The 57,671-nt window shown below is 59.9% G+C and carries 47 protein-coding genes and 1 pseudogene (1 of these 48 running past the window's edge); 29 read left to right on the plus strand and 19 right to left on the minus strand.

Annotated features, from left to right (window positions below; translation table 11 throughout):
* Positions 1 to 139: 139 nt before the first annotated feature.
* Together clpA and clpS are read right to left on the minus strand one after the other, a co-directional pair.
* Positions 140 to 2,410: an ATP-dependent Clp protease ATP-binding subunit ClpA gene (gene clpA, locus B1722_RS23865; protein WP_086794578.1), complete on the minus strand. Its 2,271-nt coding sequence runs from the start codon at positions 2,408 to 2,410 to the stop codon at positions 140 to 142.
* 30 nt (positions 2,411 to 2,440) lie between these two features.
* Positions 2,441 to 2,824, minus strand: coding sequence for an ATP-dependent Clp protease adapter ClpS (clpS, locus tag B1722_RS23870; RefSeq protein ID WP_011334948.1), 384 nt, complete (start codon positions 2,822 to 2,824; stop codon positions 2,441 to 2,443).
* A 224-nt stretch (positions 2,825 to 3,048) separates the two neighbouring features.
* On the opposite strand from clpS, the gene B1722_RS23875 reads away from it, so the two are divergent.
* Positions 3,049 to 3,336: a cold shock domain-containing protein gene (locus B1722_RS23875; protein WP_086794658.1), complete on the plus strand. Its 288-nt coding sequence runs from the start codon at positions 3,049 to 3,051 to the stop codon at positions 3,334 to 3,336.
* A gap of 79 nt (positions 3,337 to 3,415) precedes the next feature.
* Here the strand turns inward: B1722_RS23875 and icd are convergent, their stop codons facing one another.
* Positions 3,416 to 4,672: an NADP-dependent isocitrate dehydrogenase gene (gene icd / locus B1722_RS23880; protein ID WP_041073239.1), complete on the minus strand. Its 1,257-nt coding sequence runs from the start codon at positions 4,670 to 4,672 to the stop codon at positions 3,416 to 3,418.
* A 480-nt stretch (positions 4,673 to 5,152) separates the two neighbouring features.
* On the opposite strand from icd, the gene B1722_RS23890 reads away from it, so the two are divergent.
* From B1722_RS23890 to B1722_RS24005, 24 genes and pseudogenes are all read left to right on the plus strand, one after another.
* Positions 5,153 to 7,378 carry an NADP-dependent isocitrate dehydrogenase gene (locus tag B1722_RS23890; protein WP_086794580.1) on the plus strand — a complete coding sequence of 742 codons (2,226 nt, stop codon included), beginning with the start codon at positions 5,153 to 5,155 and terminating at the stop codon, positions 7,376 to 7,378.
* Positions 7,379 to 7,574: 196 nt separating this feature from the next.
* Positions 7,575 to 8,021: an NUDIX hydrolase gene (locus B1722_RS23895; protein ID WP_041073236.1), complete on the plus strand. Its 447-nt coding sequence runs from the start codon at positions 7,575 to 7,577 to the stop codon at positions 8,019 to 8,021.
* Positions 8,022 to 8,080: 59 nt separating this feature from the next.
* Positions 8,081 to 9,205: a tRNA 2-thiouridine(34) synthase MnmA gene (mnmA, locus tag B1722_RS23900; RefSeq protein ID WP_007920201.1), complete on the plus strand. Its 1,125-nt coding sequence runs from the start codon at positions 8,081 to 8,083 to the stop codon at positions 9,203 to 9,205.
* Positions 9,202 to 9,825 carry a high frequency lysogenization protein HflD gene (hflD, locus tag B1722_RS23905; RefSeq protein WP_041073234.1) on the plus strand — a complete coding sequence of 208 codons (624 nt, stop codon included), beginning with the start codon at positions 9,202 to 9,204 and terminating at the stop codon, positions 9,823 to 9,825. Before mnmA ends, hflD begins: the two co-directional genes overlap by 4 nt.
* A 127-nt stretch (positions 9,826 to 9,952) precedes the next feature.
* A complete protein-coding gene (gene purB / locus B1722_RS23910; RefSeq protein ID WP_027614666.1) occupies positions 9,953 to 11,323 on the plus strand; it encodes an adenylosuccinate lyase in 1,371 nt (456 codons plus the stop codon).
* Positions 11,324 to 11,409: 86 nt separating this feature from the next.
* Positions 11,410 to 12,582, plus strand: coding sequence for a cupin domain-containing protein (locus tag B1722_RS23915; RefSeq protein ID WP_086794582.1), 1,173 nt, complete (start codon positions 11,410 to 11,412; stop codon positions 12,580 to 12,582).
* The gene (locus tag B1722_RS23920; RefSeq protein ID WP_003223818.1) at positions 12,575 to 13,000 is read left to right on the plus strand and encodes a GNAT family N-acetyltransferase; all 426 of its coding nucleotides are present in this window, start codon (positions 12,575 to 12,577) and stop codon (positions 12,998 to 13,000) included. The genes B1722_RS23915 and B1722_RS23920 overlap by 8 nt, the downstream gene beginning before the upstream one ends.
* Before the next feature lie 263 nt (positions 13,001 to 13,263).
* Positions 13,264 to 14,025: a secretin N-terminal domain-containing protein gene (locus tag B1722_RS23925; protein ID WP_041073230.1), complete on the plus strand. Its 762-nt coding sequence runs from the start codon at positions 13,264 to 13,266 to the stop codon at positions 14,023 to 14,025.
* A 473-nt stretch (positions 14,026 to 14,498) separates the two neighbouring features.
* Positions 14,499 to 15,824, plus strand: a complete 1,326-nt coding sequence (aceA, locus tag B1722_RS23930; protein WP_041073228.1) for an isocitrate lyase — start codon at positions 14,499 to 14,501, stop codon at positions 15,822 to 15,824.
* Between the two features lie 746 nt (positions 15,825 to 16,570).
* Positions 16,571 to 16,984: an NADH-quinone oxidoreductase subunit A gene (locus B1722_RS23935; RefSeq protein ID WP_003223812.1), complete on the plus strand. Its 414-nt coding sequence runs from the start codon at positions 16,571 to 16,573 to the stop codon at positions 16,982 to 16,984.
* A 10-nt stretch (positions 16,985 to 16,994) separates the two neighbouring features.
* On the plus strand, positions 16,995 to 17,669 hold the full coding sequence (locus B1722_RS23940) for an NADH-quinone oxidoreductase subunit B family protein (protein ID WP_003223809.1): 675 nt from the start codon (positions 16,995 to 16,997) through the stop codon (positions 17,667 to 17,669).
* Between the two features lie 69 nt (positions 17,670 to 17,738).
* Positions 17,739 to 19,523: an NADH-quinone oxidoreductase subunit C/D gene (gene nuoC / locus B1722_RS23945; protein ID WP_041073225.1), complete on the plus strand. Its 1,785-nt coding sequence runs from the start codon at positions 17,739 to 17,741 to the stop codon at positions 19,521 to 19,523.
* Between the two features lie 2 nt (positions 19,524 to 19,525).
* Entirely contained in the window at positions 19,526 to 20,023 is a 498-nt protein-coding gene (nuoE, locus tag B1722_RS23950) for an NADH-quinone oxidoreductase subunit NuoE (RefSeq protein WP_007920186.1), read from the plus strand.
* Complete coding sequence (gene nuoF / locus B1722_RS23955; RefSeq protein WP_041073222.1) at positions 20,020 to 21,375, plus strand: NADH-quinone oxidoreductase subunit NuoF; 1,356 nt, start codon at positions 20,020 to 20,022, stop codon at positions 21,373 to 21,375. The genes nuoE and nuoF overlap by 4 nt, the downstream gene beginning before the upstream one ends.
* Before the next feature lie 136 nt (positions 21,376 to 21,511).
* Positions 21,512 to 24,226 (plus strand): NADH-quinone oxidoreductase subunit NuoG, encoded by a 2,715-nt coding sequence (gene nuoG, locus B1722_RS23960; RefSeq protein WP_086794584.1) that lies wholly within the window; start codon positions 21,512 to 21,514, stop codon positions 24,224 to 24,226.
* Entirely contained in the window at positions 24,223 to 25,230 is a 1,008-nt protein-coding gene (gene nuoH, locus B1722_RS23965) for an NADH-quinone oxidoreductase subunit NuoH (protein WP_007964859.1), read from the plus strand. Before nuoG ends, nuoH begins: the two co-directional genes overlap by 4 nt.
* An 11-nt stretch (positions 25,231 to 25,241) precedes the next feature.
* Positions 25,242 to 25,790, plus strand: coding sequence for an NADH-quinone oxidoreductase subunit NuoI (gene nuoI / locus B1722_RS23970; RefSeq protein ID WP_003223795.1), 549 nt, complete (start codon positions 25,242 to 25,244; stop codon positions 25,788 to 25,790).
* Between the two features lie 9 nt (positions 25,791 to 25,799).
* Positions 25,800 to 26,300: an NADH-quinone oxidoreductase subunit J gene (gene nuoJ / locus B1722_RS23975; RefSeq protein WP_041073216.1), complete on the plus strand. Its 501-nt coding sequence runs from the start codon at positions 25,800 to 25,802 to the stop codon at positions 26,298 to 26,300.
* Between the two features lie 3 nt (positions 26,301 to 26,303).
* Positions 26,304 to 26,612, plus strand: a complete 309-nt coding sequence (nuoK, locus tag B1722_RS23980) for an NADH-quinone oxidoreductase subunit NuoK (RefSeq protein WP_003180046.1) — start codon at positions 26,304 to 26,306, stop codon at positions 26,610 to 26,612.
* Positions 26,609 to 28,462 carry an NADH-quinone oxidoreductase subunit L gene (nuoL, locus tag B1722_RS23985; protein ID WP_086794585.1) on the plus strand — a complete coding sequence of 618 codons (1,854 nt, stop codon included), beginning with the start codon at positions 26,609 to 26,611 and terminating at the stop codon, positions 28,460 to 28,462. Before nuoK ends, nuoL begins: the two co-directional genes overlap by 4 nt.
* 39 nt (positions 28,463 to 28,501) lie before the next feature.
* Positions 28,502 to 30,034, plus strand: coding sequence for an NADH-quinone oxidoreductase subunit M (gene nuoM / locus B1722_RS23990; RefSeq protein ID WP_086794587.1), 1,533 nt, complete (start codon positions 28,502 to 28,504; stop codon positions 30,032 to 30,034).
* A gap of 7 nt (positions 30,035 to 30,041) precedes the next feature.
* Entirely contained in the window at positions 30,042 to 31,505 is a 1,464-nt protein-coding gene (gene nuoN, locus B1722_RS23995; RefSeq protein ID WP_041073209.1) for an NADH-quinone oxidoreductase subunit NuoN, read from the plus strand.
* A 269-nt stretch (positions 31,506 to 31,774) separates the two neighbouring features.
* Positions 31,775 to 31,870, plus strand: a pseudogene (locus B1722_RS29930) (transcriptional regulator); the annotation flags it as partial.
* 425 nt (positions 31,871 to 32,295) lie between these two features.
* Positions 32,296 to 33,621 carry an OprD family porin gene (locus tag B1722_RS24005; protein ID WP_086794588.1) on the plus strand — a complete coding sequence of 442 codons (1,326 nt, stop codon included), beginning with the start codon at positions 32,296 to 32,298 and terminating at the stop codon, positions 33,619 to 33,621.
* A gap of 158 nt (positions 33,622 to 33,779) precedes the next feature.
* Here the strand turns inward: B1722_RS24005 and B1722_RS24010 are convergent, their stop codons facing one another.
* The 8 genes from B1722_RS24010 to B1722_RS24045 form a co-directional block, all read right to left on the minus strand.
* Entirely contained in the window at positions 33,780 to 34,301 is a 522-nt protein-coding gene (locus B1722_RS24010) for a hypothetical protein (protein WP_052510612.1), read from the minus strand.
* Positions 34,259 to 34,549 carry a DUF1778 domain-containing protein gene (locus B1722_RS24015; protein ID WP_041073246.1) on the minus strand — a complete coding sequence of 97 codons (291 nt, stop codon included), beginning with the start codon at positions 34,547 to 34,549 and terminating at the stop codon, positions 34,259 to 34,261. Before B1722_RS24015 ends, B1722_RS24010 begins: the two co-directional genes overlap by 43 nt.
* A 289-nt stretch (positions 34,550 to 34,838) precedes the next feature.
* On the minus strand, positions 34,839 to 35,093 hold the full coding sequence (locus tag B1722_RS24020; protein WP_041073201.1) for a DUF6124 family protein: 255 nt from the start codon (positions 35,091 to 35,093) through the stop codon (positions 34,839 to 34,841).
* 462 nt (positions 35,094 to 35,555) lie between these two features.
* Positions 35,556 to 35,888, minus strand: coding sequence for a DUF2790 domain-containing protein (locus B1722_RS24025; RefSeq protein WP_041073199.1), 333 nt, complete (start codon positions 35,886 to 35,888; stop codon positions 35,556 to 35,558).
* 76 nt (positions 35,889 to 35,964) lie between these two features.
* Positions 35,965 to 36,168, minus strand: coding sequence for a co-regulatory protein PtrA N-terminal domain-containing protein (locus B1722_RS24030; protein WP_086794590.1), 204 nt, complete (start codon positions 36,166 to 36,168; stop codon positions 35,965 to 35,967).
* 257 nt (positions 36,169 to 36,425) lie between these two features.
* The gene (locus B1722_RS24035; RefSeq protein ID WP_041073195.1) at positions 36,426 to 39,575 is read right to left on the minus strand and encodes a CusA/CzcA family heavy metal efflux RND transporter; all 3,150 of its coding nucleotides are present in this window, start codon (positions 39,573 to 39,575) and stop codon (positions 36,426 to 36,428) included.
* A 15-nt stretch (positions 39,576 to 39,590) separates the two neighbouring features.
* Positions 39,591 to 40,784, minus strand: a complete 1,194-nt coding sequence (locus B1722_RS24040) for an efflux RND transporter periplasmic adaptor subunit (RefSeq protein ID WP_086794592.1) — start codon at positions 40,782 to 40,784, stop codon at positions 39,591 to 39,593.
* A 49-nt stretch (positions 40,785 to 40,833) separates the two neighbouring features.
* Positions 40,834 to 42,081, minus strand: coding sequence for a TolC family protein (locus tag B1722_RS24045; RefSeq protein WP_086794594.1), 1,248 nt, complete (start codon positions 42,079 to 42,081; stop codon positions 40,834 to 40,836).
* A 411-nt stretch (positions 42,082 to 42,492) separates the two neighbouring features.
* Here B1722_RS24045 and B1722_RS24050 point away from each other — a divergent pair, with 411 nt between their 5' ends.
* Both B1722_RS24050 and B1722_RS24055 read left to right on the plus strand, forming a co-directional pair.
* Positions 42,493 to 43,167 (plus strand): heavy metal response regulator transcription factor, encoded by a 675-nt coding sequence (locus B1722_RS24050; RefSeq protein ID WP_086794596.1) that lies wholly within the window; start codon positions 42,493 to 42,495, stop codon positions 43,165 to 43,167.
* The gene (locus B1722_RS24055; RefSeq protein WP_086794598.1) at positions 43,164 to 44,597 is read left to right on the plus strand and encodes a heavy metal sensor histidine kinase; all 1,434 of its coding nucleotides are present in this window, start codon (positions 43,164 to 43,166) and stop codon (positions 44,595 to 44,597) included. The genes B1722_RS24050 and B1722_RS24055 overlap by 4 nt, the downstream gene beginning before the upstream one ends.
* 897 nt (positions 44,598 to 45,494) lie before the next feature.
* On the opposite strand, the gene B1722_RS24065 is transcribed toward B1722_RS24055, so the two are convergent.
* Genes B1722_RS24065 through B1722_RS24090 form a run of 6 tightly spaced genes read right to left on the minus strand, consistent with a single transcriptional unit; the run spans position 45,495 to position 51,451 of the window.
* Positions 45,495 to 47,237 (minus strand): ABC transporter substrate-binding protein, encoded by a 1,743-nt coding sequence (locus B1722_RS24065; protein WP_041073279.1) that lies wholly within the window; start codon positions 47,235 to 47,237, stop codon positions 45,495 to 45,497.
* 47 nt (positions 47,238 to 47,284) lie between these two features.
* A complete protein-coding gene (locus B1722_RS24070; RefSeq protein ID WP_027614647.1) occupies positions 47,285 to 47,557 on the minus strand; it encodes a DUF2160 domain-containing protein in 273 nt (90 codons plus the stop codon).
* A gap of 10 nt (positions 47,558 to 47,567) precedes the next feature.
* Positions 47,568 to 48,368 (minus strand): carbohydrate ABC transporter permease, encoded by an 801-nt coding sequence (locus B1722_RS24075; protein ID WP_041073277.1) that lies wholly within the window; start codon positions 48,366 to 48,368, stop codon positions 47,568 to 47,570.
* A gap of 10 nt (positions 48,369 to 48,378) precedes the next feature.
* Complete coding sequence (locus tag B1722_RS24080; RefSeq protein WP_007961995.1) at positions 48,379 to 49,245, minus strand: carbohydrate ABC transporter permease; 867 nt, start codon at positions 49,243 to 49,245, stop codon at positions 48,379 to 48,381.
* Positions 49,242 to 50,357, minus strand: coding sequence for an ABC transporter ATP-binding protein (locus B1722_RS24085; protein WP_041073275.1), 1,116 nt, complete (start codon positions 50,355 to 50,357; stop codon positions 49,242 to 49,244). Before B1722_RS24085 ends, B1722_RS24080 begins: the two co-directional genes overlap by 4 nt.
* The gene (locus B1722_RS24090; RefSeq protein WP_041073274.1) at positions 50,357 to 51,451 is read right to left on the minus strand and encodes an ABC transporter ATP-binding protein; all 1,095 of its coding nucleotides are present in this window, start codon (positions 51,449 to 51,451) and stop codon (positions 50,357 to 50,359) included. The genes B1722_RS24085 and B1722_RS24090 overlap by 1 nt, the downstream gene beginning before the upstream one ends.
* A gap of 373 nt (positions 51,452 to 51,824) precedes the next feature.
* Between B1722_RS24090 and B1722_RS24095 the strand changes: the two genes are divergently transcribed.
* A complete protein-coding gene (locus tag B1722_RS24095) occupies positions 51,825 to 53,666 on the plus strand; it encodes a sigma-54-dependent Fis family transcriptional regulator (RefSeq protein ID WP_086794602.1) in 1,842 nt (613 codons plus the stop codon).
* Between the two features lie 187 nt (positions 53,667 to 53,853).
* Here the strand turns inward: B1722_RS24095 and cysS are convergent, their stop codons facing one another.
* Positions 53,854 to 55,236, minus strand: a complete 1,383-nt coding sequence (gene cysS, locus B1722_RS24100; protein ID WP_041073270.1) for a cysteine--tRNA ligase — start codon at positions 55,234 to 55,236, stop codon at positions 53,854 to 53,856.
* A gap of 21 nt (positions 55,237 to 55,257) precedes the next feature.
* A complete protein-coding gene (locus tag B1722_RS24105) occupies positions 55,258 to 56,958 on the minus strand; it encodes a glutamine--tRNA ligase/YqeY domain fusion protein (protein ID WP_047291683.1) in 1,701 nt (566 codons plus the stop codon).
* A gap of 251 nt (positions 56,959 to 57,209) precedes the next feature.
* On the opposite strand from B1722_RS24105, the gene B1722_RS24110 reads away from it, so the two are divergent.
* Positions 57,210 to 57,671, plus strand: the 5' portion of a protein-coding gene (locus B1722_RS24110) for a peptidylprolyl isomerase (protein ID WP_027614639.1). 45 nt of this gene lie beyond the right edge of the window; 462 of the gene's 507 nt are visible here — the first part of the coding sequence; the start codon lies at positions 57,210 to 57,212; its stop codon lies beyond the right edge, outside the window.

Genomic DNA, 57,671 nt, shown 5'->3' on the forward strand with positions numbered 1-57,671 from the left:
GGCGTTTGCCAAAAGTGACCCGCCGTAAGGGCGGAACCCTAAGCAACCGTTACCGCAGCAACGGATATACACCCAAAAAGATCAGACAACAAAAAAGGCGCCCGAAGGCGCCTTTCGCTTTACAACAGACCAACAACCGTCAGGCCATCTCCGCCGTAGTCTCGAAGTCAAACGTCAACTCACCATCCTTGATGTCGATGTGTACCACACCGCCATGCTCGGCCAGCTCGCCAAACAGAATCTCCTCCGCCAGCGGACGCTTGATCTTGTCCTGGATCAGACGCGCCATTGGACGTGCGCCCATCGCCGAGTCGTAACCACCGGCCGCCAGCCAACTGCGCGCCGCATCGGTAACCTCCAGCAACACACGCTTGTCTTCCAGCTGCGCCTGCAGTTCGGTAAGGAACTTGTCCACCACACTTTTGATGACCTCATGGCTGAGGCGACCAAACTGGATAATGGTGTCCAGACGGTTACGGAACTCCGGCGTGAAGCTCTTCTTGATCACTTCCATCGCATCGGATGAGTGGTCCTGATGAGTGAAGCCGATCGAAGCCCGCGCTGCCGTCTCGGCGCCGGCGTTGGTGGTCATGATGATGATCACGTTGCGGAAGTCCGCCTTGCGCCCGTTGTTGTCGGTGAGCGTACCGTGGTCCATCACCTGCAGCAGCAGGTTGAAGACTTCCGGATGCGCCTTCTCGATTTCATCGAGCAGCAACACGCAGTGCGGCTGCTTGGTGATCGCTTCGGTCAACAGACCGCCCTGATCAAAGCCGACATAGCCTGGAGGCGCACCGATCAGACGCGATACGGTGTGGCGCTCCATGTACTCGGACATGTCGAAGCGCACCAGTTCGATGCCCAACGCCTTGGCCAGTTGCCGCGCAGCCTCGGTTTTGCCGACACCGGTTGGACCGGCGAACAGGAACGAACCGACTGGCTTGTCCGGCGACTTGAGGCCGGCGCGGGACAGTTTGATCGCGGTCGACAGCGAATCGATCGCCGCATCCTGACCAAACACCGTCAGCTTCAGGTCACGCTCCAGGTTACGCAGCAGTTCCTTGTCGGAGCTGGTGACGTGTTTCGGCGGAATCCGCGCGATCTTCGCCACGATGTCTTCAACCTGTGACACGTCAATGCGCTTCACGCGCTTGTCGGCCGGCTGCAGACGCTGGTAGGCGCCCGCTTCGTCGATCACGTCGATGGCCTTGTCCGGCATGTGCCTGTCATTGATGTAGCGCGATGCCAGTTCAGCAGCGGCGCGCAACGACTCATCGCTGTATTCGATGTTGTGGTGTTGCTCGAAACGCCCCTTCAGGCCGCGCAGGATACCGATGGTGTCTTCCACCGACGGCTCGACAACATCGACCTTCTGGAAGCGTCGTGCCAACGCACGATCCTTCTCGAAGATGCCGCGAAATTCCTGGAACGTGGTCGAGCCGATGCAGCGAATGTCGCCAGACGACAGCAGCGGCTTGAGCAGGTTCGAGGCATCCATCACGCCACCGGACGCGGCACCCGCACCGATGATGGTGTGGATCTCGTCGATGAACAGGATCGCCTGCGGACGTTTTTTCAGTTCATTGAGCAGCGCCTTGAAGCGCTTCTCGAAATCACCGCGATACTTGGTGCCTGCAAGCAGAGCGCCGAGGTCGAGCGAATAAACGACACTGTTGGCCAACAGATCCGGCACCTGGTTGTCGACAATGCGCTTGGCCAGGCCTTCGGCAATCGCGGTTTTACCCACGCCTGCCTCGCCCACCAGCAGCGGATTGTTCTTGCGTCGACGCGCAAGGATCTGCGCGACACGCTCGACTTCCGTTTCGCGACCGACCAGCGGATCGATCCGACCCTGGCGCGCAAGTTCGTTGAGATTGCTGGCATAAGCATCCAGCGGATTGCCTGAAGAAGAAGACTCACCGCCCTCGTCGTCCTGCATGTCTTGTTCACCTTCAGAGTGATCGCCATGCCCCGGCACCTTGGAGATGCCATGGGCGATATAGTTGACGACATCAATGCGCGCAACGCTCTGCTGTTTCAGCAGGAACACGGCCTGACTCTCTTGCTCACTGAAGATTGCAACCAGCACGTTGGCGCCAGTCACTTCGCGTTTGCCCGAGCTCTGTACATGAAAAACAGCACGTTGCAGTACACGCTGGAAGCCCAGGGTTGGCTGGGTTTCGCGATCTTCGTCGTGGACGGGGATCAATGGCGTGGTTGAGTCGATGAACTCCTGCAGGTCGTGCTTGAGTTTGTCGAGGTTTGCGCCGCAGGCACGCAATACGGTGGCGGCAGCCTCATTGTCCAATAGGGCCAGCAGCAGGTGTTCGACGGTCATGAATTCATGACGCTTCGAACGAGCCTCCTTGAAGGCAAGATTGAGGGTGACTTCGAGCTCGCGGTTTAACATAGCTTCACCTCATACCCAAGTGGTCGGCGATTAACCGTCCTTCTCGATTTCACAGAGTAGCGGATGCTGGCTTTCCCTGGCGTACTGGTTGACCTGCATGGCCTTTGTCTCGGCGATGTCGCGGGTAAACACTCCACATACTGCCCGTCCTTCTGTGTGAACGGCCAGCATGACCTTGGTCGCCAGCTCGCGATTCAGGTTAAAAAACACCTCGAGCACTTCGACGACGAAATCCATCGGTGTGTAGTCATCGTTGAACAAAACCACCTTGTACATCGGCGGCGCCTGTAACGCAGGCTTTGCTTCCTGAACAGCAACGCCTGCCGAATCGTCGTCGTGCTCCTGTGGAAGATCCTTTTGGAGAAGCGGGCGATCCTGATTGAATGTTAGTCGAATCTGGCTGATTGCATGCATGGAAAGAAAGGTTCGTCAGTTGTGCAAATACAGTGGTGGGGGCGGCTGTACACCTTTTCAACTCCGACTGCCCGGTCACCTTGACTATCGGGAAAACGGTGTTACAACCAATAGAGCCCACAGTGGGTAAAAAAGATCCGCGGAGTCAATCTTTTTAACGGATTCGATTGCGGATGAATTGGATGATACTCCAGCGATGGAGACTGTTGCAGAGGGATTTGAGCATGGCTGTCGGCAAGGTGAAATGGTTCAACAATGCCAAGGGGTTCGGTTTCATTAACACCGATTCCCGCGAGGGGAAGGACGAGGACGGCAAGGACATCGATTTCTTTGCCCACTACTCCGCCATTGAAATGGACGGGTACAAAACCCTTAAAGCCGGGCAAATCGTCAAATTCGAGATCGTGCAAGGGCCCAAAGGCCTGCACGCCACAAAAATCCAGAATGTCGAGGCCGCAATAGATGCCGCCTCGGCTGCGGCTGCCGCTAAACACCAATCAGTGACCAGCTGAAGCCACCCGAACACCTGCCAGAAAACAAACCGCCCGGCTCGATCACTCGAGCCGGGCGGTTTTGTTGCGACCGCCGTTCTTACATGTGCTTGACGATCGCCTCACCGAAGCCCGAAGAAGACACCAGCGTGGCGCCTTCCATCAAACGTTCGAAGTCGTAAGTCACGGTCTTGGCCTTGATGGCGCCATTGGTGCCCTTGATGATCAGGTCAGCCGCTTCGGTCCAGCCCAGATGACGCAGCATCATCTCGGCCGACAGAATCACCGAGCCCGGGTTGACCTGGTCCTTGCCGGCGTACTTCGGCGCGGTACCGTGGGTCGCCTCGAACATGGCCACGGTGTCGGACAGGTTGGCGCCCGGCGCGATACCGATACCGCCCACTTCAGCCGCCAGGGCATCGGAGAGGTAGTCACCGTTGAGGTTCAGCGTGGCGATCACATCGTATTCGGCCGGACGCAGCAGGATCTGCTGAAGCATGGCGTCGGCGATGGCATCCTTGACGATAACTTCGCGGCCGGTTTTCGGGTTCTTGAATTTCATCCATGGGCCGCCATCGAGCAGCTCGGCGCCGAATTCTTCCTTCGCCACCTCGTAACCCCAGTCCTTGAAGGCACCTTCGGTGAATTTCATGATGTTGCCCTTGTGCACGATGGTCAGCGACTTGCGGTCGTTGTCCACCACGTACTGCAGGGCCTTGCGCACCAGGCGCTTGGTGCCTTCCTTGGAAACAGGCTTGATGCCGATACCGCAATCCTGGTCGAAACGGATCTTGGTGACGCCCATTTCTTCTTTCAGAAACTTGATGACCTTGGTGGCCTCAGGGGAGCCGGCCTTCCACTCGATGCCGGCATAGATGTCTTCGGAGTTCTCGCGGAAGATCACCATGTCGACGTCGCCAGGCTTTTTCACCGGGCTCGGCACGCCTTCGAACCACACCACAGGGCGCAGGCAGACATAGAGATCGAGCTGCTGGCGCAGGGCAACGTTGAGGGAGCGGATGCCGCCACCGACCGGAGTGGTCAGCGGGCCCTTGATGGAGACCACGTAATCCTTGACGGCGTCCAGGGTTTCCTGGGGCAGCCAGGTGTCCTGGTCATAGACCTGAGTCGCTTTTTCGCCAGCATAAACCTCCATCCAGGAAATCTTGCGCTTGCCCCCATAGGCCTTGGCCACGGCAGCATCAACCACTTTGATCATCACCGGGCTGACGTCGACGCCAATGCCGTCACCTTCAATGAAGGGGATGATCGGGTTATCAGGAACATTGAGAGAATGGTCTGCATTGACGGTGATTTTGTCGCCGACGGCTGGAACCTGAATCTTCTTGTAACCCATGCTGAACTCCATTGTTTGGATTGAACATCTGGCTTGGTTCGAGCGTAACCCAGTTAAATCAACACGCAAACCCTCTGTTCACGGCGCGGGCACATCTGGTTTCGTACAAGCCTGAAAGCAAAGGGAAAAGCGCCAAACTCAAGCATTCGCAGCGACTCTACGCCCCACCCGCCCCTGCGACCTTTAGACCAATGGACGAGAATCGTTGCATATGAACCATCGGCAGATTGCCAGCTACCTATGTATAATGCCGCCCGCTGACCAAAGGGTCACGACGGCTGGCCTCTCTAGCACGAGACTTTCCGCCTGATTGGTCGGGTTGTTACCGCAGCCTGACTGCTTGACGCTCAACGATGCACCCAACATCACCGCGAAGAATCTCGACATTCGGTTCATGGATGACTTTGAACGAACGCGCTTACCCGGCGCCCCTCGAGTTTCTGCGCACGCTTTAGCAAAGAAGAGAGAGTTAATCCGAATATGCCCACCCGCTCGAAGATCATCTATACCTTCACCGACGAAGCTCCAGCCCTCGCCACCTATTCCCTGCTGCCGATCATCGAGGCTTACACTGCCTCGGCCGATATCGCCGTGGAAACCCGCGATATCTCTCTTGCAGCACGCATCCTGGCCAGCTTCCCCGAGCAACTGGGCGACAAAGCCGTAGCCGACCACCTCGCCGAACTGGGCGCCCTGGCCGTTACGCCTGAAGCCAACATCATCAAGCTGCCGAACATCAGTGCTTCGGTACCTCAGCTGCAAGCGGCGATCAAAGAGCTGCAAGCCCAGGGTTACAACCTGCCGGACTACCCGGAAACCGTGACCAACGACGCCGAAAAAGAAGCCAAGGCGCGTTACGATAAAGTCAAGGGCAGCGCCGTGAACCCGGTTCTGCGTGAAGGCAACTCCGACCGCCGCGCTCCGCTGTCGGTCAAGAACTATGCGCGCAAGCACCCGCACAAGATGGGCGCCTGGGCCAAAGACTCCAAGTCCCACGTCGCTCACATGAGCACCGGCGATTTCTACGGCAGCGAAAAAGCTGCCCTGATCGACGCCGCTGACGCTGTGAAGATCGAGCTGATCGCCAAAGATGGCACCGCGACCGTCCTGAAAGAAAAAACCAGCGTTCAGGGCGGCGAGATCCTCGACTGCGCCGTGATGAGCAAAAACGCCCTGCGTGCGTTCATCGCTGCTGAAATCGACAGCGCCAAGGCGCAAGGCGTACTGCTCTCGGTGCACCTGAAAGCGACCATGATGAAGGTCTCCGACCCGATCATGTTCGGCCAGATTGTTGCCGAGTTCTATAAAGACGCCCTGACCAAGCACGCTGACGTGCTGGCCCAGATCGGCTTCAACCTGAACAACGGCATTGGCGATCTGTACGCGCGCATCAAGGCCTTGCCGGCCGAGCAGCAAGCGCAGATCGAAGCGGACATCGCAGCGGTCTACGCCGCGCGTCCGTCGCTGGCGATGGTCAACTCCGACAAGGGCATCACCAACCTGCACGTGCCGAGCGACGTTATCGTCGACGCCTCGATGCCGGCGATGATCCGTGACTCCGGCAAGATGTGGGGCACCGACGGTCAACTGCACGACACCAAGGCAGTGATCCCGGATCGTTGCTACGCCACCATCTACCAGGCCGTGATCGAAGATTGCAAAGCCAATGGCGCGTTCGATCCGACCACCATGGGCAGCGTGCCAAACGTTGGCCTGATGGCGAAGAAAGCCGAAGAGTACGGTTCGCACGACAAGACCTTCCAGATCAAGGCTGACGGCGTGGTTCGCGTTACCGACAGCAAGGGCAACCTGCTGATGGAACAGGCTGTTGAAGCCGGCGACATCTTCCGCATGTGCCAGACCAAAGATGCGCCGATCCAGGACTGGGTCAAACTGGCGGTCAACCGCGCTCGCGCCAGTAGCACCCCGGCGATCTTCTGGCTGGACCCGATGCGCGCCCACGACGGCGTGGTCATCGAGAAGGTTCAGGCGTACCTGAAGGATCACGACACCAGCGGTCTGGACATCCAGATCATGGCGCCGGTCGACGCCATGAAGTACACCCTGCAGCGCACCCGCGAAGGCAAGGACACCATTTCGGTGACCGGCAACGTCCTGCGCGACTACCTGACCGACCTGTTCCCGATCATGGAACTGGGCACCAGCGCCAAGATGCTGTCGATCGTGCCGCTGATGAACGGCGGTGGCCTGTTCGAAACCGGCGCTGGCGGTTCGGCACCGAAGCACGTGCAGCAACTGGTCGAAGAAAACTTCCTGCGCTGGGATTCGCTGGGCGAGTTCCTCGCGTTGGCAGCGTCCCTCGAGCATTTGGGTGTGAACTACAACAACCCGAAAGCACTGGTTCTGTCCAAGACCCTGGATCAGGCCACTGGCCAGTTCCTCGACAACAACAAGTCGCCATCGCGCAAAGTCGGCAACATCGACAACCGCGGCAGCCACTTCTACCTGGCGCTGTACTGGGCTCAGGCCCTGGCCGCCCAGACCGAAGACGCTGCACTGCAAGCGCAGTTCGCGACACTGGCCAAAACCCTGACCGAGAACGAGGCGACCATCGTTGCCGAGCTCAACGCCGTGCAGGGCAAGCCAGTGGACATCGGTGGTTACTACCACGCCGACGCCGAGCTGATCAGCAAGGCCATGCGCCCAAGCGCAACCTTCAACGCGGCGATTGCTGCGCTGGTTTAAGGTTGTAGAGGGAACATCACAAACCCCGGCCCTGTGCCGGGGTTTGTGTTTCCAAACACAACACGAAACCCTGTGGGAGCTGGCTTGCCAGCGATAGCGGTGGATCAGGCACCTTCAATGGTGAATGATAAGCCGCCATCGCTGGCAAGCCAGCTCCCACAGTGAATCGGTTAAACCTGGATTTTGAGGAAGATTTATGGAATGGCTCCCCCACATCACCGTCGCCACCATCGTCGAAGACAATGGCCGCTTCCTGATGGTCGAAGAACACAAGGCCGGGCGTAACGTGCTCAACCAGCCGGCCGGTCATCTGGATCCGGACGAAACCCTGATCGACGCCGCCATCCGCGAAACCCTCGAGGAAACCGGCTGGGACGTCGAACCCACCGGCGTGATCGGGATTTACCTGTACACCGCGCCGAGTAACGGCGTGACTTATCAACGCGTGTGCTTCAGCGCCAAAGCGGTGAAACACCACCCGGACTATCAACTCGACGACGGCATCGTCGGCGCCAAGTGGTTGACCCGTAGCGAATTAATCGCCCAGCGCGACAACTGGCGCAGCGAGCTGATCATCCGCTGCATCGACGACTATCTGGCCGGCCATCACTTCAGTCTGGAACTGATCCGCCCTTCTCTTTAGCCTTGAGGCCGTGAGCCTGCTAGAATCGCGTCCTTTTTCAAGACACTCATTGAATCCCTATGCGTGATCCAGCCCCTTCTGACACATCCAAGAAGCGCGTCATTGTCGGCATGTCCGGCGGCGTGGACTCTTCCGTTTCCGCTCTCCTGCTGATCGAGCAGGGTTACGAGGTGGAAGGCCTGTTCATGAAGAACTGGGAAGAAGACGACGGAACGGAATACTGCACCGCCATGGATGACCTGGCGGATGCCCAGGCCGTGTGCGACAAGATCGGCATCAAGCTGCACACCGCCAACTTTGCCGCCGAGTACTGGGACAACGTGTTCGAGCACTTCCTCGCCGAATACAAGGCCGGGCGCACGCCGAACCCGGACATCCTGTGCAACCGCGAGATCAAGTTCAAGGCGTTCCTCGACTACGCCATGATGCTTGGTGCCGATCTGATTGCCACCGGCCACTACGTGCGCCGTCGTGACATCGATGGTCGCACCGAACTGCTCAAGGGCCTCGATCCGAACAAGGATCAGAGCTACTTCCTGCACGCCGTCGGCGGCGAACAGATCGCCAAGACCCTGTTCCCGGTCGGCGAACTGGAAAAACCGGAAGTGCGCGCCATTGCCGAAAAATACGAGCTGGCGACGGCCAAGAAGAAAGATTCCACCGGGATCTGCTTCATCGGTGAACGACGCTTCAGCGATTTCCTCAAGCAATACCTGCCAGCGCAACCGGGCGAGATCAAGACCACCGAAGGCGAAGTCATCGGCCGTCACCACGGCTTGATGTACCACACCATCGGTCAGCGTCAGGGCCTGGGTATCGGCGGCCTGAAAGATGCCGGCGACGAGCCGTGGTACGTGCTGCGCAAGGATCTGGACAGCAACGAGCTGATCGTTGGCCAGGGCAACAACCATCCGTGGCTGTTCTCCAGCGCCCTGCTCGCTTCGGAAATCTACTGGGTCAATCCGATCGACCTGAGCCAGCCACTGCGCCTGACCGCCAAAGTGCGTTATCGCCAGAGCGATCAGGCCTGCACCCTGGAAAAAACCGCCAGCGGCTACCGTGCCGTGTTCGACGAACCGCAACGTGCGGTAACCCCGGGTCAGTCCGTGGTGTTCTATGACGGTGAAATCTGCCTCGGTGGCGGCGTGATCGAAGTTGCCGAGCCGTGGAGCGGCCAGGCATGAGCCCGACTCAGGAGCAACTGACGGCGCTGGGCGGCGTGTTTCTCGCCGCAGTGCTGGTCGACCGGATCGCCAAGACCGGCCAGACCAGCGAGGCCGGCCTGAGCTGCATGCTCGGCAGCCTGCTGGTACGCGACCCGAAAGACACACTGGACGTGTACGGCGGCGACGATATCAATTTGCGCGAAGGCTACCGTGCATTGATCGGCGCTCTTGAGCGCGACCCCAGCACCCTGCAGCGCGAACCGCTGCGCTACGCCCTGTCGATGCTCGGCCTCGAACGTCAATTGGCCAAGCGTGACGACATGCTCGACACCATTGGCAAGCGCTTGCCGCAGATCCAGTCGCAGGTCGAACATTTCGGCCCGGCCCACGAAAACGTGATCGCCGCTTGCGGTGCGCTGTATCAGGACACCTTGAGCACCCTGCGCCAGCGAATTCAGGTGCATGGCGACATGCGCAACCTGCAACAACCGAGCAATGCCTCGAAAATCCGCGCCCTGCTGCTGGCTGGCATCCGTTCGGCGCGCCTGTGGCGCCAGCTCGGCGGCCACCGCTGGCAGTTGGTGATCAGCCGGCGCAAGCTGCTCAAAGAGCTGTATCCGTTGATGCGCAGCGAGTAAATCGTCGCGCAATAAAAGTTTTGTAGTCTGTAGCGCGTAATACGCCGGTCAGTTGGCAACGGACCGGCGGATTTTTTCATGTATGATATGCGCCCCATTTCGTTGCCCGACTGTCCGAGAACACCCCATGCAGCTCTCTTCGCTCACTGCGGTTTCCCCTGTTGACGGCCGCTACGCCGGCAAAACCCAGGCCCTGCGCCCGATTTTCAGCGAGTACGGCCTGATCCGTGCCCGCGTCCTGGTTGAAGTGCGCTGGCTCCAGCGCCTGGCCGCCCACGCCGGTATCCCGGAAGTGCCAGCCTTCTCCGCCGAGGCCAACGCCGTTCTCAATGAACTGGCTGAAAACTTCTCGCTGGAGCACGCTGAGCGCGTCAAAGAGATCGAGCGCACCACCAACCACGACGTCAAGGCGATCGAATACCTGCTCAAGGAGCAGGCGGCCAAACTGCCGGAGCTGGCCAAGGTCAGCGAGTTCATCCACTTTGCCTGCACCAGTGAAGACATCAACAACCTGTCCCACGCCCTGATGCTGCGCGAAGGCCGTGACGACGTGATGCTGCCGCTGATGCGCCAGACTGCCAACGCCATCCGCGAACTGGCAATCCGTTTCGCCGACGTGCCGATGCTGTCGCGCACCCACGGTCAACCGGCCTCCCCGACTACTCTGGGCAAAGAGCTGGCGAACGTGGTTTACCGCCTCGAGCGTCAGATCGCTCAAGTCGCTGCCGTGCCACTGCTGGGCAAGATCAACGGCGCCGTGGGCAACTACAACGCGCACCTGTCGGCCTACCCGCAGATCGACTGGGAAGCCAACGCCCGCGCCTTCATCGAAGACGAACTGGGCTTGGGCTTCAACCCGTACACCACGCAGATCGAACCGCATGACTACATCGCCGAGCTGTTCGACGCGATCGCGCGCTTCAACACCATCCTGATCGACTTCGACCGTGACATCTGGGGCTACATCTCCCTGGGTTACTTCAAGCAGCGCACCATCGCTGGTGAAATCGGTTCGTCGACCATGCCGCACAAGGTCAACCCGATCGACTTCGAAAACTCCGAAGGCAACCTGGGCATCGCCAATGCACTGTTCCAGCACCTGGCGAGCAAGCTGCCGATCTCCCGCTGGCAGCGCGACCTGACCGACTCCACCGTACTGCGCAACCTCGGTGTGGGCTTTGCTCACAGCGTGATTGCCTACGAAGCCAGCCTCAAAGGCATCAGCAAACTCGAGCTCAACGCCGACAAGATTGCTGCCGACCTGGATGCTTGCTGGGAAGTATTGGCCGAGCCGATCCAGACCGTAATGCGCCGCTACAACATCGAAAACCCGTACGAGAAGCTGAAAGAACTGACCCGCGGCAAGGGCATCAGCCCTGAAGCGCTGCAGACTTTCATCGACGGCCTGGACATGCCAGCCGAAGCGAAAGCCGAGCTGAAACAGCTGACCCCGGCCAACTACATCGGTAACGCTGTGGCGCAAGCAAAACGCATCTGATTCACCGCTTGACCCGTTTGAGACGCCCGGCCGCGCCGGGCGTTTTTATTCCCGTCTGAAAAATGCTTTTTTTCAATAGGTTACACATGAATCCTGATACTCCTCTTCAACTTCTGGGCGGTCTTACGGCGCGCGAATTCATGCGCGATTACTGGCAGAAAAAGCCGCTGCTGATCCGTCAGGCCATCCCTGACTTCGAAAGCCCGATCGACGCCGACGAGCTGGCCGGCCTGGCCCTGGAAGAAGAGGTCGAGTCGCGCTTGGTGATCGAGCACGGCGAGCGTCCGTGGGAGCTGCGTCGCGGCCCGTTCGCCGAAGACGAATTCAGCAAGCTGCCGGAAAAAGAGTGGACCCTGCTCGTTCAGGCCGTTGATCAATTCGTCCCGGAAGTCAGCGAGCTGCTGGAAAACTTCCGCTTCCTGCCGAGCTGGCGCGTCGATGACGTGATGATCAGCTTCGCCGCCCCGGGTGGCAGCGTCGGCCCGCACTTCGACAATTACGACGTGTTCCTGCTGCAAGGCCACGGCAAGCGCAACTGGAAAATCGGCCAGATGTGCGACTCCGACAGCCCGCTGCTGCAACACGCGGATCTGCGCATCCTCGCCGAATTCCACGAAACCGAAGAGTGGGTGCTGGAACCGGGCGACATGCTCTACCTGCCACCGCGCCTGGCCCACTGCGGTGTCGCCGTGGACAACTGCATGACCTACTCAGTCGGCTTCCGCGCGCCGAGCGCTTCTGAAGTGCTGACCCACTTCACCGACTTCCTCAGCCAGTTCCTGACTGACGAAGAACGCTACACCGACGCCGATGCGAAACCGGTCAGCGATGATCCGCATCAGATCCAGCACGACGCACTCGGCCGCCTGAAAAGCCTGCTCGCCGAACACATGAGCGACGAACGCCTGCTGCTGACCTGGTTCGGCCAGTACATGACCGAACCGCGCTACCCGGAACTGGTGGTCGGCCCGGAAGACGTTGAAGAAGATGACTTCCTCAACGCCCTGCAAGACGGTGCGGTGCTGATCCGCAACCCGAGCGCGCGCCTGGCCTGGTCGGAAGTCGATGACGATCTGCTGCTGTTCGCCAGCGGTCAGAGCCGTTACCTGCCGGGCAAGCTGCGCGAGCTGTTGAAGATGATCTGCGCCGCCGATGCGCTGCACGTCGATAACCTCGGCGAGTGGCTGAACGACGAAGACGGTCGCGGCCTGCTGTGTGAGCTGGTCAAACAGGGCAGCCTGGGATTTGCCGATGAATAAGATTCGCGTACGTGTCGCAGACTGGCAAAAGGACAACGCCGAGATCCGGCGCATTCGTGAAACGGTGTTCATCGCCGAACAATCGGTGCCACCCGAGCTTGAATGGGACGCCGATGACGCGACCGCCGTGCATTTTCTGGCGTTCGAAGGTGACTTTCCGATCGGCACCGCGCGCCTGCTGCCCGACGGGCACATTGGCCGGGTTTCGGTACTGAAGGACTGGCGCGGGATGAAGGTGGGTGATGCGCTGATGCAGGCGGTCATCGCCGAAGCCGAAGCCCGCGGCCTGCAGCAGCAGATGCTCAGCGCCCAGGTACAGGCCACGGCGTTCTATGAGCGCCTGGGCTTCAGCCTGGTCAGTGAGGAATTCCTTGAAGCCGGGATTCCGCATGTCGATATGGTTCGCCATTCGGCCTGAGCGGCAGAAATCTTGTGATCTTTGGAGATCCTGTAGTGAGGGGATTTATCCCCGATGGACCGCGAAGCAGGCCCAAGGTTTTTTGGGGCCGCTCCGCGCCCCATCGGGGATAAATCCTCTCACTACAAAGGCTCTTGAGCGCCCTCTCAAAACGCCCCGCCATTTTCGGATGCCGGGGCGTTTTGCTGTCTACGATTCAACTTGCACCACCGCAAGCCGACAAACTGGCACTATCAAGCCTTTCGAAAGCGGAGATAACGGACATGTCCCTACGCACCCTGCTCACCACCCTGCTGCTCGGCTGCAGTTTTTCGGTGATGGCAGCCACAGAAATCGTGCCCCTCAATTACCGCACCAGTGCCGATATGCTGCCCATGGCGCAGGACTTCATCGGCAAGGACGGCCAGGTCAGCGCCTATGGCAATCAACTGATCATCAAAGCCGAGCCGGACAAGATCCAGGAACTCAAGGCGCTGATCACTCAACTCGACACTGCGCCCAAACGCCTGCTGATCACGGTCGATACCAATGAAAACAACGACCGTGGTGATGAAGGCTACTCGGTCAACGGCGCCCAACCGAACCAGACCCGCATCATCAGCCGCAGCACCGCCAGCCGTGATGGCGGCGTGCAGCAGGTGCAAGCCACCGACGGCATGCCGGCGCTGATTCAAGTCGGTCAAAGTGTGCCGATCACCAGCAGCCAGACCAATTCCTACGGCGATTACAGCAGCCAGACGCAATACCGCAACGTCACCCAGGGTTTCTACGTGACGGCGAGCGTCACCGGCGACATCGTTCACCTGGCAATCAGTACCAACCGTGACCGCATGAGCCAGGAACGTCCCGATGTAGTGAACGTGCAAAGTACCGACACAACAGTCAGCGGACGCCTGGGCGAATGGATCACTCTCGCCGGGGTGAATCGCCAGACTCAGGCCGACAAACAGGGGCTGACCCGCAGCTACTCGACTCAAGGCCGGGATGACATGACCTTGCGGGTCAAAGTCGACGCCCTGGACTAAAGCACCGAAAACTGACTGATTAGTCGTATTAGACGAAAGATGTAGTGCTTGAAAAAAAGCACTACAAAACGTTTGACGAGCCAAAAAAGCGAAGGCATGATGGCCTCGCTCCCGCTAATCAGAGGCCCTGGCAAGGGCCTTCGAAGCGACGTTCGCACCTACCCCGCGAACCGCTTCGTGTCTGTACCGCCCACAAGGTGTGTTTGACGAGGTTGCCGACTGGAACGAAGTTGTCCCGAGGGACGGAAGCGTAATTAGGTAACCCGGCTTCACGCTGTAGAACGTATAAAGGCCCACGACGCCCGAATGCGCCCGCAGTCCGCCACTACCTGCTCACTTCCCCTCGAGCTCATCGTTCATCCCGTCGCCTACCCCGCCGAACCCGACCTGACCGCCTAAGCTTCTGGTCAGCGAGCGCAGGAATTTTCCACCGCAGAACAACTTTTCATAAAGACGCGACGAGGTTTATCTCCATGGCACTGACACGCGAACAGCAAATTGCAGCCCTTGAAAAAGACTGGGCTGAAAACCCGCGCTGGAAAGGCGTGACTCGCACTTACTCCGCTGCTGACGTCGTCCGTCTGCGTGGCTCGGTTCAACCTGAGCACACCTTTGCAAAAATGGGCGCCGAGAAGCTGTGGAACCTGGTGACCCAGGGTGCCAAGCCGTCCTTCCGCCCAGAGAAAGATTTCGTCAACTGCATGGGCGCTCTCACCGGCGGCCAGGCTGTTCAGCAGGTCAAGGCCGGTATCCAGGCGATCTACCTGTCGGGCTGGCAGGTGGCTGCAGACAACAACTCCGCAGAATCGATGTACCCGGACCAGTCGCTGTACCCGGTGGACTCGGTGCCGACCGTGGTCAAGCGCATCAACAACTCGTTCCGTCGTGCCGACCAGATCCAGTGGAAAGCCGGCAAGAACCCGGGTGATGAAGGCTACATCGACTACTTCGCGCCAATCGTGGCTGACGCTGAAGCCGGTTTCGGCGGCGTACTGAACGCCTACGAGCTGATGAAGAGCATGATCGAAGCAGGCGCCGCCGGCGTTCACTTCGAAGACCAGCTGGCTTCCGTGAAAAAATGCGGCCACATGGGCGGCAAGGTGCTGGTTCCAACCCAGGAAGCCGTACAGAAGCTGACCGCTGCTCGTCTGGCTGCCGACGTTGCCGGTGTACCGACCATCATCCTGGCCCGTACCGACGCCAACGCTGCCGACCTGCTGACTTCCGACTGCGACCCGTACGACCAGCCGTTCGTGACTGGCACCCGTACCCAGGAAGGTTTCTACAAGGTTCGCGCCGGTCTGGACCAGGCAATCGCCCGTGGCCTGGCCTACGCACCGTACGCCGACCTGATCTGGTGCGAAACCGCCAAGCCGGACCTGGAAGAAGCCCGTCGCTTCGCCGAAGCGATCAAAAAGGAATACCCGGACCAGATCCTGTCGTACAACTGCTCGCCTTCCTTCAACTGGAAGAAAAACCTGGACGACGCGACCATCGCCAAGTTCCAGCGCGAACTGTCCGCCATGGGCTACAAGCACCAGTTCATCACTCTGGCCGGCATTCACAACATGTGGCACAGCATGTTCAACCTGGCGCACGACTACGCCCGCAACGACATGACTGCCTACGTGAAGCTGCAGGAGCAGGAATTCGCTGACGCCGCCAAGGGTTACACCTTCGTGGCTCACCAGCAGGAAGTGGGCACCGGCTACTTCGACGACATGACCACCGTAATCCAGGGCGGCACGTCCTCGGTCACCGCGCTGACCGGTTCGACCGAAGAAGAACAGTTCCACTGATTCGACTTCGCTGAGCAAACGGCCTTTGCGGATCGTATAAAGAGCTAACCGCAAAGCCGCAAGACTGACGCCCCGACTGGTTCGGGGCGTTTTTTTGCCCGCAGAATTCCACCGCCCGCCCTGTAGGAGCTGCCGCAGGCTGCGATCTTTTGATCTTGTCTTTTAAAAGCAAAGTCAAAAGATCGCAGCCTGCGGCAGCTCCTACAAAGGGTAGATCCTGCAACGACCCTTGTGGGAGCGAGCCTGCTCGCGAAAGCGTACTGTCAGCCTGCACATGCGGCGACTGACCCACCGCACTCGCGAGCAGGCTCGCTCCCACAGGTTTCATCTTCAGCCCGCGAGACAAAACATTGACCCAGAGCGGTATAGACGTCACAAAAATCAGCTAAAACGCTCGCCACCGCTACTTGCAGTAACAGGCATATAAGACAACTTTCTGTTTACTGCACCGCTAAACAGTTACAAAACCACTCCAAACGATATTAATTATCATTTAGCGACAACTATGTTCGTTACATTTCCTACAAAACATAATTGGCAGAATCCCGGCTAATGCCCGCAACGCATGGCCTGCAGGGCATCGGAGGTACGCTATGTCCTTATTCCAATAAATAATTTCGCTATAGGAATTTTACTTGCCGGGTGTTTAGCCATAAAATCAGCGCGATTGATTGCTGCGACATATCGTCACTGCCTATTTCTTTATCAAGCTCAGAGACCTTTGCTCTCTGTTAAGGATTACCAGCATGCCCGAAGCGACAGGACTCATGGCCCACAACTGGGGCTTTGCCATTTTCCTTCTGGGTGTCGTCGGCCTGTGTGCCTTCATGCTTGGCGTCTCCAGCCTCCTCGGGTCAAAAGCCTGGGGCCGCAGCAAAAACGAACCGTTCGAGTCCGGCATGCTACCTACAGGTGGCGCCCGCTTGCGGCTCTCAGCCAAATTCTATCTGGTCGCGATGCTGTTCGTGATCTTCGATATCGAAGCCCTCTTTCTCTTTGCATGGTCTGTGTCCGTCCGCGAAAGCGGCTGGACCGGATTCGTCGAAGCTCTCGTTTTCATAGCAATTCTGTTGGCAGGTCTTGTCTACCTGTTCCGAGTGGGCGCCCTTGACTGGGCTCCGGAAGCTCGTCGCAAGCGGCAGGCGAAGCTGAAACAATGAGGCTTTGGCAATGCAATACAATCTCACCAGAATCGACCCCGATGCTCCTAACGAGCAGTATCCGATCGGCGAACGGGAAACCGTTTCCGATCCGTTAGAGGATCAAGTCCACAAAAACATTTTCATGGGCAAGCTCGAAGACGTGCTGAGTGGCGCGGTCAACTGGGGGCGTAAAAACTCCCTGTGGCCGTACAACTTCGGCCTTTCGTGCTGCTACGTGGAAATGACCACCGCCTTCACGGCGCCCCACGACATCGCGCGCTTTGGCGCCGAAGTTATCCGGGCATCACCGCGTCAGGCCGACTTCATGGTTATCGCCGGTACCTGCTTCATCAAGATGGCGCCGATCATTCAGCGTCTCTACGAGCAGATGCTCGAACCGAAGTGGGTGATCTCCATGGGTTCGTGCGCCAACTCCGGTGGCATGTACGACATCTACTCCGTGGTTCAAGGGGTGGACAAGTTCCTGCCCGTGGACGTCTACGTACCTGGCTGCCCGCCTCGTCCAGAAGCATTCCTTCAAGGCTTGATGCTGTTGCAGGAATCGATTGGACAGGAGCGTCGTCCGCTTTCCTGGGTCGTTGGCGACCAAGGCGTTTATCGCGCCGACATGCCTTCGCAAAAGGAACAGCGCCGCGAACAGCGAATCGCAGTCACCAACCTGCGCAGCCCTGACGAAGTCTGATCCAGTCTGTTTCAAAGAAACGAGAAGCTGGCTTCATTCTTTACGTTGACCGAAAGCGAAAAAATAACCATGACTACAGGCAGCGCTCTGTACATCCCGCCTTATAAGGCAGACGACCAGGATGTGGTCGTCGAATTGAACAACCGTTTTGGCGCCGAAGCGTTCACCGCTCAGTCGACCCGCACCGGCATGCCGGTGCTGTGGGTGGCGCGCGCCAGACTCGTCGAAGTCCTGACCTTCCTGCGCAACCTGCCCAAGCCGTACGTCATGCTCTATGACCTGCACGGCGTGGACGAGCGTCTGCGCACCAAGCGTCAAGGGCTGCCATCGGGCGCCGACTTCACCGTGTTCTATCACCTCATGTCGCTTGAGCGTAATAGTGACGTGATGATCAAAGTCGCCTTGTCCGAAAGCGACCTGAGCTTGCCGACCGTCACCAGCATCTGGCCGAACGCCAACTGGTACGAGCGTGAAGTCTGGGACATGTACGGCATCGACTTCAAAGGCCACCCGCACCTGTCGCGCATCATGATGCCGCCAACCTGGGAAGGTCACCCGCTGCGCAAGGACTTCCCGGCGCGCGCCACCGAATTCGATCCGTTCAGCCTCAACCTCGCCAAGCAACAGCTTGAGGAAGAAGCCGCGCGCTTCCGTCCTGAAGACTGGGGCATGAAGCGTTCCGGGGCCAACGAGGACTACATGTTCCTCAACCTGGGTCCGAACCACCCTTCGGCGCACGGTGCGTTCCGCATCATTCTGCAGCTGGACGGTGAGGAGATCGTCGACTGCGTGCCGGACATCGGTTACCACCACCGTGGCGCCGAGAAGATGGCCGAGCGTCAGTCCTGGCACAGTTTCATCCCGTACACCGACCGTATCGACTACCTCGGCGGCGTGATGAACAACCTGCCGTACGTGCTCTCGGTCGAGAAGCTGGCCGGCATCAAGGTGCCAGAGAAGGTCGACGTCATCCGCATCATGATGGCCGAGTTCTTCCGGATCACCAGCCACCTGCTGTTCCTCGGTACCTACATCCAGGACGTCGGCGCGATGACTCCGGTGTTCTTCACCTTCACCGACCGCCAGAAGGCGTACACGGTGATCGAAGCCATCACCGGTTTCCGTCTGCACCCGGCCTGGTACCGCATCGGCGGCGTCGCCCACGACCTGCCACGCGGCTGGGAAAAACTGGTGAAAGACTTCGTTGAATGGCTGCCAAAGCGCCTCGACGAATACACCAAGGCCGCCCTGCAGAACAGCATTCTCAAGGGTCGTACCATCGGCGTTGCCCAGTACAACACCAAAGAGGCGCTGGAATGGGGCGTCACCGGTGCCGGCCTGCGTTCCACCGGTTGCGACTTCGACCTGCGTAAAGCACGTCCATACTCCGGCTACGAGAACTTCGAGTTCGAAGTGCCGCTGGCTGCCAACGGCGATGCCTACGACCGCTGCATGGTTCGCGTCGAAGAGATGCGCCAGAGCGTCAAGATCATCGATCAGTGCCTGCGCAACATGCCGGAAGGCCCGTACAAAGCGGATCACCCGCTGACCACGCCGCCGCCGAAAGAGCGCACGCTGCAGCACATCGAAACCCTGATCACGCACTTCCTGCAGGTTTCGTGGGGCCCGGTCATGCCGGCCAACGAATCCTTCCAGATGATCGAAGCGACCAAGGGCATCAACAGTTATTACCTGACGAGCGACGGCGGCACCATGAGCTACCGTACCCGGATCCGTACTCCGAGCTTCGCGCATCTGCAACAGATCCCTTCGGTGATCAAAGGCAGCATGGTCGCGGACTTGATTGCGTACCTGGGTAGTATCGACTTCGTTATGGCCGACGTGGACCGCTAAGCATGAACAGCACGCTTATCCAGACAGACCGTTTCACCTTGAGTGAAACCGAGCGCTCGGCCATCGAGCACGAGCTGCATCACTACGAAGACCCGCGCGCGGCGTCGATCGAAGCCCTGAAGATCGTTCAGAAGGAACGCGGCTGGGTGCCGGATGGCGCCCTGTACGCGATCGGCGAGATCCTCGGCATCCCGGCCAGCGACGTTGAAGGCGTGGCGACGTTCTACAGCCAGATCTTCCGTCAGCCGGTCGGCCGCCACATCATTCGCGTCTGCGACAGCATGGTCTGCTACATCGGCGGCCACGAGTCGGTGGTCAGCGAGATCCAGAACAATCTGGGCATCGGCCTGGGTCAGACCACCACCGACGGTCGTTTCACCCTGCTGCCGGTCTGCTGCCTCGGCAACTGCGACAAGGCACCGGCGCTGATGATCGACGACGACACCTTTGGCGACGTGCAGCCTGCCGGCGTGGCCAAACTGCTCGAGGGCTACGTATGACCCTGACATCTTTCGGTCCTGCCAACCGCATCAAGCGTTCGGCCGAGACTCACCCGCTGACCTGGCGCCTGCGTGATGACGGCGAGGCCGTGTGGCTCGACGAATACCAGGCCAAGAACGGCTACGCCGCTGCGCGCAAAGCCTTCGCCGACATGGCCCAGGACGACATCGTCCAGACCGTGAAAGACGCCGGCCTCAAAGGTCGCGGCGGTGCAGGTTTCCCCACTGGCGTGAAGTGGGGCCTGATGCCCAAGGACGAATCCATCAACATCCGCTACCTGCTGTGCAACGCGGACGAGATGGAGCCGAACACCTGGAAAGACCGCATGCTGATGGAGCAACTGCCCCATCTGCTGATCGAAGGCATGCTGATCAGTGCCCGCGCACTGAAGACCTACCGTGGCTACATCTTCCTGCGTGGCGAGTACACCACCGCCGCCAAGCACCTCAACCGTGCTGTGGAAGAAGCCAAGGCTGCAGGCCTGCTGGGCAAGAACATTCTGGGCAGCGGCTTCGATTTCGAACTGTTCGTCCACACCGGCGCCGGGCGTTATATCTGCGGTGAAGAAACCGCACTGATCAACTCCCTCGAAGGCCGCCGTGCCAACCCGCGCTCCAAGCCGCCCTTCCCTGCCGCTGTCGGCGTGTGGGGCAAGCCGACCTGCGTGAACAACGTCGAAACCCTGTGCAACGTGCCGGCGATCATTGCCGACGGCGTTGACTGGTACAAATCGTTGGCCCGCGAAGGCAGCGAAGACATGGGCACCAAGCTCATGGGCTTCTCCGGCAAGGTCAAGAACCCTGGCCTGTGGGAACTGCCATTCGGCGTCACCGGTCGCGAGCTGTTCGAAGACTACGCCGGCGGCATGCGCGACGGTTACAAGCTCAAGGCCTGGCAGCCAGGTGGCGCCGGTACCGGTTTCCTGTTGCCAGAACACCTCGACGCACAAATGTACGCCGGCGGCATCGCCAAAGTGGGCACCCGGATGGGTACCGGCCTGGCGATGGCGGTGGACGACAGCGTCAACATGGTTTCCCTGCTGCGCAACATGGAGCAGTTCTTCGCCCGCGAATCCTGCGGCTTCTGCACCCCGTGCCGTGATGGCCTGCCATGGAGCGTCAAGCTCTTGATGGCCATCGAAGAAGGCCGTGGTCAGCCGGGCGACATCGAGACCCTGTTGGGTCTGGTCGGTTTCCTCGGCCCAGGCAAGACCTTCTGTGCTCACGCACCGGGTGCCGTGGAGCCGCTGGGCAGTGCCATCAAATACTTCCGTCCAGAGTTCGAAGCCGGTATTGCGCCTGCAAGCGCCGCCGTCCCGCCTCTGGCAAGGCCGATCGTAATCGGCGCGTAAACGCTTAAAAAGGCGAAGGGTCCGTGCCCTTCGCCTTTCGTCCGATGACGCCTTTCGGGGCTGACTGGATTCGGACGGATAACAAGATTCCATTAGCCACGCCCGCTGACACCGGGCCAACGAAGACCTTTGAACCATGGCCACTATCCACGTAGACGGCAAAGCGCTCGAAGTCGACGGGGCAGACAACCTGTTACAGGCATGTCTGTCGCTGGGCCTCGACATCCCTTATTTCTGCTGGCACCCCGCGCTTGGTAGCGTCGGGGCCTGCCGCCAGTGCGCGGTCAAGCAGTACACCGACGAGAACGACACCCGTGGTCGCATCGTCATGTCCTGCATGACCCCTGCCACCGACAACACCTGGATCTCCATCGACGATGAAGAATCCAAGGCGTTCCGCGCCAGCGTTGTCGAATGGCTGATGACCAACCACCCGCACGACTGCCCTGTGTGCGAGGAAGGCGGTCACTGCCACCTGCAAGACATGACGGTGATGACCGGCCACAACGAGCGCCGTTATCGCTTCACCAAACGCACCCACCAGAACCAGCAACTGGGCCCGTTCATTTCCCACGAAATGAACCGCTGCATCGCCTGCTATCGCTGCGTGCGTTTCTACAAGGACTACGCCGGCGGCACCGACCTCGGTGTATTCGGCGCCCACGACAACGTGTACTTCGGTCGCGTTGAAGACGGCACCCTCGAAAGCGAGTTCTCCGGCAACCTCACCGAGGTCTGCCCGACTGGTGTGTTCACCGACAAGACTCACTCCGAGCGCTACAACCGTAAATGGGACATGCAATTCTCGCCGAGCATCTGCCATGGCTGCTCCAGCGGTTGCAACATTTCCCCGGGCGAGCGTTACGGCGAACTGCGTCGCATCGAAAACCGTTTCAACGGTTCGGTGAACCAGTACTTCCTGTGCGACCGTGGCCGTTTCGGTTATGGCTACGTCAACCGCACCGACCGCCCACGTCAGCCACTGCTGGCCGACGGCACCAAGCTGAGCGTCGACGCTGCGCTGGATAAAGCCGCTGACCTGCTGCGCGGGCGCAACATCGTCGGTATCGGTTCGCCGCGTGCCAGCCTCGAAAGCAACTACGCGCTGCGCGAGCTGGTCGGCGCCGAGCACTTCTACTCCGGTATCGAAGCTTCCGAACTGGAACGCATCCGCCTGGTCCTGCAAGTGCTCAAAGACAGCCCGCTGCCCGTGCCGAACATGCGCGACATCGAAGACCACGACGCCGTGTTCGTCCTCGGTGAAGACCTGACCCAGACCGCCGCCCGTATGGCGCTGGCCTTGCGTCAGTCGGTCAAGGGCAAGGCCGAAGACATGGCCGAAGCCATGCGCGTTCAGCCGTGGCTCGACGCTGCGGTGAAGAACATCGGTCAGCACGAACTGAACCCGCTGTTCATCGCCAGCCTGGCGGAAACCAAGCTCGACGACATCGCGGAAGAGTGCGTTCACGCCGCTCCGGACGATCTGGCGCGCATCGGCTTCGCTGTGGCCCACGCACTGGATGCCAGCGCACCGGCCGTTGAAGGTCTGGATGCTGAAGCACTGGAACTGGCCAAGCGCATTGCCGACGCCCTGCTCGCGGCCAAACGTCCGCTGATCATCGCCGGTACTTCGCTGGGTTCCAAAGCCTTGATCGAAGCGGCGGCGAACATCGCCAAAGCCCTGAAGCTGCGCGAGAAGAACGGTTCGATCAGCCTGATCGTGCCGGAAGCCAACAGCCTCGGCCTGGCCATGCTCGGTGGCGAATCGGTCGACGCGGCGCTGCAAGCCGTGATCGATGGCAAGGCCGACGCCATCGTCGTGCTGGAAAACGATCTGTACACCCGCACCTCGAAAGCCAAGGTCGATGCCGCGCTGAGCGCTGCGAAAGTGGTGATCGTTGCCGACCACCAGAAGACCGCCACCACCGACCGCGCGCAACTGGTTCTGCCAGCCGCGAGCTTCGCGGAAGGCGACGGTACGCTGGTCAGCCAGGAAGGTCGCGCCCAGCGCTTCTTCCAGGTTTTCGATCCGCAATACATGGATGCGAGCATCCTGGTTCACGAAGGCTGGCGCTGGCTGCACGCCCTGCGCTCGACCCTGCTGAACCAGCCGATCGACTGGACGCAACTCGACCACGTCACCGCTGCCGTGGCGTCGAGCACCGAGCAACTGGCGCGTATCGTCGACGCGGCTCCATCCGCCGCGTTCCGCATCAAGGGTCTGAAACTGGCGCGTGAGCCGCTGCGTTATTCCGGTCGCACCGCGATGCGCGCCGACATCAGCGTTCACGAACCGCGCACCCCGCAAGACAAAGACACCGCGTTCGCCTTCTCCATGGAAGGTTACTCGGGCTCGGCCGAACCGCGTCAGCAGGTGCCATTCGCCTGGTCGCCGGGCTGGAACTCGCCGCAAGCCTGGAACAAGTTCCAGGACGAAGTCGGTGGTCACCTGCGTGCTGGCGACCCGGGCACCCGCCTGATCGAAAGCACCGGTGATTCGCTGAACTGGTTCGCCGCTGCTCCGCGCGCATTCAACCCGGCGCCGGGCACCTGGCAGGCCGTGCCGTTCTACCACCTGTTCGGCAGCGACGAAAACTCGTCGAAAGCCGCACCGGTACAGGAACGCATCCCGGCTCCGTACGTGGCGCTGGCCAAATCCGAAGCGGATCGCCTGGGTGTCAACGATGGTGCTCTGCTGAGCCTGAACGTGGCCGGCCAGACCCTGCGTCTGCCGCTGCGCATCAATGAAGAGCTGGGCGCTGGTCTGGTGGCCTTGCCTGCGGGCATCGCCGGCATTCCACCGGCATTCGCCGGCCTGTCCGTCGACGGTCTGCAGGAGGCAGCGCAATGACCTGGTTCACCCCTGAAGTGATCGATGTGATCCTGACGGTCATCAAAGCCATCGTGATTCTGCTGGCCGTTGTGGTCGCGGGCGCGTTGCTCAGCTTTGTCGAACGTCGCCTGCTGGGCTGGTGGCAGGACCGTTACGGTCCGAACCGCGTTGGCCCGTTCGGCATGTTCCAGATCGCCGCCGACATGCTGAAGATGTTCTTCAAGGAAGACTGGACCCCGCCGTTTGCCGACAAGGTGATCTTCACCCTGGCACCGGTGGTGGCCATGTCCGCCCTGCTGATCGCTTTCGCGATCATCCCGATCACCCCGACCTGGGGCGTGGCGGATCTGAACATCGGCCTGCTGTTCTTCTTCGCCATGGCCGGTCTGTCGGTCTACGCGGTGCTGTTCGCCGGCTGGTCGAGCAACAACAAGTTCGCCCTGCTCGGCAGCTTGCGTGCCTCGGCGCAGACCGTGTCCTACGAAGTGTTCATGGGCCTGGCCCTGATGGGCATCGTGGTGCAGGTCGGCTCGTTCAACATGCGCGACATCGTCGAGTACCAGGCGCAGAACCTGTGGTTCATCATTCCGCAGTTCTTCGGCTTCTGTACCTTCTTCATCGCTGGCGTCGCCGTGACTCACCGTCACCCGTTCGACCAGCCGGAAGCGGAACAGGAACTGGCCGACGGTTACCACATTGAATACGCCGGTATGAAATGGGGCATGTTCTTCGTCGGTGAATACATCGGCATCATCCTGATCTCGGCGCTGCTGGTCACCCTGTTCTTCGGTGGCTGGCACGGTCCGTTCGGCATCCTGCCGCAACTGTCCTTCGTCTGGTTCGCACTGAAGACCGCGTTCTTCATCATGCTGTTCATCCTGCTGCGCGCATCCATCCCGCGTCCGCGTTATGACCAGGTGATGGATTTCAGCTGGAAATTCTGCCTGCCACTGACCCTGATCAATTTGCTGATAACCGCTGCGGTTGTGTTGTGGAACACACCTGCGGTTGCGGTTCAGTGAGGATTTGACCCATGTTCAAATATATTGGCGACATCGTTAAGGGTACCGGTACCCAATTGCGCAGCCTGGTCATGGTCTTCGGCCATGGCTTTCGCAAGCGCGACACCCTGCAATACCCGGAAGAGCCGGTCTACCTGCCACCACGCTACCGTGGTCGCATCGTCCTGACCCGTGACCCCGATGGCGAAGAACGTTGCGTAGCCTGCAACCTGTGCGCCGTGGCTTGCCCGGTAGGTTGCATCTCGCTGCAGAAAGCTGAAACCGAAGACGGTCGCTGGTACCCGGACTTCTTCCGTATCAACTTCTCGCGCTGCATTTTCTGCGGTCTCTGCGAGGAAGCCTGTCCGACCACCGCAATCCAGTTGACCCCGGATTTCGAGATGGCCGAGTTCAAACGTCAGGACCTGGTGTACGAGAAAGAAGATCTTTTGATCTCCGGCCCCGGCAAAAACCCTGATTACAACTTCTATCGTGTTGCAGGTATGGCAATCGCTGGCAAGCCGAAAGGCTCCGCGCAGAACGAAGCCGAACCGATCAACGTGAAGAGCTTGCTGCCTTAAGGAAGAACGATGGAATTCGCTTTCTATTTCGCATCGGGTATCGCGGTTGTGTCCACGCTACGTGTGGTCACCAACACCAACCCTGTGCACGCCCTGCTCTACCTGATCATCTCGTTGATCGCCGTGGCCATGACCTTCTTTGCACTCGGCGCACCGTTCGCCGGCGTGCTGGAAGTGATCGCCTACGCCGGCGCCATCATGGTGCTGTTCGTGTTCGTGGTGATGATGCTGAACCTGGGTCCCGCCTCGGTTCAGCAGGAACGCAGCTGGCTCAAGCCCGGCATCTGGGCAGGACCGGTGATTCTCGCCGCCCTGCTGCTGGCCGAACTGCTGTATGTGCTGTTCGCTCACCAGAGCGGTCAGGCCATCGGCCACACCACCGTCGATGCAAAAGCCGTGGGCGTCAGCCTGTTCGGCCCGTATCTGCTGGTGGTCGAACTCGCCTCGATGCTGCTGCTCGCCGCAGCCGTCACGGCGTTCCATTTGGGCCGTAACGAGGCGAAGGAGTAAGACATGCCTGCTATCCCTCTCGAGCATGGATTGGCCGTTGCCGGCATCCTGTTCTGCCTTGGTCTGGTCGGCCTGATGGTCCGCCGCAACATTTTGTTCGTGTTGATGAGTCTGGAAGTGATGATGAACGCCTCTGCCCTGGCCTTCATCGTTGCGGGCGCCCGCTGGGCGCAACCGGATGGACAGATCATGTTCATCCTGGTGATCAGCCTGGCAGCCGCCGAGGCCAGTATTGGCCTGGCGATACTGCTGCAACTGTATCGCCGCTTCCACACGCTCGATATCGACGCTGCCAGTGAGATGCGCGGATGAACCTAATCTTTCTGACTTTTGTATTCCCTCTGATCGGTTTCCTGCTGCTGTCGTTCTCCCGTGGACGCTGGTCGGAAAACCTCTCGGCGCTGATCGGCGTGGGTTCCATCGGCTTGTCGGCGATCGTCGCCGCCTACGTCATCTGGCAATTCAACGTCGCGCCTCCCGAGGGCGGTCACTACACCCTGGTGCTGTGGAAGTGGATGGCGGTCGAAGGCTTCAAGCCTGACTTCGCCCTCTACATCGACGGCCTGTCGATCACTATGCTCGGCGTGGTGGTGGGCGTGGGTTTCCTGATCCACCTGTTCGCGTCCTGGTACATGCGCGGCGAAGCGGGTTACTCGCGCTTCTTCTCGTACACCAACCTGTTTATCGCCAGCATGCTGTTCCTGGTGCTCGGCGATAACCTGCTGTTCCTGTACTTCGGCTGGGAAGGCGTGGGCCTGTGCTCGTACCTGTTGATCGGTTTCTACTACAGCAACCGCAACAACGGTAACGCCGCACTCAAGGCCTTCATCGTGACCCGGATCGGCGACGTGTTCATGGCCATCGGCCTGTTCATCCTGTTCCAGCACGTGGGCACGCTGAACATCCAGGAACTGCTGGTGCTGGCACCGCAGAAATTCCAGGCCGGCGACTTCTGGATCACCCTGGCGACCCTGATGCTGCTGGGTGGTGCGGTCGGTAAATCGGCGCAACTGCCACTGCAAACCTGGCTCGCGGACGCGATGGCCGGTCCGACCCCGGTCTCGGCACTGATCCACGCTGCGACCATGGTGACGGCGGGTGTCTACCTGATCGCCCGTACCCACGGCCTGTTCACCCTGGCGCCGGAAATCCTGCACCTGGTCGGCATCGTCGGTGGTGTGACGCTGGTTCTCGCAGGTTTCGCCGCACTGGTACAGACTGACATCAAACGTATCCTCGCCTACTCGACCATGAGCCAGATCGGCTACATGTTCCTGGCGCTGGGCGTGGGTGCCTGGGATGGCGCGATTTTCCACCTGATGACTCACGCCTTCTTCAAGGCCCTGCTGTTCCTTGCTTCCGGTGCGGTGATCGTTGCCTGCCACCACGAGCAGAACATCTTCAAGATGGGCGGTCTGTGGAAAAAACTGCCACTGGCCTACGCCAGCTTCATCGTCGGTGGTGCTGCACTGGCCGCCCTGCCACTGGTCACCGCAGGCTTCTACTCCAAGGACGAAATCCTTTGGGAAGCGTTCGCCAGCGGCAACCACGGTCTGCTTTACGCAGGTCTGGTCGGCGCGTTCATGACGTCGCTGTACACCTTCCGCCTGATCTTCATCACGTTCCACGGTGAAGCCAAGACTGAAGCCCACGCCGGTCACGGCATCTCGCACTGGCTGCCACTGTCGGTGCTGATCGTACTGTCGACGTTCGTCGGCGCGATGATCGTTCCACCGCTGCACGGCGTACTGCCTGAGAGCGTTGGCCATGCCGGTGGCGAAGCCAAGCACAGTCTGGAAATCGCCTCGGGCGCCATCGCTCTGGCCGGTATCCTGCTGGCGGCCCTGCTGTTCCTCGGCAAGCGTCGCTTCGTGACCGCGATCGCCAACAGCGGCATCGGCCGTTTCCTTTCGGCCTGGTGGTTCGCTGCCTGGGGCTTCGACTGGATCTACGACAAACTGTTCGTCAAGCCGTACCTTGCGATCAGCCATGTACTGCGCAGAGACCCGCTCGACCAGACCATCGGTCTGATCCCGCGTATGGCCAAAGGCGGTCATACCGCCCTGAGCCGCACCGAGACCGGTCAACTGCGTTGGTATGCCGCCTCGATGGCTGCTGGTGCCGTGCTGGTGATCGGCGCCATCGTGCTGGTAGCGGTCTGATATGAACCTTGCGAATTTGCGAAAGGAAACGAGCCCGTCATGATTCTGTCTTGGCTAATCCTGATCCCCTTCATCGGCGGCCTGCTGTGCTGGATGGGTGAGCGCTTCGGCGCTACCCTCCCCCGCTGGATTGCGCTGTTGACCATGACCCTGGAACTCGCCCTCGGCCTCTGGCTGTGGGCCCACGGTGACTACTCATTTGCACCGGCGCCTGGCGCCGATCCGACCTGGGCGCTTGAGTTCAAGCACGTCTGGATCCAGCGCTTCGGCATCAACGTGCACCTGGCCCTCGACGGCCTGTCGCTGTTGATGATCCTGCTGACCGGTCTGCTGGGTATCCTCTCGGTACTCTGCTCGTGGAAAGAGATTCAACGTCACGTTGGCTTCTTCCACCTGAACCTGATGTGGATCCTGGGCGGCGTTGTCGGCGTGTTCCTCGCCCTCGACCTGTTCATGTTCTTCTTCTTCTGGGAAATGATGCTGGTGCCGATGTACTTCCTCATCGCGCTCTGGGGTCACAGTTCTTCGGACGGCAAGAAAACCCGGATCTACGCGGCGACCAAGTTCTTCATCTTCACTCAGGCTTCCGGCCTGATCATGCTGGTGGCGATCCTCGGTCTGGTGCTGGTCAACTTCAACAACACTGGCGTGATTACCTTCAACTACGCCGACCTGTTGAAGACCAAGATGTCGATGACCACCGAGTACATTCTGATGCTCGGCTTCTTCATCGCCTTCGCGGTCAAGCTGCCAGTCGTACCGTTCCACTCGTGGTTGCCTGATGCGCACGCCCAGGCGCCGACTGCCGGTTCCGTCGACCTCGCCGGTATCCTGCTGAAAACCGCGGCCTACGGCCTGCTGCGTTTCGCCCTGCCGCTGTTCCCGAATGCCTCGGCCGAGTTCGCGCCGATCGCCATGACCCTCGGTCTGATCGGGATCTTCTACGGTGCGTTCCTCGCTTTCGCGCAAACCGACATCAAGCGTCTGATCGCCTTCTCGTCCGTTTCCCACATGGGCTTCGTGCTGATCGGCATCTACTCCGGCAGCCAACTGGCGCTGCAAGGTGCAGTGATCCAGATGCTGGCGCACGGTCTGTCGGCGGCAGCACTGTTTATCCTCAGCGGTCAACTGTACGAGCGTCTGCACACCCGTGACATGCGTGAGATGGGCGGTCTGTGGTCGCGTATCGCTTACCTGCCGGCGATCAGCCTGTTCTTTGCAGCCGCCTCTCTGGGTCTGCCGGGTACCGGTAACTTCGTCGGCGAATTCCTGATCCTGATCGGTACGTTCGCCAGTGCGCCATGGATCACCGCGATTGCCACCTCCGGTCTGGTGTTCGGTTCGGTCTACTCGCTGATCATGATCCACCGTGCCTACTTCGGTCCGTCGAAATCGGATTCGATCCTGCACGGCATGGACGGTCGCGAACTGACCATGGTGCTGGGCCTTGCGGCGCTGCTGATTTACCTCGGCGTTTACCCGCAACCGTTCCTCGACACTTCCGCCGCCACGATGCATGGCGTGCAGCAGTGGCTCGGCACCGCCTTCACTCAACTCGCTTCGGCCCGGTAAGAGCGCTATGGAATTCACGATTCAACACTTTATTGCGCTTGCGCCACTGTTGATCACCAGCCTCACCATTATCGTGGTGATGCTGGCAATCGCCTGGCGCCGCAACCACTCGCAGACCTTCCTGATCTCGGTCGCCGGTCTGAACCTGGCCTTGCTGTCGATCCTGCCAGCCCTGAAAGTCGCGCCTCTGGCCGTGACGCCATTGCTGCAAGTCGACACCTTTGCCTGCCTGTACATGGCGCTGATCCTGGTCGCCACCCTCGCCTGTGTAACCCTCGCCCACGCCTACCTCGGCGATGGCGGCTCGGGTTACCCGGGCAACCGTGAAGAACTGTACCTGCTGATCCTGATGGCCGCCGCCGGTGGTCTGGTTCTGGTCAGCGCGCAGCACCTGGCCGGGTTGTTCATCGGCCTGGAACTGCTGTCGGTACCGGTCTACGGTCTGGTGGCTTACGCCTTCTTCAACAAGCGTTCGCTGGAAGCCGGCATCAAGTACATGGTGCTGTCGGCCGCGGGTTCCGCGTTCCTGCTGTTCGGTATGGCCCTGCTCTACGCTGATGCCGGCACCCTGAGCTTCAACGGTATCGGTCAGGCACTGGCTACCACCAACCTGCCGAGCTCGCTGGCGCAGCTGGGTCTGGGCATGATGCTGATCGGTCTGGCGTTCAAGCTGTCGCTGGTACCGTTCCACCTGTGGACGCCAGACGTTTACGAAGGTGCTCCGGCGCCGGTGGCCGCGTTCCTCGCCACGGCGTCGAAGGTTGCCGTGTTCGCGGTGATGGTGCGTCTGTTCCAGATCTCCCCTGCCGCGAGCAGTGGCGTGCTGAGCGACGTACTGACCGTCATCGCCATCGCCTCGATCCTGTTCGGTAACCTGCTGGCCCTGACCCAAAGCAACCTCAAGCGTCTGCTCGGTTACTCGTCCATCGCCCACTTCGGTTACCTGCTGATCGCGCTGGTGGCGAGCAAGGGTCTGGCGGTGGAAGCCATCGGCGTGTATCTGGTGACTTATGTGATCACCAGCCTCGGCGCGTTCGGCGTGATCACCCTGATGTCCTCGCCGTACAATGGCCGTGACGCCGACGCACTGTACGAGTACCGCGGCCTGTTCTGGCGCCGTCCGTATCTGACCGCGGTACTGACCGTGATGATGCTGTCGCTGGCCGGTATCCCGCTGACTGCCGGCTTCATCGGCAAGTTCTACATCATCGCCACCGGTGTCGAGTCGCACCAATGGTGGCTGGTCGGTTCCCTGGTACTGGGCAGCGCCATCGGCGTGTTCTACTACCTGCGCGTGATGGTCACCCTGTACCTGATCGAACCGAACCTGCGCCGCCACGACGCCCAGCTGCACTGGGAACAGAAGGCAGGCGGCGTGATGCTGCTGGCCATCGCCGTGGTTGCGTTCTTTCTCGGTGTGTACCCGCAGCCATTGCTGTCGCTGGTTCAGCAGGCGGGTCTGGCGGGCTGATATCCGGCTGGCTACACATGAAAACGGCACCTTCGGGTGCCGTTTTTGTTTTTGTGGGATTCAACATCAAAAGATCGCAGCCTTCGGCAGCTCCTACATTGGGATGGTATGCGGTCTGTAGGAGCTGCCGAAGGCTGCGATCTTTTGACTTATAACGCTCTCCCCTTTCTAGGAATTTGCCTGCAAAGTGGTGAGCAATGGCTGACACTCTGCAGAAGGTAATTGCGGTTAAATTTGAGGATCACCTATCAAGTGGAGATCCACGAACCATGAAGCGGGATATTTTTTCAGAGTTGTTGGATGGCCTTGATGCGATAGCCGAAGAACGCCAAGGCAAAATTACCTTGAAGAAGACGCGTGTAAAACGGATCGGCGACACGAAGGGCAAACTCATACTTCCCGCCGAAACTGATGCCTCTCTATCACACGGTTTGCTGGATACCTTCGAACGATAAAAAGCCACATCGGCTCTCATGTGATCTATCAGACTCACTCAACCCACTGTGGGAGCGAGCCTGATCCGGGCGGCGTTCCGACGAAGGCGTCGGCACATCCCCATCTTCAGTGCCTGACAGTCCGCTTTCGCGAGCAGGCTCGCTCCCACAGGTTTATGTGGCGTTCACTCAATCCATATAACCACATGACGAAATTGTAATTCCCCCATCACCTTGGCGTTATCCGCAGCCTGCAACGATGTGACCCGGCGACCAATGCCGGCGGGCCCTGCCCCGCCGAACAATAAGACCACGCCGACGCACGTTCCCGTTCTGCCAAACCCAAGGAGTGTTTGATGGTTAACAATACAAAAATGTCGATGGCCGCTTTAGCGGTGGTAGTCGGCGCCGGGCCGTCCATGGTGTTTGCAGAAGACAAGCCTGAGGGCTTTGTCGAAGGCAGCAGCCTGACGGTGCTCAACCGCAACTTCTACTTCAATCGTGATCATCGCAACGGCCAGTCCAGCCCCACCGGCAACGGTTATTCCGAAGCCTGGGCGCATGCGGTGATCAGCAAGTTCGAATCCGGTTTCACCCAAGGCACCGTCGGGGTCGGTGTCGATGCATTTGCCATGCTCGGCTTGAAACTCGACACCGGTGACGGCCGCAACGGCGGCCGCAGTTCGTTCGATGTGCTGCCGGTCAACCGTGACGGCCAGGCACGGGATGAGTACACCAAGGTCGGTGGCGCCGCCAAAGTGCGGGCCTTCGATACCGTGGTCAAGGTCGGTGATGTGTTCCCGGCCAACCCGGTGGTAGCCGCAGGTGATTCGCGCCTGCTGCCGGAAAGCTTTCGCGGGGTGACGGCGACCAACACCAGCATCGAAGGTCTGTCGATCCAGGGCGGCCGTCTGCATGCGATGAGCCAACCGGTGTCCAGCGACATGCGCGAGAACTTCGCCACGTTTTACGCCGGTCCGGTCAACTCGCCGTGGATCGCTTACGGCGGCGGCGATTATGTGCTGAACAAGAACCTCAGTTTCAGCCTGTACTCCAGCCGCCTCAAGGACGCCTGGAACCAGTATTACGCTGGCACCGCATGGACCTATCCGCTGGCGGACGACCTGTCGCTGTTCGGGGGGCTGAACTATTACAAAGCAGTCGACGAAGGCAAACAACTGCTCGGCCAGTTCGACAACAACATCTGGAGCGGCCGCGTCGGGGTGAAACTCGGTGCGCACTCCGTCGCCCTCTCCCACCAGCGCAACAACGGCAACGACGACTTCGATTACCTGCGCCAGTCTGACTCGATCTTTCTCGACAACTCGATCCAGTACAGCGACTTCAACTCGCCGAAAGAACGTTCGTGGATGGTGCGCTACGACCTCGACATGACCGCTTACGGCGTACCCGGTTTGTCGTTCATGACCCGTTACGCACGCGGCACCGACGCCGACTATTCCAACGCCAACGCCGTGTACATGCGCCGCGATGCCGACGGCAATCCGCTGACCGACCAGAAACGCTGGGAGCGTGATGTGGAGGTCAAATACGTGGTGCAGAGCGGTTCGATGAAAGACCTGTCGCTGCGTCTGCGCCAGGCCACCACTCGCGCCACGGCATTCGAGTCGGACCTGGACGAAGTGCGCGTGATCGTCGAATACCCGCTGGCGATTCTCTGAGTTTCCCGAGCAATACCATTCACCTTTAGAAGCTCCTTGCTCCTTTGGTCAGAGGTGAATTTTTTGGCGCCCTTCGGGGCGCCTTTTTTTGCTCTGCGGTCGCGACATAATCAACCCGCTATCGAAATAACCTAGCGAGTAGCTGATTCAGCCAAGCTTTAGCGTAAAGGCAGCATCAGGGTTATAGGGGAAATGTCGGGGCACGGAATGAATCCCGCGTACTTGATATAAAAGCTCGACAGCCGATCATTCAAGGGATGAACAATTATTGCGCTGGATCCGATCGACTGAGACGCGTTGAGAGCTCTTTCAATCGCATCTTGCAGTAAATCGATCGCGAAGCCCTGGCCCTGAGCCTCCCGTGTGACGCCCATACGCCCCAATAGAGTTACCGGATGGACACTGGGCGAGTTGCGCTGACGGCTTTTCGGCATGACGCTGGCGCGGGCGACTGATCCGCTGGAAAGCGTGTAGTAGGCCATCACATTCGACGTGCCTTTGAGGCAGCTGACGTACACAACAGCCTGTTTGGTGGATTGGGCTTTTCGCGCCTTCCTCTGCAGGTATTGGTCAATGGTCACCTCACCAGAATCGAAGGCATCGAGTTCGTGTTGGTCGTTGAGCTTCTCGGGCGCGGTCAACTCCAACGTTTTGGACGAGCGAGCAGTTGGTGCAGGCATTCGTTACCTCGAGCCGGATTGGCTTCAATAGCCTGTTCGAATGCGTCAAATGCGCTGTCGTCGAGAAGGAACAGTCGTTTATCCAGAATCACCTCTTCAGCTTTTTGGCAGGCAGCTTCCAGGATAAAACTTGTGCGATCACGACCAGACATGGCGGCTGCCAAATCGATCAGATTACGTTTCTTTTCGTCCGCTCTCATGTTGATTGGAACGGGTTTGGATTTTTCAACGCTTTCAGTTGTGGACATTGTTCTGTTTCCCATCTGGGTAGGTGATGTTGGAGCTGGAGCCTCCTTATGGCGTTAGCACATCAGCTTTTGTTTATTTTTCATTTTCTGACTCCTTGAGTGGCCCGGAGAGGTTTAGGCCATGCTCTTAACGTGAGATCTAACGTTTGAGGTGCGAAGCCATGAGAGCGACTTCGGAGTCGATTCTATACCGACCGTGTAGCTAATGCATATACGCGTATAGCTTTCAGATACACGGTCATTTTATTCAGGTCTGGCGAGAAAAGGATCCTCGTCAAAGGACCTTCGCCTACGTCGCGACTTCCACGTTATCCAGCGCTTTGTTCACCGCCAATTCGCCAAGCATGACCACCTGCGCGATGCCGAGCAGCGTCTTGCGATGCGTCCCCTCCAGCAACGCGGCGAAATCACCGAGCATTACCGTGGCCGAGGCCAGGGATTCGCAAGCATTGGCCAGCAGGGATTCGATGGCGGCGTAGGGGGATGTTGGATCGGGGTCTGCAGGCGTGTCTGTTTCGGGCGGATTCGGTGTTGGCTTTTTCATAATGTTTTACTCAGCTTGACGGTGGAGCTGACCCTTTCGGTTCCACGCGAAAGGGTGGCAGCTATACGCAGGTTGGAACCCGGGCAACTAAGCAAAACCCGACAGACTCGAAGTCTCCCGCGCACAGCCGCCATAACGGAGTGCACACATGAAAGTGCACAAGCATACGTCATGAACGGTGCGATTTGCTTCAGTTAAGCCGAGGGGTTCCAATCCCGATCGCTGATTTGACAGCGACCCACACAGGCTAGAGAGCGGACGTCCGAGGGACAACCTGAAAACATTGTGGGAAGGTTCTGCTTTTTTCCCACACAACCTTTAAACATTCCGAATCTAAATACAGATCGTGATACTGAAAATGTGCCCCGTGCAGGAGCTGCCGAAGGCTGCGATCTTTTGACTTTGAAGACCAAGATCAACAGATCGCAGCCTGCGGCAGCTCCTACAGGGATTAGGTGTTGGTTAGCCACCACTGTTGCGGCACACGCCGGCCACGCTGTACTTGAGGGTGTTGAGTTGCCCTTGCGAGTCTTCGTAGGTCATGGCTGTGGGTACTACCGAGCAAGCCGGCTGCGGCTTCACCACGCTGACGATTTTCACCACGTCCAGCTTCATGCCGTATTCGTATTCCTTGACCACCGGCGGCGCTTTGCCCTGCTCGGCGGCATATTGCTCCATGGCTTTGGCGTTGGCGCTGAAGGCACGCTCGAAAGTGCGGTCACCGCCGCCTTCGGCCATGACCAGAGAAGACATCGCCATGACACTGGCGAACGCGATCAACTTGCGTATTTTCATATCCATTTCCTTCCCATCCAGGCATAAAAAAGCCCAGCATCGATGCGCGATGACCGGCTTGATCAAGTGCTGTCGCTTACAGGCTCTTGCTGTTGTCGACGGCTTTTTCATTGACCACCACCGGGTTGCCGGCGGCTTTTTCCTTGGCCACGAACAGCTCCACGGAACGATCATTGTTGGTCATCATCCGATCGAACGTGCGGTCGCCGCCACCTTCAGCCATGACCAGGGAAGACATCGCCAACGCCACCACAAAAGCACCCATTTGTACGATTTTCATTTTTGATTCCTCGTTTAAGTAACTGACGGGATCAAGGTAACAAGGCGTACCTTTCGTGACGGTGGCGGGGGAATTACAGATTCGTAATGTCGAAAATGCGGCAACCACACACCAATTTCAGGACTGAGAAATAACTGTGGCGAGGGAGCTTGCTCCCGCTGGGGCGCGGAGCGGCCCTCGCTCTTATTCTGAAAAAGCAAGGCCTGCTGCGCAGTCCAGCGGGAGCAAGCTCCCTCGCCACAGGGTTTGGGGTTGTTCTATTGGATAGGTGTGATGTCCTCATCCCGGCGATGGGCGATCTGGTACAGCGCGGGCAAGATCAGCAGCGTGAGAATGGTCGAGGACAGAATCCCGCCAATCACCACCGTCGCCAGCGGCCGCTGCACTTCAGCGCCGGTGCCGGTTGCCAGCGCCATCGGAATGAAACCCAACGACGCCACCAGCGCCGTCATCAATACCGGCCGCAACCGCGTGAGCGCACCGACATTGATCGCCTCGGCCAGCGACCGCCCTTCCTCGCGCAAATTGCGAATGAACGCGATCATCACCAACCCGTTGAGCACTGCCACTCCGGACAGCGCAATAAACCCGACGCCTGCCGAAATCGACAACGGAATATCCCGCAGCCACAGCGCCATCACCCCGCCGGTCAGCGCAAACGGAATCCCGGTAAACACCAGCAAGCCGTCCTTTAGATTGTTGAACATCATGAACAACAGCCCGAACACCAGCAGCAACGCCACCGGCACCACAATCTGCAAGCGCTTGGCTGCCGATTGCAGTTGCTCGAACTGCCCGCCCCAACGGGTCCAGTAACCAGCCGGCACCTGCACCTCGCGCTCGATCACCGCACCCGCTTCGCTGACGAACGAGCCGATATCGCGCCCGCGCACGTTGGCGCTGACGATCACCAGACGCTTGCCGTTTTCGCGGCTGACCTGATTCGGCCCGAGCACCAGGTCGAGGCTGGCGACGTCTTTCAGCGCGATAAAACCAATCTGGTTCGCCGCACCGCTCAGCGCCGGCACCGGAATCAGCAGCGCCGACAAACCCTCGATGTCCTTGCGCATGGCATCGGACAACCGCACCACCATGTCGAAGCGCCGATCGCCCTCATACAAGGTGCCAGCCTGTCGCCCGCCGACGGCCACGGCGATGGTGTCCTGCACATCGCCGACGTTGAGCCCGTAACGCGCTGCCTTGTCGCGGTCGATGTTGATGGTCAGCACCGGCAACCCGGTGGTCTGCTCGACCTTCACTTCAGACGCGCCATTGACCTTCTGCATCGCCGCCGCGATCTTCGCTGCCGTGGCGTTGAGCACGTCCATGTCATCGCCGAACACCTTGACCGCGACATCGCTGCGCACGCCGGAAATCAGTTCGTTGAAGCGCAACTGGATCGGCTGCGACAGTTCATAGTTGCTGCCCGGCAACGTCGCGGCGGCTTGTTGCAACTCGGCCATCAGGGTGTCGCGGGACTTGTTCGGGTCTGGCCATTGCTCCTTCGGTTTGAGCATCACGTAGCTGTCAGAGATGTTCGGCGGCATCGGGTCGGAAGCGATTTCCGCCGTGCCGGTGCGGGCGAACACCCGTTCAACCTCCGGCACTTTGGCCAGGATCAAGGTTTCCAGGCGCTGCTGCATGTCCACCGATTGCGTCAGGCTGGTACCCGGCACGCGCAGTGCTTGCAGAGCGAAATCACCCTCACTGAGGCTCGGCACAAACTCGCTGCCCATGCGGCTGGTGAGCACGCCGCTGAGCACGATCACCGCCAACGCCGCGCCCACGGCCACCGTGCGATGGGCCATGACCCAGGCCAGCGCCGGCGCATACACCCGACGTGCGCCGCGCATGACCGCGCCCTCTTCTTCCTTGACCTTGCCGGTGACAAACAGCGCAATCGCCGCCGGGACGAAGGTCACCGACAGCAGCATGGCACCGAGCAAAGCGATGACCACGGTGAGCGCCATCGGGTGGAACATTTTCCCTTCGACGCCACTCAGGGCGAAGATCGGCAGGTACACCACCATGATGATCAACTGGCCGAAAATCAGCGGTCGTCGCGCCTCCTTCGCCGCGGCGAAGACCTCCTTGAAACGCTCGGCGCGGGTCAACAAACGGCCGTGATGCTGCTGCGCGTGAGCCAGGCGGCGCAGGGTGTTTTCGACGATCACCACCGCGCCATCGACGATGATGCCGAAGTCCAGCGCGCCGAGGCTCATCAGGTTGGCGCTGACCTTGTTGCTGAACATGCCGGTGAAGGTGAACAGCATCGACAGCGGAATCACCATCGCGGTAATCAGCGCAGCGCGAATGTTGCCGAGGAACAGGAACAGAATCGCGATCACCAGAATCGCGCCTTCAATCAGGTTCTTTTTCACCGTGGCGATGGCTTTGTCGACCAGGTGCGTGCGGTCGTACACCGGCACCGCAATCACGCCTTGCGGCAGGGATTTATTGATCTGTTCGAGCTTGCTGGCCACCGCTTGCGAGACGGTGCGGCTGTTCTCGCCGATCAACATGAACACCGTGCCGAGCACCACTTCACGACCGTTTTCGGTGGCCGCACCGCTGCGCAATTCACGGCCGATTTCTACGGTGGCGACATTCTTGACCCGGATCGGCGTGCCATCGACGTTGGCCATGACGATGTTGGCGATGTCCTCGGTGCTCGCCACTTGCCCTGGTGCGCGGATCAGCAACTGCTCGCCGCTGCGCTCGATGTACCCGGCGCCGACGTTGGCGTTGTTGCGCTCCAGCGCGGTGATCAGATCGGTGAGGGTGAGCTTGTACGCGGCGAGGCGTTTCGGATCCGGCGCGATCTGGTATTCCTTGGCAAAACCACCGATGGTGTTGATCTCGGCAACACCCGGCACATTGCGCAATTGCGGTTTGATGATCCAGTCCTGAATCACCCGCAGATCGGTCGGCGTGTACGCTGTGCCGTCGTCCTTCAACGCGCCTTCCTTCGCCTCCACCGTCCACAGAAAAATCTCGCCGAGGCCAGTGGAAATCGGGCCCATCAGCGCTTCCGCGCCTTCGGGCAATTGCTCCCTGGCGATCTGCAGGCGCTCGTTGACCAGTTGGCGGGCGAAGAACAGCTCGGTGCCGTCCTTGAAGATCACCGTGACCTGCGACAGCCCGGAGCGCGACAGCGAACGGGTCTGCTCCAGTGCCGGCAAACCGGCCATCGCGGTTTCAATCGGGAAAGTGATGCGCTGCTCGGTTTCCAGCGGCGAGAACCCGGCGGCGCCGGTGTTGATCTGCACCTGGACATTGGTGATGTCGGGCACGGCGTCAATCGGCAGTTTCTGATAACTGGCGATGCCGAGGCCGGCCATGAGCAGAACGGCGAGCAGCACGATGATGCGCTGCTCGATGGCAAACTGGATCAGGCGTTCGAACATGGGGACCTTCCAGAATTAATGACTGTGCTCGGCCGAGGCTTTGCCCAGCTCCGACTTGAGAACGAAGCTGCCGGCACTGGCGACTTGCACGCCCGGTTCCAGCCCTTGGGTGACTTCCACGTGGCCAGCGGCGCGGCTGCCCAGTTCCACCGCCTGCGCCTTGAAGCCGTCGTCGGTACGCACGAACACCGTGGGTTTGTCCTCGACGGTCTGGATCGCGGTTTCCGGCACGGCGACTTTGGCCTGGCGGCTCTCGGTGGCGACCCGCGCGGTGACGAACAGCCCCGGGCGCCATGAGCCCTGCGGGTTTTCCAGCGTCACGCGCACGGTCGCGGTGCGGGTTTGTTCGCCGAGCAGACTGCCGACGTACGCCACGCTGCCGGTCACTTCGGCCTTTAACTCAGGCGCGCTGACAGTCACCGGTTTACCCACCTGCACCCTGGTCAGATCCTTGGGCGAGACGCCGAAGGTCACCCACACGCGGGACAAGTCCGAAAGGGTGAACGCGGCGGTGGTTTCATCAACCACCTCGCCCGGCGTCAGGTGTTTTTCCACCACCACGCCGTCGAATGGCGCGCGCAGTTCGTAGCGATTGCCGCCGGTAGCGACCACGCTGCCGCTGAGCACGCTGATTTTCTGTCGGGCGTTGTTCATGGCGATTTCCGCTTCTTCCAGCCCCTGCCTGGCCTGGAGGAAATCCTGCTCGGCGGAGATCTTGTCCTGCCACAACTTCTTTTCGCGTTCGTAGGTGGTGCGCGCCAACGCCAAGCGACGTTGCGCGGCAGCCTGTTCACTGCGCTGATCGGATATCTGCTGACTGGCGATCACCGCCAGCAACTGGCCCTTCTTCACCGCTTGCCCGAGGTTGACCGCCACCGACTCGACCACCCCCGGCACGCGCGGCACGACGTGTGCCGTGCGGTCCTCGTCGAAGCGCACTTCGCCGGGAAACGACAGGCCGAGACTGATGCTTTGCGCCCGCGCCTCGGCCAGTTGAATGCCTGCGGCGGCGATCTGCTCGGCGCTCAATTCGATGTGGCCTTCTTCGGCATGTTCGCCTTCGGCGGCAGCGCCCTCCTCGGCGTGATCGGCGTGTTCGGAGGCCTCATCGGCATGCGCGTCGATATTTGAATTGGCCGGCCACATCGAACCGAGGCCAATGCCCAACGCCAAGGTCGCGACCGCGACCACCATCAGTTTTTTATCCATGGAAACTCCTCTGCGCCGTGCCATCGCGCAGTTGTCTGAAAAGTGAAATTCAAGGGCTGACGCTGAGGTCGCCGAAGATCCGTTCGAGACGCACGCGGGCGTCGGTCGCCTCGCTGACGGCCTGGATGTATTGGCCACGCGCGGCAATCAGGGTGCGCTGCGCGTCGAGCACGTCGAGGAAACCGAACTTGCCCATTTCGAAACCGCGCGTGGCGCTGTCCACTGCGCTTTGTGCGGCGGGCAGGATGGTCTGATTGAACGCGTTGACTTCGCCGTTGGCGGTCTGCCATTGCTCAAGGCTGGTCTGGACTTCGGTGCGCAAACGCAGCTCGGTGGCGTTGCGCAGGTCCCGCGCCTGATCGCTACGGCGTGCGGCGGCGAGCACGTTGCCCTGATTGCGGTTGAACAGCGGAATCGGCATCGACAGCCCGACCACGTTGATCCGCTCGCGCTCGGTTTCGCTGTACTGGCTGCCGATGCTCACGGTCAGATCAGGAATACGCTGGGACTTTTCCAGGCCCAACGAGGCTTCGCGTTGATCGATCTGCAGTTTCGCCAGACGCAGCTCGGCGGTCTGGTTCAGACGCTCGAGCAAGCGGCCGGGCGGCGGCAGCGTGGCGAGGTTTTGCGTGGCGGCTTGCACGTTGGTCGAAGTCGGCAACGGCGCGCCCATGACCTGCGCCAACTGTTGATACGCGTTGGCCTGATCGCGCTCGGCGCGGCTCACCTCCAGGCGCACTTCCGAGAGCTGCACCTGTGCCCGGGTGCCTTCGACCGGCGACGATTTACCGGCCTCGATCCGCCCTTGGGCCACGCGCAAACCGTGCTCGGCCAGTTGCAGTGACTGACGCGACAGCTGCAAGCGTTGCTGCGCGGTTTGCGCACTGTTGAACGCCTGAATCACATCGGCGCGCAAGGCATTGCGCTTGCGCTCCAGCTCGATGCTGGCAGCGTCCTGCGCGCGGCTGGCAACATCGATCCGCGCTGCGCGTTTACCGCCCAGCTCAATCGGCTGACTGAGCATCAGCGTGGTGGTGCGCGAGTCGCGCCGGGTGTCTTCGGCTTCCCACGACACTTCGGGGTTTGGAATCAGGCCAGCCTGTTGGCGATCGCCCTCGGCAATGCCGATCTCCCACTGCGCGGCGGCGAGATCGGGGTTGCCGGCGAAGGCACTTCGCAGCGCCTGATCCAGCGTCAGGGTTGATGCGCTGGTCAGGCTGCTGCACGCCAGCAACAAGAGGCCGCTGGCGGTTTTGTTCAGGCGTGATCGCGCCGTCAGTTCAATTAAACCGGGCAATGGAGGGCTTCCTTTAATTCAGGATTTTTCGATGCCGCCACGTTAGGGTTTTGAACTTATCGACAAGGTGACTGGAACATTACAAATCCGTTATCCACGGTTCAGCAAAGTTGTTTTGTTCTAGGATGCGAAGTGCAAAAGGCTTTGCTGCAATACATGGAAACAAATACTCGGTAGTTATCTGCCGTACAGCACTTGCCTGAATGCAATACATGTCTGCTGGCGCTTCCAGGCTGCGACAGGCTGTCGCGGATGGCCGTTTTAAAGGCCTCCGAGATTGACCCTGTAGCCACTACAGCCTTTACCGTGCTTGTCATTCAGTGATTGAACTGCGTCCGGATCCCTTACAAAAACGATAACTTTCCCGGCCACCTTAATTAAATATCCCTTAAATAAAAGTGGTGAAAGATCATGCGAATCCTTGTCGTCGAGGACGAGCTTAAAGCTGCCGAATACTTGCATCAGGGTTTGACCGAAAGTGGTTATATCGTTGACCACGCCGCCACCGGTGCCGATGGCTTGCATCTGGCACAACAGCAGGCCTATGACCTGGTCATTCTCGACGTGAACCTGCCGGAACTCGACGGCTGGGGCGTGCTGGAACAACTGCGCCGCACCCACTCCACACGGGTGATGATGCTCACCGCGCGCGGGCGGCTGGCGGACAAGATTCGCGGTCTGGACCTGGGCGCCGACGACTATCTGGTCAAGCCGTTCGAGTTTCCCGAACTGCTGGCGCGGGTGCGCACCTTGATGCGCCGCAGTGAAAACATCCCAGTGCCACAGGTGTTGAAAGTCGCCGATCTGGAACTCGATCCAGGCCGCCATCGGGCGTTTCGTGGCGAGCAGCGCATCGACCTGACCACCAAGGAATTTGCCCTGCTGCACTTGCTGATGCGCCAGTCCGGCGAGGTGCTGACCCGTACGCAAATCATCTCGCTGGTGTGGGACATGAATTTCGACTGCGACACCAACGTGGTCGAAGTCTCGATCCGCCGTTTGCGGGCGAAAATCGATGACCCGTTCGACAACAAACTGATCCACACCCTGCGCGGTGTCGGCTACGTGCTGGAGGCGCGGGAATGAAGCCCGCCAGCCTGTCGATGCGCCTCGGTTTGACGGTGAGTATTCTCGGCGCGCTGTTGGTGGTGTTCCTGGCGATCCTCGCCTATTTCGCCCTGACCCATGAGCTGAATGCGCTGTCGCGCGACAGCCTGCAAAAGAAGATGGCGCAGGTGGAGCACAGCCTGTCGCTGTACGTCGACGCCAATGAAGTCAGCGGCAAACCGCACATTCTGCTCGATCAGGTCATGGGCCATGACAACCTGACGCTGACGATTTATGACCATTCGAACCTGCGTTCGCCGCTGCTCAAATCCGGCTCGGGACTCACCGACCCACGGGTGGAACTCAGAGCGGTTCGCGGGACCACCGATCAACTGACCTACAGCGACAGCAGCGATGCCGAAGGCGCGCGGTTCCTCACCGCATCGAAGCTGATTCGCCTCAAGGACGGCAGCAGCGTGCCGGTGCTGCTGTCGATGGACAACGCGCATGATCAAGCGCTGCTCAGTGCCTATCTGCGCTCGACGCTGATCGCGTTGCCGTTGCTGCTGATGTTCATCGGCCTCACAGCCTGGGGCGCGGTGCAGCGCGGACTGGCGCCGCTGCGCGAGTTTCGCAAAGTGGCGGCGATGGTTTCGACTCAGGATCTGGATCATCGGCTGTCGGTGGTCAACATGCCGCAGGAGCTGAGCGAACTGGCGCAGGGCATCAACTTCATGCTGCACCGCCTCGATGCCGGAGTGCAGCAGTTGTCGCAGTTTTCCGATGATCTTGCCCATGAGTTGCGCACGCCGATCAACAACCTGATGGGCAAGGCCCAGGTGACCTTGTCCCGCGAGCGCACGACCGAGGAGTACAAGGATGTGCTGGTGTCCAGCATCGAGGAGCTGGAGCGCGTGGCGCGGATTGTCTCGGACATGCTGTTTCTGGCGCAGGTCAGTCATCCGTCGGCGCTGGCGCCGTTTGAATCGGTGGCGCTGGAGGCGGAAGCGGCGAAGGTCGCGGAGATGTTTTCACTGGCGGCGCAGGACAAGCAGATTCATTTGAATGTTGTCGGCAGCGCCTCGGTGTTGGGCGATCGGCTGATGATTCAGCGGGCGATTTCCAACCTGCTGTCCAATGCGCTGCGTCATTGCCCGCACGGTAAAACCATCACCTTGCTGATCGAGCAAGGCGCGACGCAGACGTCACTGCTGGTCAGCAATCCCGGCGTCGGCATCGAAGCACAGCATCTGCCGCACTTGTTCGACCGCTTCTACCGCGTCGACAGCGCCCGCTCGCGCTCGCAGGGCAGCACCGGGCTGGGACTGGCAATCGTGCGCTCGATCATGAGCCTGCATCAGGGGGTGGCGCAGGTGAAGAGCTTGCCCGGCGTCATGACCGTATTCCGCCTCGGTTTTCCTGCGGCGGCACCCAAGGCCCCATCGCTTGCAGGCAAGCTCCCACAGTGATTTGCGGTGTACCCGGGCCTGACGGCATGCTTGATACCAAGCATGAAGCTGGCATTGACCGATGTCCTGCAGGAGCTGCCGCAGGCTGCGATCTTTTGCTTTGGCCTTTGAAGATCAGAATCAAAAGATCGCAGCCTGCGGCAGCTCCTACAGGGATCGGGGTGTTTTTGAGTTTTTTGNTTTGCGGTGTACCCGGGCCTGACGCCATGCTTGATACCAAGCATGAAGCTGGCATTGACCGATGTCCTGCAGGAGCTGCCGCAGGCTGCGATCTTTTGCTTTGGCCTTTGAAGATCAGAATCAAAAGATCGCAGCCTGCGGCAGCTCCTACAGGGATCGGGGTGTTTTTGAGTTTTTTGGACGACACGCAAATTTGTGGGAGCTGGCTTGCCAGCGATGGCGGCGGGTCAGTCACATCCTTATTTTTTTGACACACCGCTATCGCTGGCAAGCCAGCTCCCACAGTGAATCGCGGTGTACCCGGGCCTGACGCCACGCTTGATACCTTTGAAGAAACTCAAGCATGAAGCTGGCATTGACCGATGTCCTGCAGGAGCTGCCGCAGGCTGCGATCTTTTGCCTTGGCCTTTGAAGATCAGGAGCAAAAGATCGCAGCCTGCGGCAGCTCCTACAGGGATCGGGGTGTTTTTAAGTTTTGTGGACACCACGAAAACCTTTGAGAACTTGCCTGCAAGCGATGGCGGCAGGTCATTCACATCCTTGTTATTTGACACACCGCTATCGCTGGCAAGCCAGCTCCCACAAGAGTTTGTGGTGTGCCCAGATTGTGTGAGCAACACAGAAACCTGTGGGAGCGTGGCTTGCCCGCGAAAGCGGTAGATCAGGCAGCAAAAAAAACGGCACCTTACGGTGCCGTTTGCTTTCACACATCAACCATCACTTGCGCGCATCCGCCCACGATTTCAGCAGTTCGTTGTAGCTCACGGTCTCGCCCTTCGGCTTTTCGTTGGCCAGTTTCGGTTTCGGTGCGCCCGGTTGGTCGAACCAGTATTGCGCGTCGCGTTCCGGGTTCATTTTCGGGGCGCACGTGGCTTGCGCCTTGGAGCGTTCCAGACGCGTCATGATCGCGTCCTGATCCTTGGCCAGGCCATCCAGCGCCTGCTGCGGAGTCTTCTCGCCGCTGGCCGCTTCGGCGATGTGGCTCCACCACAATTGCGCCAGACGCGGATAGTCAGGCACGTTGGTCCCGGTCGGGGTCCATTGCACGCGGGCCGGGCTGCGGTAGAACTCGACCAGGCCACCGAGCTTCGGCGCCAGATCGGTCATCGCCTGCGAGTTGATGTCCGACTCGCGAATCGGCGTCAGGCCGACAATGGTTTTCTTCAGCGACACGGTTTTCGAGGTGACGAATTGCGCGTAGAGCCACGCCGCCAGCTTCTGTTTCTCCGGCGTGGATTTCATGAACGTCCACGAACCCACGTCCTGATAGCCGAGCTTCATGCCCTCTTCCCAATACGGCCCGCGCGGCGACGGCGCCATCCGCCATTTCGGCGTGCCGTCGGCGTTGACCACCGGCAGGCCCGGTTTGGTCATGTCGGCGGTGAACGCGGTGTACCAGAAGATCTGCTGGGCGATGTTGCCTTGGGACGGCACCGGGCCGGACTCGGAGAAGGTCATGCCCGCCGCTTCCGGTGGCGCGTAGGCCTTGAGCCAGTCGACGTATTTCTGCGTGGCGAACACTGCCGCCGGGCCGTTGGTGTCGCCGCCACGGGTCACGCTGGAACCGACCGGATGGCAGTCCTCGACGCGAATCCCCCACTCGTCCACCGGCAAACCGTTGGGCAAGCCCTTGTCGCCGCCACCGGCCATGGAGAACCAGGCATCGGTGAAACGCCAGCCCAGCGACGGGTCTTTCTTGCCGTAATCCATGTGGCCGTAGACGCGTTTGCCGTCGATTTCCTTGACGTCTTCGCTGAAGAATTTGGCGATGTCTTCATAGGCCGACCAGTTCACCGGCACGCCGAGTTCGTAGCCGTACTTTTCCTTGAACTTGGCTTTCAGGTCGGCGCGTTCGAACCAGTCGGCGCGGAACCAGTACAGGTTGGCGAACTGCTGGTCGGGCAGTTGATAAACCTTGCCGTCCGGCGCGGTGGTGAACGAGATGCCGATGAAATCCTTGATGTCGAGGGTCGGCGAAGTGAAGTTCTTGCCTTCGTTGGCCATCAGGTCAGTGATCGACTCGGTCTTGCCGTAGCGAAAGTGCGTACCGATCAAATCCGAGTCGTTGACCCAGCCGTCGTATATGTTCTTGTCCGACTGCATCACCGTCTGCATTTTTTCCACCACGTCGCCTTCTTGCAGCAGGTCGTGGGTGAGCTTGATCCCGGTGATTTCGCTGAACGCCTTGGCCAGCACCTTGGACTCGTACTCGTGGGTGGTCAGGGTCTCGGAAACCACTTTGATTTCCATGCCGCGAAACGGCTCGGCGGCCTTGATGAACCACTTCAATTCTTCGAGCTGCTGATCGGCCGTCAGGGTCGACGGCTTGAACTCGCTGCCAATCCATTTTTTCGCAGCGTCTTCGTAGGCATCGGCCCAGGCCGAAGCGCTCAAACCGCTGAGTGCCAGCATGGCTGCCAATGAAATGCTATGTCGCAGCTTATTGTTTTTATCGAACATAGAGACCTCCAGTTTGAGTTATGGAGCACGATTGCCGAGCGACTCGACTAGCCCCAGCGCATCACAACCAACAGCCACACCAGAGACAGCGCGGACGCCACCCAGATGCTCCAGTCGGTGACGCCGATTACCAGCAGATGCAGGTAGGCGCTGCCGAGAAGACCGATGAACAAGCGATCGCCACGGGTGGTGGCAATCGGCAGAAAACCGCGGCGCAGGATGCTCGGCGAGCGCAGTTCCCAGGTGGTCATGCCCACCAGCAACAGGCCGATGGCAATAAAGAACCCCGCCGTGGGGGTGGTCCAGCTCATCCATTCCATCATGCGTTCCTCAGACCCGACCCAGAGCAAAGCCCTTGGCCACGTGGTTGCGAACAAACCAGATCACCAGCATGCCCGGCAGGATGGTCAACACCCCCGCCGCCGCCAGCACGCCCCAGTCGATGCCCGAAGCGGAAACCGTGCGCGTCATCACCGCAGCAATCGGCTTGGCATTCACCGAGGTCAGCGTGCGCGCCAGCAGCAGTTCGACCCAAGAGAACATGAAGCAGAAGAACGCCGTGACACCGATGCCGGAACCGATCAACGGGATGAAAATCTTCACGAAGAACTTGGGAAAACTGTAGCCGTCGATGTAGGCGGTTTCGTCGATTTCTTTCGGCACGCCGGACATGAAGCCCTCCAAAATCCACACCGCCAGCGGCACATTGAACAGGCAATGCGCCAAGGCCACGGCGATGTGCGTGTCGAACAGCCCGATCGACGAATACAACTGAAAGAACGGCAGCAAAAACACCGCTGGCGGCGCCATGCGGTTGGTCAGCAACCAGAAGAACAAGTGCTTGTCGCCGAGGAAGCGATAGCGCGAAAACGCGTACGCCGCCGGCAACGCCACACTCAGCGAGATCACCGTGTTGAGGCTGACGTAATACAGCGAATTGAGATAACCGGTGTACCAGCTCGGGTCGGTGAAAATCACCTTGTAGTTGTGCCAGGTGAAATCCTGCGGAAACAGGGTCAACCCGCCGAGGATTTCGGTGTTGCTCTTGAACGACATGTTCAGCAGCCAGTAGATCGGCACCAGCAGGAACAGGATGTACACCAGCAACGGAATCAGCTTTCTTTTGTGCATGGCCGGGCCCTCAGCGATTGGCGTCGGAATGGGTCATGGCGGTGTAGAACAGCCACGAGACCAGCAGGATGATCAGGAAATACACCAGCGAAAACGCCGCTGCCGGGCCCAGATCGAATTGGCCGACCGCCATCTGCGTCAAGGTCTGACTGAGGAAGGTCGTGGCATTACCCGGCCCGCCGCCGGTGAGCACGAACGGCTCGGTGTAAATCATGAAACTGTCCATGAAGCGCAGCATCACCGCGATCAGCAGCACGCTCTTCAACTTGGGCAACTGAATATGGCGGAACACCGCCCAGGCCGAGGCGCGGTCGATGCGCGCCGCTTGGTAATACACGTCGGGAATCGCCCGCAACCCGGAGAAACACAGCAGCGCCACCAGTGAAGTCCAGTGCCAGACGTCCATCACCAGCACCGTGACCCAGGCGTCCATGGTGTTGGCCGCGTAGTTGTAGCTGATGCCCAGCGCATTCAGGCTCGACCCGAGCAGACCGATGTCGGCGCGGCCGAAGATCTGCCAGATGGTGCCGACCACGTTCCACGGGATCAGCAGCGGAATCGCCAGGATGATCAGCACCACTGACGACCAGCGACCCTTGGTCGGCATGGTCAGGGCGACGGCGATGCCCAGCGGAATTTCAATCAACAGCACGCAGGCCGAGTAGATGAACTGGCGCAGCAACGAGTCATGCAGACGCGGATCGAGCAGCACCTGTTTGTACCAGTCGGCGCCGACGAAGTAGCGGCTGGACTGATCGAAGATGTCCTGCACCGAATAGTTGACCACGGTCATCATCGGGATCACCGCACTGAACGCCACCAGCAGGAACACCGGCAACACCAGCCACCAGGCCTTGTTGTTCTGCACCTTGTTCATGGCTGCACCTCGGTAGAGTCGGTGTCTTCAAGAAGAAATTCGTCGGCGTAGACCATCAGCCACTGCGCCGGAAAGCTGATGTACGCGGTGCCTTGCGGCACCGGTTTGTCTTCGGCCAGACGCACCTTCAACGGCGCGCCGTCAAGGTCGAGGGTGAGGATCTTGTAGGTGCCCAGGTCTTCGACGTGGACCACCCGCGCCTGCATCGCTTCGTCAAACGGTTCATCCCAGACATGGATGAACTCGGGGCGGATGCCGACCTTCAGATTTTTCCACTGACCGTGTTCGATATGCCGTTGCAAGGCGTCGGACAGTGGCAAGTGCGTCGAAGCGAAACCGACCCCGCCCGGCTGCGGCTGCACCTCGATCAGGTTCATCCCCGGGCTGCCGATGAAGTAGCCGACAAAGGTGTGGCTCGGCCGCTCGAACAATTCCCGCGGGGTGCCGAACTGCACGATCTGGCCGCCGTACATCACCGCGATCTTGTCGGCGAAGGTCGAGGCCTCCAGTTGATCGTGGGTGACGTAGACCATGGTGATGTTGAACTGCTCGTGGATCTGCTTGAGCTTGCGTCGCAGCTTCCACTTCAGGTGCGGGTCGATCACCGTCAGCGGTTCGTCGAAGAGGATTGCCGAGACGTCGTCACGCACCAGGCCACGGCCCATGGAGACTTTTTGCTTTTCGTCAGCGGTGAGGTTGCGGGCCTTCTTGCTCAGCAGGTTTTGCAGGTCGAGGACTTCGGCGATTTCCTGCACTTTGCTGTGCACTTTCGCCTCGGCCATGCCCTGATTTCTCAGGGGAAAGGCCAGGTTATCGAACACGGTCATGGTGTCGTAGACCACCGGAAACTGGAACACTTGGGCGATGTTGCGCTTCTCCGGGGTCAGGTCATTGACCGCTTTGCCATCGAACAGCACATGCCCCTGCGAGGGGCTGAGCAGGCCGGAAATGATGTTGAGCAACGTCGACTTGCCGCAACCCGAAGGGCCGAGCAAGGCATAGGCGCCGCCCTGCTCCCAAATATGGTCCATTTCGCGGATCGCGTAATCGTCAGGCCCGCTCGGCTGCTTGCTGTAGCTGTGGGCCAGGTGCTGCAAACGAATTTCGGCCATCAGGCAACCCTCGCGACACGCCGGCCCGGTGCCTGCACCAGACGGCCCTGCGCATCGAACACGAACAGTTTGTGGGTCGGGATGTAGATGCGGATCGGCGCATCGACGTCGTATTCGTGAACGCCGGGCAGGTGCAGTACCAGCAGGAAATGTTCGTTGCGCACGTGCAGGAAGGTCTCCGAACCGCTGATTTCCGCCACCTCGACGGTGACCGCCAGTTCCAGATCGTCATCGTTGCTCGGCACCAGCGAAATGTGGCTGGGGCGCACGCCGAAGCGGAATTCGCCCTCGCCCACCGGCCGTAGATCGACGTTCAACGGGAAGTGCACGAAGTTGGCAAAGCTGACTTCGTTGCCGGCAATGCGCCCGGGCATCAGGTTGATCGGCGGTTCGGAGAACAACTCCGCTGCCAGCACGGTTTGCGGCTGGTGGTAAACCGAGGTCGACGGGCCGCTCTGGATCACCCGGCCCTCGTGCAGAATCGTCGTGGTGCCGCCCAGCGCCAACGCTTCGTTGGGCTCGGTGGTGGCGTAGATCGCGATGGTGTGGCGGGCCTTGAACAGCTCGCGCATCTCTTGGCGCAGTTCTTCGCGCAGCTTGTAGTCGAGGTTGACCAGTGGCTCGTCGAACAGGATCAGCTCGGCGTCCTTGACCAGCGCCCGGGCCATCGCCGTGCGCTGCTGCTGGCCGCCGGACAGCTCCAGCGGATGGCGCTGCAGGAACTTCTCGATGCGCAGCATCCGTGCGGTTTCCTGCACCTTGCTGTGGATGATGTCCTTGGCGACACCGGCCTGACGCAGCGGCGAGGCGATGTTCTCGAACACGGTCATGGTCGGGTAATTGATGAACTGCTGATAGACCATCGACACGTTGCGCAGGCGCACCGGGCGCTGAGTGACGTCGACGCCGTTCATCAGGACGCGGCCGCTGTCGGGCTTGTCCAGGCCGGCCATCAAACGCATCAGGCTGGTCTTGCCGGACAGCGTGCGGCCGAGCAGAACGTTGAAGGATCCGGGTTCGAAGGTCAGGCAGGCATCGTCGATCCAGGTCTGGCCCTCGACGGTGCGGCTGACGTGCTCCAGGGTGAGTGACATGGCTCGGCCTTTTTTATTATTGGAGTCAAGCGACCTGTGCAGCAGAGCGACATTCGTGCCAGAAATGGCAAGTAGTTGATTTGTCGTGAAAAGTGTCGAAAACGTGGGGAACGGGCGTTCATTGCTGAACACATTTGAACAGTCGGGCGATTGACAATGAACAATAGTGAACAACACTCTATGAACTCATTTCGGTGAACACCGGAGATCCTGTGGGAGCGAGCTTGCTCGCGAATGCGGTGTGTCATTCAACCGATTCGGTGACTGATACGACGCTTTCGCGAGCAAGCTCGCTCCCACAGTTGATCTGTGTTTTGCTCAGGATTTGGGTTCATAACAACAATAAAAACCGCTGCATCAGAGGCCCACCACCATGGCCGCACCCGCCCCGCCGCTATCCCACAACGCGATCGTCCAGACCTCCTGGCAGCGTTGCCGCGCCTTCGGCCTCGACCATCAAAGTGCCCCGGCCTTCGACCAACTGCCTGCCGCCGGCATTGCGCAATTGCTCGACCGTCACCACTCACTGGTGCAAACCACGCATCAGGAAGTCCTGCCGTACTATGAGAACATCCTGAGCAACTCCAATTGCCTGATCATGCTCGCTGACCACCACGGCCAGGTGCTGACATCGTGGGGCACCCAGCGCTTTATCGAGCCGAACCTGGCCCGAGGGTTTAGCGCCGGGGCGAGCTGGATGGAACGCTGCAGCGGCACCAATGCCATCGGCACCGCGCTGGCCTGCGAGCAAGCGGTGCACATCGAGCACGATGAACACTTTCTGAAAGCCAACCGCTTCATGACCGGTTCTGCCGCGCCGATTTTCGATGCCGAGCGCAAGGTCATCGCCGTGCTTGACGTGTCCAGCGACAGCTACCTGCCGCCCTCGCACACCTTGGGCATGGTCAAGATGATGAGCCAGACCGTGGAGAACCGGCTGATCCTCAACCTGTTCCACGGTCAGCACTTTCAACTGACCTTCAACACCGGGTTGAACAACCTCGACAGTCAGTGGGCCGGTTTGTTGATTTTCGATGAGAGCGGGCAGGTGCTGTCGGCTAATCGCCGGGCGGACAATCTGCTCGGCGTGCGCCTGTCGCGGGTCAGTGTCGAGAGCCTGTTCAACGTGTCGCTGCTGGAACTGATGAATCAGCCGGACGGCTTGCCGTTTGCCTTGCAGACCTCGGGGCGCAACCGTTTCCAGTGCCTGTTGAAGCGACCGCAACAGGCGCCGATTCAGCCTCGGGTATTTGCCGAAGCGAAAACGGCGCCGATCAAAGCACCGGGCGTGATCAGCCTCAACTCTCTGCATTTTGGTGACAGCCGCGTAGAAAAAGCCGTGCGCCAGGCCGAACGCCTGCTGGAGAAAGACATTCCGCTGCTGATCCACGGCGAAACCGGGGTCGGCAAGGAAGTCTTTGTCAAAGCGCTGCACCAAGCCAGTTCGCGCAGCAAACAGGCATTCATCGCCGTCAACTGCGCGGCGATCCCCGCCGAACTGGTGGAGTCGGAACTGTTCGGCTACGAAAAAGGCGCATTCACCGGCGCCAACCAGAAAGGCAGCATCGGCCTGATCCGCAAGGCTGACAAAGGCACCCTCTTCCTCGACGAAATCGGCGACATGCCTTTGCCGACTCAGGCGCGGTTGTTGCGGGTGTTGCAGGAGCGTTGCGTGCAGCCGGTGGGTAGCAGCGAATTGTTCGCGGTGGACTTGCGGATCATCTCGGCGACCAACCGCTCTTTACGCGAGCAAGTGCAATTGGGCCGGTTTCGCGAGGACTTGTACTACCGAATTGGCGGTTTGACGCTGGAACTGCCGCCGCTCAGAGAGCGCAGTGACAAGGAGGCGCTGTTCAAACGCCTGTGGGAGCAGCATCGTGAACCGACACAATGGGCCGGGCTCAGCCGCGAAGTGCTGGAGTTGTTCAGTCGTCATCCATGGCCAGGCAATCTGCGCCAGGTCAGCAGCGTGATGCAGGTGGCGCTGGCCATGGCCGAGGAACAACCGGTACGGCCGGAGCATCTGCCGGATGACTTTTTTGTCGATCTGGAGATGGAGCCGGTGGAGAGCGTGCAGCCGCTGGGGCTGGATCTGAATGATGTGGAGGCGTTGAACCGGGAGTTGAAAGCCGCCGGGGGCAATATTTCGCATCTGGCGCGCAGGCTTGGGGTGAGCCGAAATACGCTCTACAAGCGTTTGCGGCAGGCCGAATGACTGGTTGCCTGGGCGGACCCCATCGCTGGCAAGCCAGCTCCCACAGGGTTTCGGGTTATACGCAACACTCGTGAACAACAAACAACTTGTGGGAGCTGGCTTGCCAGCGATGGCGTCAACACAAGACCCAAAGCCCAAAAAACAAAACCCGCACAAGGCGGGTTTTGTTTTAACGCGGATCAGGCAATCAGTCAGCCAGACGCCAGGTCGTGCCGCCCTTGCCGTCTTCCAGCACCACGCCCATGGCGGTGAGCTGGTCGCGGATGCGGTCGGATTCGGCCCAGTCCTTGCCGGCGCGTGCCGCCAGACGTGCAGCAATCAGCGCGTCGACTTCAGCCGCATCGACACGCCCTTCGGCGCCCGCTTGCAGGAAATCATCGGCTTCCAGCTGCAACACACCCAGCACGCTCGCCAGTTCTTTCAGACGTGCCGCCAGACCGGCCGCTGCGTCGAGATCGTTCTCGCGCAGACGGTTGATCTCACGCACCATCTCGAACAGCACCGCGCAGGCTTCCGGCGTACCGAAGTCATCGTTCATCACCGTGGTGAAACGCTCGACAAAGGCTTCGCCGCCGGCCGGAGCGACGCTCGGCAGTCCTTTCAACGCGTGGTAGAAACGCTCGAGTGCGCCCTTGGCGTCCTTGAGGTTGTCTTCCGAGTAGTTGATCGCGCTGCGGTAGTGGCTCGACACCAGCAGGTAACGCACGACTTCCGGGTGGTACTTGTCGAGCACGTCACGAATGGTGAAGAAGTTGTTCAAGGACTTGGACATCTTCTCGCCATTGATACGGATCATGCCGCAATGCATCCACGCGTTGGCGTAGGTCTTACCGGTGGCCGCTTCGCTCTGGGCGATTTCGTTTTCATGGTGCGGGAACTCCAGGTCACTGCCGCCGCCATGAATGTCGAACGTTTCACCCAGGCAGCAGGTGGACATCACCGAGCACTCGATGTGCCAGCCCGGACGCCCGGCGCCCCACGGCGATTCCCAGCTCGGCTCGCCCGGCTTGGCGGCCTTCCACAGGACGAAGTCCAGCGGGTCTTCTTTCGACTCGTCGACTTCGATGCGCGCGCCGATGCGCAGGTCTTCGATTTTCTTGCGCGACAGCTTGCCGTAGCCCATGAACTTGGCGACGCGGTAGTACACGTCGCCATTGCCCGGAGCATAAGCGAAGCCCTTGTCGATCAGGGTCTGGATCATCGCGTGCATGCCCGGAATGTGATCCGTGGCGCGCGGCTCCATGTCCGGCTTCTTGATGTTCAGGCGCGCTTCGTCTTCGTGCATCGCGGCGATCATGCGCTCGGTCAGCGCTTCGAACGACTCACCGTTCTCGCGCGCACGATTGATGATCTTGTCGTCGATGTCGGTGATGTTGCGCACGTAGGTCAGGTCGTAACCGCTGAACCGCAACCAGCGGGTCACCAGGTCGAACGCGACCATGCTGCGGCCGTGGCCAAGGTGGCAGTAGTCGTACACGGTCATGCCGCACACGTACATGCGCACCTTGTTGCCATCCAGCGGCTTGAAGACTTCTTTGCTCTTGGTGAGCGTGTTGTAGATCGTCAGCACTTTATATTTCCTTGACGCGAATCACTGGCCCCACGAATCACGCAGGGTCACGGTACGGTTGAATACCGGTTGACCTGGTTTCGAGTCCTTGATGTCAGCAACGAAGTAGCCTTCGCGCTCGAACTGGAAACGGTCCTCCGGCTGTGCGTTGCCAAGCGATGGCTCAGCACGACAACCGGTCAGCACTTGCAGTGAGTCAGGGTTGATGTTGTCGAGGAAACTCGCGCTGTCTTCGGCCTTCTCCGGGTTCGGGGAACGGAACAGGCGATCGTACAGACGCACTTCGCACTCGATGCTGGCAGCCGCCGGCACCCAGTGGATCACGCCCTTGACCTTGCGGCCTTCAGGGTTCTTGCCGAGGGTGTCCGGGTCGTACGAGCAACGCAGTTCGACGATGTTGCCGTCGGCGTCCTTGATCGCTTCGTCGGCACGGATCACGTAGCTGCCGCGCAGACGCACTTCGCCGTTCGGCTCCAGGCGCTTGTAGCCCTTTGGCGGTTCTTCCATGAAATCATCGCGGTCGATGTAGATTTCACGGGCGAACGGCAGCTGGCGCACGCCGAGTTCTTCTTTCTGCGGATGACGCGGCAGTTCGAGGTTCTCGACCTGACCTTCCGGGTAGTTGGTGATCACGACTTTCAGCGGGCGCAGCACGCACATGGCGCGCGGGGCATTCGCGTCCAGGTCCTGACGGATGCTGAACTCGAGCATGCCGAAGTCGACCACGCCGTCGGAACGGTTGGTGCCGATCATGTCGCAGAAGTTGCGGATCGACGCCGGCGTGTAGCCACGGCGACGGAAGCCCGACAGCGTCGACATGCGCGGGTCGTCCCAGCCATTGACGTGCTTTTCATCGACCAGTTGCTTGAGCTTGCGCTTGCTGGTGATGGTGTAGTTCAGGTTCAGACGGCTGAATTCGTACTGGCGCGGGTTGGCCGGCACCGGCAGGTTTTCCAGGAACCACTCGTACAGCGGACGATGGCTTTCGAATTCCAGGGTGCAGATCGAGTGGGTGATGCCTTCGATGGCGTCCGACTGACCGTGGGTGAAGTCATAGTTCGGGTAGATGCACCACTTGTCACCGGTCTGATGGTGATGGGCGTGGCGGATGCGGTACATGATCGGATCGCGCAGGTTCATGTTCGGCGAGGCCATGTCGATCTTCGCGCGCAGCACGCGGGCACCGTCCGGGAACTCACCGGCGCGCATGCGCGCAAACCAGTCGAGGTTCTCTTCCACCGAACGGTCGCGGAACGGGCTGTTCTTGCCCGGCTCGGTCAGGCTGCCACGGTATTCCTTGGCCTGCTCCGGGGTCAGGTCGTCGACGTAGGCCTTGCCGGCCTTGATCAGCTCCACCGCCCAGTCGTGCAACTGGTCGAAATACTGCGAGGCGTAGCGCACTTCGCCGGACCACTCGAAGCCCAGCCACTTGACGTCGGATTCGATCGCGTCGATGTATTCCTGGTCTTCCTTGGCCGGGTTGGTGTCGTCGAAACGCAGGTGCGTGACGCCGCCGAACTCCTGGGCCAGGCCGAAGTTCACGCAGATCGACTTGGCGTGGCCGATGTGCAGGTAGCCGTTGGGCTCAGGCGGAAAACGGGTGACGATCTGGGTGTGCTTGCCCGAGTCCAGGTCTGCCTGGATGATCGGCCGCAGGAAATTGACCGGCACGGCAGGGCCGGACTTGGCATTCGAGGTAGGGTCGACAGTGGGCTTGCTCATAGGATCCTTGACTTACATGTGCGCGGCCGCAAAGGGGGCCAGACAAAACAAAGCCGCTATCATAGCCGATGCTGTCAAGGGGCTGACAGAGCGCGGCCTATAAAGGCGTGCATTTAATCGACGGGTTTTGGAAAAACAGCCTCGAAATTCGCGCCTGTCACGCTAAACTGCGCAACTTGGCCGATGCAGGCTGAACCGGTTGTGGGGCTGAATGTCCCAGAACCACGAATTCCTTATAAAGAGTAGCGATCATGACTCAAGTCAAACTGACCACCAACTACGGCGACATCGTCATCGAACTGGACGCGGAAAAAGCGCCAATCACCGCTGCCAACTTCATCGAATACGTCAAGAAAGGTCACTACGAGAACGTGGTGTTCCACCGCGTGATCAAGGGCTTCATGATCCAGGGCGGCGGTTTCGAGCCTGGCATGCAGGAAAAGAAAGACAAGAGCCCAAGCATTCAGAACGAAGCCGACAACGGTCTGAAGAACGAGAAGTACACCGTTGCCATGGCCCGCACCATGGACCCGCATTCGGCCTCGGCGCAGTTCTTCATCAACGCCACCAACAACAGCTTCCTCAACCACACCGCCAAGACCGCTCAGGGCTGGGGTTATGCCGTGTTCGGTAAAGTGGTTGCCGGTACCGACGTCGTCGACAAGATCGAAGGCGTTGCCACCACTTCCAAGGCCGGTCACCAGGACGTGCCG

This window comes from Pseudomonas sp. SCPG-7 (assembly GCF_002156405.1).
In the GTDB taxonomy this organism is placed as follows: domain Bacteria; phylum Pseudomonadota; class Gammaproteobacteria; order Pseudomonadales; family Pseudomonadaceae; genus Aquipseudomonas; species Aquipseudomonas parakoreensis.

Coding starts and splice junctions, on each gene's coding strand:
- clpA (WP_086794578.1), bottom strand. CDS start 2,410: ATGTTAAACCGCGAGCTCGAAGTCACCCTCAATCTTGCCTTCAAGGAG.
- clpS (WP_011334948.1), bottom strand. CDS start 2,824: ATGCATGCAATCAGCCAGATTCGACTAACATTCAATCAGGATCGCCCG.
- B1722_RS23875 (WP_086794658.1), top strand. CDS start 3,049: ATGGCTGTCGGCAAGGTGAAATGGTTCAACAATGCCAAGGGGTTCGGT.
- icd (WP_041073239.1), bottom strand. CDS start 4,672: ATGGGTTACAAGAAGATTCAGGTTCCAGCCGTCGGCGACAAAATCACC.
- B1722_RS23890 (WP_086794580.1), top strand. CDS start 5,153: ATGCCCACCCGCTCGAAGATCATCTATACCTTCACCGACGAAGCTCCA.
- B1722_RS23895 (WP_041073236.1), top strand. CDS start 7,575: ATGGAATGGCTCCCCCACATCACCGTCGCCACCATCGTCGAAGACAAT.
- mnmA (WP_007920201.1), top strand. CDS start 8,081: ATGCGTGATCCAGCCCCTTCTGACACATCCAAGAAGCGCGTCATTGTC.
- hflD (WP_041073234.1), top strand. CDS start 9,202: ATGAGCCCGACTCAGGAGCAACTGACGGCGCTGGGCGGCGTGTTTCTC.
- purB (WP_027614666.1), top strand. CDS start 9,953: ATGCAGCTCTCTTCGCTCACTGCGGTTTCCCCTGTTGACGGCCGCTAC.
- B1722_RS23915 (WP_086794582.1), top strand. CDS start 11,410: ATGAATCCTGATACTCCTCTTCAACTTCTGGGCGGTCTTACGGCGCGC.
- B1722_RS23920 (WP_003223818.1), top strand. CDS start 12,575: ATGAATAAGATTCGCGTACGTGTCGCAGACTGGCAAAAGGACAACGCC.
- B1722_RS23925 (WP_041073230.1), top strand. CDS start 13,264: ATGTCCCTACGCACCCTGCTCACCACCCTGCTGCTCGGCTGCAGTTTT.
- aceA (WP_041073228.1), top strand. CDS start 14,499: ATGGCACTGACACGCGAACAGCAAATTGCAGCCCTTGAAAAAGACTGG.
- B1722_RS23935 (WP_003223812.1), top strand. CDS start 16,571: ATGCCCGAAGCGACAGGACTCATGGCCCACAACTGGGGCTTTGCCATT.
- B1722_RS23940 (WP_003223809.1), top strand. CDS start 16,995: ATGCAATACAATCTCACCAGAATCGACCCCGATGCTCCTAACGAGCAG.
- nuoC (WP_041073225.1), top strand. CDS start 17,739: ATGACTACAGGCAGCGCTCTGTACATCCCGCCTTATAAGGCAGACGAC.
- nuoE (WP_007920186.1), top strand. CDS start 19,526: ATGAACAGCACGCTTATCCAGACAGACCGTTTCACCTTGAGTGAAACC.
- nuoF (WP_041073222.1), top strand. CDS start 20,020: ATGACCCTGACATCTTTCGGTCCTGCCAACCGCATCAAGCGTTCGGCC.
- nuoG (WP_086794584.1), top strand. CDS start 21,512: ATGGCCACTATCCACGTAGACGGCAAAGCGCTCGAAGTCGACGGGGCA.
- nuoH (WP_007964859.1), top strand. CDS start 24,223: ATGACCTGGTTCACCCCTGAAGTGATCGATGTGATCCTGACGGTCATC.
- nuoI (WP_003223795.1), top strand. CDS start 25,242: ATGTTCAAATATATTGGCGACATCGTTAAGGGTACCGGTACCCAATTG.
- nuoJ (WP_041073216.1), top strand. CDS start 25,800: ATGGAATTCGCTTTCTATTTCGCATCGGGTATCGCGGTTGTGTCCACG.
- nuoK (WP_003180046.1), top strand. CDS start 26,304: ATGCCTGCTATCCCTCTCGAGCATGGATTGGCCGTTGCCGGCATCCTG.
- nuoL (WP_086794585.1), top strand. CDS start 26,609: ATGAACCTAATCTTTCTGACTTTTGTATTCCCTCTGATCGGTTTCCTG.
- nuoM (WP_086794587.1), top strand. CDS start 28,502: ATGATTCTGTCTTGGCTAATCCTGATCCCCTTCATCGGCGGCCTGCTG.
- nuoN (WP_041073209.1), top strand. CDS start 30,042: ATGGAATTCACGATTCAACACTTTATTGCGCTTGCGCCACTGTTGATC.
- B1722_RS24005 (WP_086794588.1), top strand. CDS start 32,296: ATGGTTAACAATACAAAAATGTCGATGGCCGCTTTAGCGGTGGTAGTC.
- B1722_RS24010 (WP_052510612.1), bottom strand. CDS start 34,301: ATGCCTGCACCAACTGCTCGCTCGTCCAAAACGTTGGAGTTGACCGCG.
- B1722_RS24015 (WP_041073246.1), bottom strand. CDS start 34,549: ATGTCCACAACTGAAAGCGTTGAAAAATCCAAACCCGTTCCAATCAAC.
- B1722_RS24020 (WP_041073201.1), bottom strand. CDS start 35,093: ATGAAAAAGCCAACACCGAATCCGCCCGAAACAGACACGCCTGCAGAC.
- B1722_RS24025 (WP_041073199.1), bottom strand. CDS start 35,888: ATGAAAATACGCAAGTTGATCGCGTTCGCCAGTGTCATGGCGATGTCT.
- B1722_RS24030 (WP_086794590.1), bottom strand. CDS start 36,168: ATGAAAATCGTACAAATGGGTGCTTTTGTGGTGGCGTTGGCGATGTCT.
- B1722_RS24035 (WP_041073195.1), bottom strand. CDS start 39,575: ATGTTCGAACGCCTGATCCAGTTTGCCATCGAGCAGCGCATCATCGTG.
- B1722_RS24040 (WP_086794592.1), bottom strand. CDS start 40,784: ATGGATAAAAAACTGATGGTGGTCGCGGTCGCGACCTTGGCGTTGGGC.
- B1722_RS24050 (WP_086794596.1), top strand. CDS start 42,493: ATGCGAATCCTTGTCGTCGAGGACGAGCTTAAAGCTGCCGAATACTTG.
- B1722_RS24055 (WP_086794598.1), top strand. CDS start 43,164: ATGAAGCCCGCCAGCCTGTCGATGCGCCTCGGTTTGACGGTGAGTATT.
- B1722_RS24065 (WP_041073279.1), bottom strand. CDS start 47,237: ATGTTCGATAAAAACAATAAGCTGCGACATAGCATTTCATTGGCAGCC.
- B1722_RS24070 (WP_027614647.1), bottom strand. CDS start 47,557: ATGGAATGGATGAGCTGGACCACCCCCACGGCGGGGTTCTTTATTGCC.
- B1722_RS24075 (WP_041073277.1), bottom strand. CDS start 48,368: ATGCACAAAAGAAAGCTGATTCCGTTGCTGGTGTACATCCTGTTCCTG.
- B1722_RS24080 (WP_007961995.1), bottom strand. CDS start 49,245: ATGAACAAGGTGCAGAACAACAAGGCCTGGTGGCTGGTGTTGCCGGTG.
- B1722_RS24085 (WP_041073275.1), bottom strand. CDS start 50,357: ATGGCCGAAATTCGTTTGCAGCACCTGGCCCACAGCTACAGCAAGCAG.
- B1722_RS24090 (WP_041073274.1), bottom strand. CDS start 51,451: ATGTCACTCACCCTGGAGCACGTCAGCCGCACCGTCGAGGGCCAGACC.
- B1722_RS24095 (WP_086794602.1), top strand. CDS start 51,825: ATGGCCGCACCCGCCCCGCCGCTATCCCACAACGCGATCGTCCAGACC.
- B1722_RS24105 (WP_047291683.1), bottom strand. CDS start 56,958: ATGAGCAAGCCCACTGTCGACCCTACCTCGAATGCCAAGTCCGGCCCT.